The sequence below is a fragment of the Belliella calami genome (genome assembly GCF_022549695.1).
Taxonomy (GTDB): Bacteria; Bacteroidota; Bacteroidia; order Cytophagales; family Cyclobacteriaceae; genus Belliella; species Belliella calami.
In genome coordinates, this window is record NZ_JAKZGS010000009.1 from 56470 (window position 1) to 114140 (window position 57671).

Here is a 57671-nt window from a genome sequence, read left to right on the forward strand (position 1 = left end):
ATAAAGCCTGGAGCTCCAACATCTGAATTTATTGATAACATTATTTCTAGAATTACACTTCCTGGCTCTGTGCTATTAGCATTGGTAGCTATCCTCCCAGCCTTTGCAATTATTGCGGGTGTAGGAGTTGAGTTTGCTCAGTTCTATGGTGGTACTTCACTATTAATCATGGTGGGTGTTATCATGGATACATTGAGACAGATTGAAAGTTACTTGTTGATGAGACATTATGAAGGTATGATGAAGAGTGGGAATATGAAGAATAATCCTTCGAATTACGCAGCCGCAATATGATTCAATACAAGACTTTTGAGGAAGTCCAGTTAATTAAAGAAAGTGCTCAAATATTAGGCAAAGCCCATGGGGAAGTTGCCAAGCATGTAAAAGTAGGTGTTCAAACCTCTTTTCTTGACAAAATAGCGGAGGAATTTATAAGGGATCACAATGGTGTTCCTTCCTTCAAAGGATACAACGGGTTTCCATCTTCATTATGCATTTCAGTGAATGAAGTGGTGGTGCACGGTTTCCCAAGTAATTATGTTTTGAAAGATGGCGATATAATCTCAATAGATTGTGGAGTCTTTCACCAAGGTTTTCATAGCGATTGCGCTTATACTTACCCTGTCGGTGAAGTTTCTTCAAATGTTTTGTCTTTGCTTAGAGCGACCAAAGAGTCTTTATTTCTTGGAATAGAAAAGGCAGTATTTGGAAATCGAATTGGTGACATAGGTCATGCTATTCAAAAATATGTCGAATCCAAAGGTTACACTGTGGTTAGGGAGTTGGTGGGACATGGATTAGGTAAAAACCTACATGAAGCACCTGAAGTACCCAATTATGGAAAAAGAGGCAGTGGGCCACTTCTGAATGAAGGTTTGGTGATTGCTATAGAGCCAATGGTTAATCTAGGATCAAGAAATATTGTACAGGAGCGAGATGGATGGACTATCAGAACAGCTGATAGGAAAGCCTCTGCACATTACGAGCATACAGTGGCAATTTTCAAAGATAGAACTGAGATTTTGACTACTCATCAATATATAGAAGAAAACTATAAATTCTAAATATGGCTAAGCAGACATCTATTGAACAAGATGGTACAATAATAGAAGCATTGTCAAACGCAATGTTTAAAGTGGAGCTGGAAAATGGGCATCAATTGATTGCACATATTTCCGGAAAAATGAGAATGAATTATATTAAGATTCTTCCAGGAGATAAAGTCAAGTTAGAATTGTCTCCCTACGATCTTTCTAAAGGTAGAATTGTTTATCGATACAAATAAACTGTCATGAAAGTAAAGGCATCAATTAAGAAAAGAAGTGTTGACTGTAAAGTGATCAGAAGAAACGGAAAGCTTTATGTGATCAACAAGAAAAATCCTAAGTTTAAACAAAGACAAGGTTAATAATTATGGCAAGAATTGCAGGAGTTGACATTCCAGACAACAAGCGAGGAGAAATCGGCTTAACCTATATCTTCGGAATAGGAAGAAGTGCGGCAAAAGCTATCCTTGAGAAAGCGGGCATTTCCTTTGACAAGAAAGCGGGTGAGTGGGATGATGAAGAATCGACCGCTATTAGAAATATTATTGCTGAAGAATACAGAACAGAAGGTGTTTTGAAATCTGAAATTCAGCTTAATATCAAAAGATTAATGGATATTGGTTGTTATAGAGGTTTGAGACATAGAAAGGGTTTACCTTTGAGAGGTCAAAAAACTAAGAATAACGCTAGAACTAGAAAAGGTAAGAGAAAGACTGTTGCTAACAAAAAGAAAGCAACTAAATAAATCTTGATTTAGATTATGGCTCAGAAAAGAAACGATAAAGCTAAAGGTAAAAAAAGAGTAGTTAAAGTAGAAGCGGTAGGTCAAGTACATATCAAAGCTTCATTTAACAATATCATCATCTCTATTACCAATAATTCTGGACAGGTGATCTCTTGGGCTTCTGCCGGTAAGATGGGATTCAGAGGTTCTAAGAAGAACACACCTTATGCAGCACAAATGGCAGCACAAAATTGCGGTCAAGTTGCATATGATTTAGGATTGAGAAAAATTGAGGTTTTTGTAAAAGGTCCAGGAGCAGGAAGAGAATCTGCTATCAGAACTTTACAAAATGTAGGTCTTGACGTAACTACGATTATTGATGTGACACCACTTCCGCACAACGGATGTCGTCCTCCAAAACGTAGAAGAGTTTAATTCATTAAAGAAGATATAGAATGGCTAGATATAGAGGTCCAAAGGCAAAGATTGCTAGAAAATTCGGTGAGCCTATTGAAGGACAAAGCAAGGCACTTCAAAAGAAAAATTACCCTCCTGGACAACATGGAAGAGGTAGAAGAAAAAAGCAGTCTGAATATGCTATTCAGCTTGCTGAAAAACAAAAAGCTAAATACATCTACGGTATTTTGGAAAGGCAATTCTCCAAAATGTTCGATATAGCTTCAAGAAAACAAGGTATTACAGGTGAAAACTTGTTACAGTTATTGGAAGCTAGATTGGATAACGTCGTTTATAGATTAGGTATTGCACCTACAAGAAGAGCTGCTAGACAGTTGACTTCCCACAAGCATATCTTGGTAAACGGAGAATTAGTAAACATTCCTTCTTATTCCTTAAAACCTGGTGATGTTGTATCGGTAAGAGAGCGTTCAAAGTCTCTTGAAGCAATCACTGCAAGTTTGGCAGGAAAAGGTACAGCACGTTATTCTTGGTTAGAGTGGGATAACGCTTCATTAGCAGGTAAGTTCGTAAGCATTCCAGTGAGAGAGGATATTCCAGAGAATATCAAGGAACAACTGATTGTCGAGCTTTACTCTAAGTAATATTAATTCAGACTTAAAAAGAACTATTGATATGTCCATACTAGCATTTCAAATGCCCGAAAAAGTGGTGATGGAAAAAGCTGATGATTTTCACGGCTTATTTACCTTCAAGCCACTTGAAAAAGGCTATGGGGTCACCATTGGTAATGCCTTAAGGAGAATTTTATTATCTTCTTTAGAAGGTTATGCCATCACATCTGTGAAACTTCCAGGGGTGGTTCATGAATTTTCCACAATCGAAGGAGTTGTTGAGGATGTTACAGATATTATTCTTAACCTTAAGCAAGTTAGGTTTAAGAAAGTACATGAAGCTATCGACGGTAAAGTTACTGTAGAAATTAAAAATCAGTCAGTTTTCACTGCAGGAGATATCGCGAAATTCACCTCTTCTTTTGAGGTTCTGAATCCCGATTTGGTGATTTGCCACTTGGATGAATCAAAAAGTCTAGAAGTTGAACTTACAGTAGAAAAAGGAAGAGGATATCTTCCAGCTGAAGAATCCAAACCTAAAGAACAAGTTTTTGGTGTTATTCCTATTGATGCCATTTTCACACCTATCAAAAATGTGAAATATAGTATCGAAAATACAAGGGTAGAGCAAAAAACTGACTTTGAAAAATTGATCCTTGAAGTTACTACGGATGGTTCTATCCATCCTGAGAAAGCACTTCAAGAATCTGCTAAGATTCTTATTCAGCACTTTATGTTGTTTTCTGATCAAACAATGGTACTTGACTCTTCTGGAGTTTCTGAACCAGAGCCGATTGATGAAGAATTCCTACACATGAGAAAGTTATTGAAAACTTCTCTTGGGGATTTGGATCTTTCTGTTCGTGCATTCAATTGTTTGAAAGCAGCAGATGTAAAGACTTTGGGTGATCTTGCCAAATTGGAAATTTCAGATATGATGAAATTCAGAAATTTCGGTAAGAAATCATTGGCTGAATTAGAGCAATTAATCCAAGAAAAAGGTTTGACTTTTGGAATGGATTTGTCTAAGTATAAACTTGATGAAGAGTAAATAAAATGAGACACGGTAAGAAATTTAACCACCTTGGAAGGACAGCAAGTCATAGAAAAGCAATGCTTTCTAACATGGCTTCCTCACTGATTCTTCACAAGCGTATTTCTACAACGCTTGCAAAAGCTAAGGAATTGAGAAAATATGTAGAGCCTCTTATCTCTAGAGCTAAAGAAGATACTACACATAACAGAAGAATTGTATTTTCATATCTTCAAAATAAAGATTCTATCAAGACTCTTTTTGGAGAAGTTGTTGAGAAAGTTGCAACTAGACCAGGTGGGTACACTAGAATTATCAAAACTGGTAATCGTCTAGGTGATAACGCTGAAATGTGTATCATTGAACTTGTAGATTTCAACGAATTGATGTTGAAAGATGCTAAGCCTGCTAAGAAAACTACTAGAAGAAGTAGAAGAGGATCAGGTGCTGCTGCTGAGTCTGCTGTAAAAGCTGATGATACTGCAACAGAAGTAAAAGAAGATGAAAAAAAAGAAGATAACGCTGCAGAATAATATGTTGCTATAATCTTTATATAGAGGGATTGAACTTTGGTTCAATCCCTTTTTTTATATCCTTTCAATTTTAACAAAACATATCTTTAGAATTTTCTTAAATTTGACCAGTCTTAAAGAAAAAATGAACAAACAAAAAGCTACTCTACTATTGGCCGATGGGACAATTTTCCATGGCACTCTAATTGGTAAGCCAGGTACAAATGGCGGTGAAATATGTTTTAATACAGGCATGACTGGGTATCAGGAGATTTATACAGATCCCTCATATACTGGGCAAATTATTGTATCTACTACACCTCATATTGGTAATTATGGAGTTATTGAAGATGAAGTTGAATCTGATAACCCAACCATTGCAGGTATAGTTGTAAATTCCTTTTCTGATGTTTACAGCCGGCTAGATGCAAGTGGTTCGCTACAAGATTATCTTGTTAGTCATGGCATTACTGGTATTGCCGATATAGATACTAGAAAACTTGTAAGGCATCTTAGGTCTCAAGGTGCTATGAATGCAATCATCAGTTCTGAGTATGAAGAAAATCTTGCTGGGCTCAAAGCTGAGCTGAATGTTGTACCTGACATGAATGGACTTGAGCTTTCTTCCAAAGTATGCACGAAAGAGCCTTATTACTTCGGAGATGAGAATTCGAAGATAAGAGTGGCTTGTTTAGATTTTGGCATCAAAAAAAATATCTTAAGAAATTTAGCAGACCGAGGTGTTTATTGTAAGGTTTTTCCTGCCAAGACAAATATTGAAGAACTTGCAGCTTGGAATCCTACTGGATATTTCCTTTCAAATGGGCCTGGTGATCCTGCTGTAATGGATTATGCAGTAAATACCACCAAAAGTATTTTGGATACTGGTAAGCCAGTGTTTGGAATATGTCTTGGCCACCAATTGTTAGCCGAGGCTTGTGGAGTTTCTACCTATAAAATGCATCACGGGCATAGAGGTCTCAATCATCCAATCAAAAATTTGGTAACTGGAAAAAGCGAGATTACATCTCAAAATCACGGGTTTGTAGTGAAAAGGGAAGATGTTGAAGGAAATGAAAATCTTTTGATTACGCATGTCCATCTAAATGATGGAACAGTGGCAGGGATCAAACTCAAAAATAAGCCTGCGTTTTCTGTTCAATATCATCCAGAATCATCACCTGGACCACATGATTCGAGGTATTTATTCGATGATTTTGTATCTTTAATGACTAAAAATTAAAACCTAATTAAACCATTTTAAATTATGACATTAATTCAATCAATTCACGCAAGGCAAATTTTAGACTCAAGAGGTAACCCTACTATAGAAGTAGATGTTTTTACCGAAAACGGAGCTTTTGGTCGAGCTGCTGTCCCAAGTGGAGCTTCCACTGGCATCAATGAAGCAGTCGAGCTTCGTGATGGTGATAAATCAAAATATCTTGGGAAAGGTGTCTTGAAAGCCGTTTCAAATGTGAATGACGTAATCGCACCCGAGTTGTTGGGTCTTGATGTTTTTGAACAAAATACAATTGATCAGATAATGATTGATTTGGATGGAACTCCCAACAAAAGCAAGCTTGGAGCCAATGCGATCCTTGGAGTTTCTTTGGCAGTAGCGAAAGCAGCAGCTATGGAAGCAGGTCAGCCACTGTATCGTTATGTGGGTGGTGTAAATGCAAATACACTTCCAGTACCTATGATGAATATCATCAATGGAGGATCACATTCAGATGCCCCTATTGCATTTCAGGAGTTTATGGTAAGACCTGTTGGAGCTAGTAGCTTCTCTGAAGCTATCAGAATGGGCGCTGAAATTTTCCATCATTTGAAGAAAATCTTGCATGATAAAGGTTTGAGCACTGCAGTTGGTGATGAAGGTGGATTCGCACCAAACTTCTCTGGTGGTACTGAAGAAGCTCTAGCTTGTATTCTTGATGCAATTGCTAAAGCGGGATACAAAGCTGGAGATGACGTTACTATTGCTTTGGATTGTGCGGCATCTGAGTTTTATAAAGATGGTAACTATGACTACAAGAAGTTCGAAGGTGATTCGGGGAAAATTAGATCAAGAGAAGAGCAGGTAGCTTATTTAGCAGAATTGACAGAAAAATATCCTATTGATTCAATTGAAGATGGTTTTGCAGAAGAAGATTGGCAAGGATGGGCTTTGTTGACAGCCAAAATTGGTGACAAGGTACAGTTGGTAGGTGATGATTTGTTTGTAACGAATGTTAAATTCTTGCAAAGAGGTATTGAAGAAAAATCTGCAAATTCAATTTTGATCAAAGTAAACCAAATTGGAACTTTGACTGAGACTTTGAATGCAATAGCTCTAGCGCATAAGGCAGGATTTACTGCCGTAATGTCCCATAGATCTGGAGAAACTGAAGATTCTACAATTGCTGACTTAGCAGTAGCTGTTAATTGTGGACAGATCAAAACAGGTTCGGCCTCAAGATCTGATAGAATGGCTAAGTACAATCAGTTGCTAAGAATAGAAGAGCAATTAGGTGATGCTGCTATTTTTCCTAAAAAATAATCAGTAATCATATTTATAAAAAGTAAAAAGCAGCCCTAGGGCTGCTTTTTACTTTTTATAAATATGATTTTTTGAAAGTTCGATCTAAATTGATTCTCAAATTTCAATGCTTGCTAAATAATTGGTTTCTATCATCACTAAATAATCTGGATTGGCTCAGTTTAGAATAAAGTTTTGTTTCACATTTTGCCTGAAAATCATAGATTAAATTATTCCTTGACACAATGCTATTCAGCAAAAATATCAACAATATCTTCTCTAGAATCAGGCTCTGTATTTTCTGAATACGCACCATTCTTCAAATGCTCTTGGTATATTTGAGATTCAATACAAAACATTCCTCTTCCAGGAAAGTAAAATACGGAGTCGCCAATGTTAATAGACTTTTTCGTTTGTAGGCAGATTCCTTTCTGCTTCGATTCAATAAATTTTCCCATGATTGATTTTAAATCATTAATCTTCTTTAAGATACAAATCTAAATTCACAATAGAAACACTTATTTTAAATTATTATCTAAATAAAAGTCTTGATTTTTTGCCAATAGTATAATGGCTTGTTTGATAGCTTATTACATATATGATTCTTGATTGGGTTTTAAATTAATTGCCATCTTTTGATTCTATACTTCATTGCTTTGAGATATATTTCAAAGTGATTTTTATCTGTTTATCCACTTCTTTACCACTAGCCATAATTAATTTCTTTAACAGCGTATTTTCCGTAACCTTAAGTGCATTCTACTGATACTTTGCAATATTTTTTATTCTGGAAAACACTTTACCTGCGCTTCATTTTGATGGACCAACTTTTTTCATATGTTTGTATTCTATTGCTCATTTTAATTTACTGCTCAATTTACTTACCATCTATTAAACCATGCTGTTCAATTCACTTGACTTTGCTGTTTTTTTACCAATAGTATTTGTCTTGTATTGGTTTGTTTTTAATAGAAATTTGAGATCTCAAAATTTCTTGGTGGTTGCAACGAGTTATGTTTTTTATGGTTGGTGGGATTGGAGATTTTTGGGATTGATTGCATTTAGCACGTTGGTTGATTTCATTGTGGGGATTCAGTTGGAAAAATCCGAAAATATTAGAATTCGAAAAAGCCTATTGGTTTTCAGTCTTTTGGTGAACATTGGCTTTCTTGGGTTTTTTAAGTATTACAATTTTTTTCTTGACAATTTCATCACTGCATTTACTTTTTTTGGTATGCCGATTAAAGCTAATTCACTGAATATAATTTTGCCTGTTGGTATTAGCTTTTATACCTTCCAAACGATGAGTTATTCTATTGATGTTTACAGGAAGCGTTTGGTTGCTACAAAAGATTTTATAGCTTTTTCAGCTTTTGTAAGCTTCTTTCCCCAGTTGGTAGCTGGGCCAATAGAGCGTGCGACCAATTTACTCCCTCAGTTTTTCAAAGAAAGAAAGTTTGAGTATCTATTGGCTACCGATGGTTTGAGGCAGATTTTATGGGGAGTTTTCAAAAAAGTGGTTATTGCGGATAATTGTGCAGAATTTGCAAATATAATTTTTAATAATTCCACCGACTATCAAGGGAGTACATTGTTATTGGGAGCATTGTTTTTTACATTTCAGATTTATGGTGATTTTTCAGGTTATTCAGACATAGCGATAGGGACTGCTAGGCTTTTTGGATTTAATCTTATGCAGAACTTTGCTTTTCCGTATTTCTCCCGTGACATGGCAGAATTTTGGCGTCGTTGGCATATTTCGCTAACCACATGGTTCCGGGATTATGTTTATATTCCACTGGGAGGAAGTAAAGGAGGAAAGATTCAACAGATTCGCAATGTTTTTATCATATTCCTCATAAGTGGATTTTGGCATGGAGCAAACTGGACATTCGTAGCATGGGGTGCTTTGAATGCCTTATATTTTATTCCGCTTTTGTTATTTGCGAAAAACAGACAAAATTTACAGATAGTTGCGATTGATAAAAAATTACCTAGTTTCAAAGAGTTGATTACAATTTTGGGAACATTTGGACTTACCATGTTGTCTTGGATATTTTTCAGGGCTGAGGATATGAATCATGCACTGAGCTATATAGGCGGAATATTTTCACATGATGCCTTTACCATACCCGATTTTTCTTCATTTCCTGGTGCTATCACTTTATTGATACTTATATTAGGGTTCATCTCTGTGGAATGGAAAGGAAGGTTTGGTCAATATGGGATATATGGATTGCAGTCGATTTCCAACAAAACGTATAGATGGGCCATGTATCTAATCATTATCTTGATAATTGATATCTTTGGAAATACTTCGGAAGAGATCGAATTTATTTACTTTCAATTTTGATATGATGTTAAAGTTATTTTTGAAGCAGGTTTTTGTTTTTTTATTAGTTCTTTCGATAGTAAATGTGCTTTTGTTTTTTTTGATAAGTGGTTTTTATATAAAGGATTATGAAGAGGTAGATTTGAATTATTCTGAATTTTTATTGGCGGATTCCCATGGTACGCCATTGGGAGATTTTACTGAAATCCATGATGTTCATAATTTTTCAAGTCAAAGTGATTCCTATCTTGATATGGAGAGAAAGCTACAGTTCCTGATTAGGAACACGAAAGTACATAGGGTTTATATAAGTGTTGATGACCATACTCTCTCAACCACTAGGGAGGATCAGAACAATTTGGATAGGTCATCTTTTTATACTGATCAAAATGATTTCCCAAGTTATAGAGCTTATTTTTTTAATAAATACCTCAAATATTATTGTATTTTTTTAAATGACAGATACAGTTTGATTATTAAAAATTTCTTGCAAGATGAGCTTTTTGATTATTCAAAATGGGGAGGAGTTAGGTCGAAAGCAGCATGGGAAGATCTAAACATCCCTGAACAAGAGAAACAAAGTTTGGATAGAATTGAAAATTATTTCGTTGACTCGATTCCGTCAAAAGAAATGACAATGGCATTAGAAAGAATAATTAAAATATGCAAATTAAATAAAATTGATTTGGTTGGGCTTAAATTTCCTTTGTCAAAAACATACTATGGAATGTTGGGAGAAGAAAGCTATGGTGCTGATAGTTTATTTATTAGAAATAAGCTTATTGTAGTTGATTTTGATGATTTGTTTTTGGAACAAGATTCACTTTTCAGAGATATGGATCATTTGGATAGAGACGGTGGTGAGATTTTCGCTGATATTTTATTCGATAGTTTGGAGAATGTTTTGAAATAAAAAAAGACCGGTCTAACAACCGGTCTTTTTCAAACAACTCAAACACTAAATTTAATTTTATTCAACTTTAAGTTCAAAGTAGTATTCTTGGCCATTAGGATACAGTCCGAGAATAACAATTTCTTCCCCCTTGTTGCTTTCTAATATTGAAACGACATCACTTGCGCTTGAAATCTTAAACCTACCATCAACCCCCAAAATTGAGGTGATTATAAATCCAGGTCTTGCTCCTGATTTTTTCCACAAATCATTGTCAACACTTATAATGGTGGCTCCACCTTGGATTTTCAACTTTTCTTTTATGTTTTCTTTCAAATCTTCAAAGGTAACTCCACTAAAATTGGCAACCACAGGTACTTCTTTCTTTACTATTTTTGTATCTCCAGAAATGTTCTTAAGAGTAGCTTTGGATTCTATTTCTTTGCCATTTCTGATGTATTTTATTGAGACTTGATCACCTGGTCTTTTTCTGGCAACCATCTCCTGTAAGGTCGCTACAGAATTGGTTCTTACACCATCGACACCGATGATAACATCACCTTCCTGCAATCCGGCCTCTTTTCCTCCACTTCCTTCATTGACACCTCTTACATAGACTCCTTGAGAAATGCCAAGATTCAAATCTAACTCTTCCTGTAGTTCAGGAGAAACGTCGATGATAGTCACACCAAGTAAGCCACGTTGGACAGTCCCGTACTCCAATAAATCATCCATGACTTTTTTTACCAATGTGCTTGGAACAGCAAAGGCATAACCATTGAAAGTTCCAGTTCTTGAGGCAATGGCGGTGTTGACACCAATAAGCTCACCAGCTAGATTTACCAAAGCACCTCCTGAATTCCCAGGATTGACTACAGCATCTGTTTGAAGAAAAGATTCTATTGACAACTGATTTTCTTCACTCCTAAGAATTCCTATATTTCGGGCTTTTGCACTAATGATACCTGCTGTTACAGTAGAAGTCAAATCAAATGGGTTACCAACAGCAAGTACCCATTCGCCAATTTTTGTGTCATCAGAATTGCCAAAATTTACGAAAGGTAATCCCTTTGCATCTATTTTTAAAAGTGCCAAATCTGTAGTTGGATCAGTACCAATTACACGGGCAGTATATCGCGTATTATCTTCCAATGAAATTTCTACTTTTGTGGCGTTATCAATTACATGGTTATTGGTTACAATATAGCCATCTTCTGATATGATAACCCCTGAACCCGAACTTCTCCCTTCTCGCGGCATTTGGTTTCTGTCTGGCGGACTAAACCCAAAGAGTTCCTCCAATGGATCAACTCTCCTTTGCTGCCTCTGTGGGGCAGTTACTGAGCTTTTGACATGAACTACAGCTGGTGTTACGAGCTGTGCTGCAGCGACAAAGTTTATCCCATCTGGTACAGTGAATTTTGCATCAGATAGCCAATTTACCAAACTGGCATCTTGCTTTTGGGTGAAATTTGTAGCCGTATTCTGCTTGGATAAATAGCTGGCACCTGCCAAAGCAACTACACCACCTATCAAAGAGGCTAAAACGATGCCTAGGAAAAACTGCTTTTTATTCATTTTTGATTGCGTTTAAGTTATGTGTAAGATACACGAAATTTACGAGTAACAGTTATCAAAAATCAAGCGTTTTGGAACTTGAAAACCTACATTTAACATGGTTTAACACTTGTCGATTGTCGCATACCTGTTACCTTTACTTAACAATCAAAAACTGAAATGAGTTTAAAAGTATTTATCAAGGTCTGTTTGTCTGAAATCTTGATTCTTTTTGCTAATACGCTGATAGGATTTGATTTATCATGTATATTGAATCGGGTTTTATAAATGAAAATGAAATAGGTATGAAATTCAACAGTCTATTTGTAATATTTGTTTTTAGTTTTTTCTCAGCTAAAGCGATAGGTTTAGAGCAACAAGGACTCGATACTTTGCTAAAGGTTTCAGAAGTAGTGGAAGAGCAAACGGAAGAAAAGGAAGAACTGCCGTCCCTGGAAGGAAGCATTAGGAAAAGCCAAGAGTATACGATTCAGCTCAATAGGATCAACTTTACTTTGAGTAAGGAGTTGGATTCATTGGAAATTATGGAGGACTTTCCGATAGCCGAAAGGTTGACATTGGTTATCCAAAATAGGTTGGAAGATACTGATTCAAAGATAAGTATCCGCTATCTTCAAGAGCTTGAAAATCTTTTGAAAAACATCAAATCTCAAATCTCAATAGCAGAGAGGAAAGTAACAAGCAGAATAGAAGAATTGGTTTCTGTCAGAGAACAATTGGAAGAGATAAAGGGGGATGGTTTATATCAATTGGACTTGAGAGATTCTTCTATTCTGCCTGAGTACCAAAATGCACTAACCCAATTGAGGGAGTATGTCCAAAAAACTGACAGTACTTTGAATGGACAACGTATCTATACAGCTAGTTTTCAAACAAGAATCGCCAGAAAGATGATTCGTATTTCTGAACTTTCCGAAAGTATAGAAGTAGAATTAAGGAAAGTGGAGAAGGCTTTACTTTCTAAGGATTTGAATTATATATGGGAAAAAAGTACTTATAAAAATGACTCGAAATTAGGAACTGTTTTTATAGAATCTATTCGGTTGAATGAGACTATTCTTTATAGATATTTAAAAAATCACCTCGGTCTTTCAATCTTTTTTCTTGTCGTTTTTTTGGCTTTGTATTTTTGGATTCGAAATATTTTGACAGTAATAAAATCCCAAAAGGAATTTGCTAAAATAATTTTAGAAAGAGCCTATTACGTTCCCAAAAATCCCCTTTTAAGTGTGTTGGTAATTCTTACCCCTATTTTGCCGTTCTTTTTTCCAAACCCAACCATTTCTTTCATGACAGTATTACTTTGGGTTGGTGTAATCTCAGTCACTATTCTACTGATAGGAAGGTTTCCAAAAGGGCTTTATAGAAATTGGATTGTTTTTGTGTTTATATTTTTGATTTACACCGTTAGTAATCTCTACAGGGATATAAATTATTCAGAAAGATGGTATCTTATTTTTTTAAGTGTAATTGGAATTTATTTAGCATTGAGAATTGTCAAGTTTCAAAAAAACAATCCCGATTCATTTCCATCTTTTATTAGCGTTTTAGTCAAGTTTTATATTGCAATGCAAAGCCTTTCAATTCTATCCAACATTTTTGGAAGGTTTACATTAAGCAAAATACTTGGAGTGGCAGCGACTGTCAGTTTTACACAAGCAGTAGCGCTTTATTTATTCGTATTGATAATAATGGAGGTGATTTATTTGCAAATTGAATTAAGGGGGAAAGGAGAAAATGATTTCACATCTTATATTGACTTTCATAGGATACAAGCCAGATTGAAGAAGGTATTGTTTGGTCTTGTTGGGATTATTTGGGTTTACTTTTTTTTCGACAATCTATCCTTACTGGACATTGTCCTTGAAAATGGGAAGCAAATACTCACAACTCCGAGGACATTAATTAATACAACATTCACTTTTGGAAATATCTTGGTTTTTTTCTTAATAGTATATGTTTCTAGTATTTTGGCTAATAATGTCGCGTATTTCGCGACAATGAAAGATCAGCAGAAAGCATCGGCTAGAGACAAAAGACTAGGATCATCCATTCTACTTATTAGGCTTAGTGTTCTTTCTGTTGGCTTTTTGTTTGCTGTAGGAGCTTCAGGAATAGGCTTCGAAAAAATCGCAATAGTTCTCGGAGCACTTTCTCTTGGTATTGGTTTTGGCTTGCAGACGATAGTAAACAACTTGGTGTCTGGAGTGATTTTGGCTTTTGAAAAACCAATTCAGATTGGGGATGCTATAGAAGTAGGAGGAAGGTCAGGGACTGTAAAAGATGTTGGGATCAGATCCAGCAAGATCCAAGCTTATGATGGCTCCGAAATTATCATTCCCAATGGCGATCTTTTGTCTCAACATTTGATCAATTGGACCCTTTCGGATAAAAAGAGAAGAGTAGAGCTCATCATTGGCGTAAGCTATAATTCTGATATGGAATTGGTATCAAAAATTCTTTCAGAACAGATTGAAATCGAAGAAGTAATGAAGAATCCAGAGCCTAGAGTGTTGTTGCAAAGCTTTGCCGATAGTGCTGTGGAATTCAGAGTGTTGTTTTGGGTAGATAACTTTGATTTGTGGATAAATATCAGAAATCAAGTCATGCGAGGGATTTTTAGAGCTTTCAAAGAAAATGGAGTAGAGATTCCTTTCCCTCAGCGAGATTTGAATTTCAAATCTTTCCCTGGGTTGCTTGATGAAAAAATCAAATCAAGTGCAGAACTTGAAGAATCAAAAAAATTAAAGGAAATTCAAGATGGTGATGGTAAGGATAAAGAGGGATGAAATAAGTTCTTCTTTTATTTGAAGTATGCGAATTTTTCAGCTAATAATATTGGAAAATGTATTCTTGGGAGGAAAAAAATAGGAGAAAGGTATCATTTTTTACCTTTCTCCTATAAGTGTTTTTACAGAGAATGAATTAAATATAGTGATTATGCTAAAACAAAAACACTACTTATCTCCTCTGTCTTAGTGCTTCATAAATTACCACTCCGGCTGCTACAGATACATTTAGACTTTCAATGTTTCCCGAGAGTGGGATTTTGACAAATTCGTCACTAATACCCATCAGTTCTGGGGAAATTCCATCTTCCTCTGATCCCAAAACCAAAGCTGTAGGAATGCTGAAATCAGCTTCATACATCTCTCTGTCAGTCTTTTCAGTGACACTTACCACACTCAAGCCCATCTTTTTGAGATCTTTGACTGTGTAATAGAGGTTTTTGACCCTACACACAGGTAGGAAGTTCAGTGCTCCTGCGGAAGTTTTTACTGCATCGGAATTGATCTGAGCACTTCCTTTTTCAGGAATGACGATAGCGTGTACGCCAGCGCAGTCTGCAGTTCTTGCCATGGCACCAAAATTTCTCACATCAGTGATTCTATCCAATACAAGAATAAGCGGAGCAATGCCTTTGCTGAAGCATTCATCAATGACATTGTCTAGGGATGCATATTGAATAGCAGAGATATGTGCAAGAACCCCTTGGTGGTTTTTTCTTGTAGTCCGGTTGAGTTTCGCTTCAGGGACACGGACTACAGCGATTTTTTCCTGCTTTGCAAGTGCCAATAATTCTTTGATCAAATCATTGTTCAGCTCTTTATTGACAAGGATTTTGTCTATATCTTTTTGGGCATTAATAGCTTCCATGACCGCACGGGTACCAAAGATAAAATCTTTGTCTTGCTCGCCTCGTTCAATTAGAAATCCATCCTTCCGCTTCTCCATAGTGTAATGCTTTTGAACCATTCTGGCTGTAAAGCTCTCGAACGGTTGAGTGTATAATAATTGGGAGTCAATATGTTTTTGACGCGTGCAAAGGTAAAGTTTATTTTTGAATTAGAATCAAGATTTCCATAAGTCCATATTTCAGCATTCAGTCTGAATGTAACGCCATTTGGAGGGCCCATTACTGTATAGACCATTCCTTTGTCTGTTTTCCAGCCTTCTTTGAAGTCCGTAAAAAGTATATTGGCAAACTCAATCTGTCTAAAATATTCGCGAATCAATGTTTTGGCTGCTTCTTCGTCTTTGGTCAATCCAAACCAGTACTTATCTAAAGCGAGTTTTTTGTCTTGCGCTTCCAGCAGTGCTTCATGTTCTTTTCTCGTGGAGATATATACGACCATATCGACCATTTCTTCCCAAGATTCTACCCGTGGAAATGCCTGTGGGACTGTTTTGATCATTAGACCTTGGGTCGAATTAGTGTCAGATTGGATGAAAAAATATCCGTAATCATCAAAATTTCTGGGTGTATTGGCCAGAAAATCACCTTGGTCTTCCACCTTGATCTCCCTAGGGACTGGTGCTGGCTTGATTTCCATAGGAGGGTATGGTGAGTCAAATTTCGTCGGGTAGTAAAAAGTATGCAATGAAACGGGGCCTTTTGTTTTGAAAAGTAAAGCTTCTTCTTGGATGAGGAAATTCTGATCAAATGGAATATTGTTTCCAAAGTATGCTCCAAAATTTGGGTGACCCAAAACAAATGGACTGATCAAATCCACATGGTAGTAATACTCGTCACCTTGCCTGGTGTCTACTACTTTTAGAAAGGCAATTGCTACATTTTGCTCTTCGGGAATTTTGATTTTTTGCTCAAAATAGAAATGATTCTGGGTGTTTAACTTTAGATCATTTTCTTCTAATTTAGTCAGATTTTCATCGGCGAATGTCTGATTGTATCCAGAAAGGATGGTGAAATAAAAATTGTAATCACCAAAAGAAGCATTGTCTTCAAGTTTTTCAATAGGCATCTGCAATACAAAGTCTCTTGAGCTTTCCTGAATTGGGATGATTTTTAGAGAAATTCTAGAGTAGCGCGAATATCGAAGTGCTTGATTAGTAGATTCTAATGATTGCTGGGCTACTCCTACTAGTGAACAAGTAAAGCTAAGTACCAAAGTACTTAAAAGTAGCTGAATTTTTTTTGTTATCGTCTTTGTTGTCATTTGGTTCAAAAATTAACCTTATTTTTGCTCAAATTAATAAAATTTTAAATGGCTACCTATACAACGGAAATTGCATCGGATAAGTTGGTTAGTGATAATCCAATTCATCAACGCCTTCTAAAAGCCTATATTGCTGCAAAACCAATGGTATCTGGGAAATTGCTTGAAGTCGGCTGTGGAGAAGGAAGAGGTGTGGAGGAATTGTTGGATCAAGTGGATAGTTACTTGGGAATTGATAAAATTCAGGCTGTGATCGATGAGCTCAAGCGAAAGTATCCAGCTGTGGCTTTTGAACAAGCAGTGATTCCCCCTTTTGTGGGTATAGAATCCAATAGTTTTGATACGGTGGTTAGCTTCCAGGTGATTGAGCATATTCAAGATGATAAACTCTTTTTGGAGGAAATCTACCGGGTATTGAAGCCAGGGGGAAAGGCAATCATTTCTACGCCTAATATTAGGCATACACTTTCGCGAAATCCTTGGCATATCAGAGAATATACAGGAAAGGAATTGATTAAGCTTTGTGATGAAGTCTTTGACAAAGTAAATGCTATGGGAATAGGAGGGAATGATAAAGTCTGGAGTTATCATGAAGAGAATCGCAAATCTGTGAACAGAATAATGCGATTTGATGTCTTGGACTTGCAACATAGATTGCCTTCAGCAGTTCTAAGATTTCCTTATGAGATCCTCAATAGGCTAAATCGGAAAAAGCTGCATAAGCAACAAGGAAACATAGTTACAGATATCAAACACGCTGATTACCTCTTGGTAGATCATCCCGATCAGGGTTTGGATTTATTTTATGTTTTGGAGAAAAGAAACAAGTGATTTTTAATTTTCCCTTGACCCCATAATAGGCCACGATGGTTTCTAAAGGTCCAAATTTATTTGTGTTGAATTCAAAACAAAAAGAGCTCCTATAAAAATAGGAGCTCTTTTCTCAATTGCCAGACATGCTTAAAGTGTTTTTTAGGCTAACTTCTGATTATCTTCTGTCTAGGGTATTCTTGTTTGAGGTTCCAATAAATCTTTCAAGATTCTTTTTTAATTCCGAAGCAAGCTCTTCGTAGCCTCTTTCTTCCAAAAGAGGGACAAAGTATCTAAGCATTTCCAATGAAATCATTGCTTCCCGATCGTAAGGTCTGTCTGTACTTGCGTAGAATTCTAATAGCTGAATCGATTTCACACTCATCTTATCTACTATATCCAATGCCAAATCATCCTCGCCTACTTCGAACAACAATGGTACAGACTGTCCACTTGCCAAATCATAAGCAATGGCTTCATTTGGCATCTTCTCTAAACTAAACTTGAGTACATCTGCTGCTTTGTCCATTTGGTCTTCATCCAAAAGTGCTATGGCAATGCTGTTGATTGAGCTTCTGTGGTTGGATGTGAATCTTCTGAATTCATCATCGAAGTAGTTATCAGGATTATCCATGCCTCTAAAGGCAAAGTCTTCCATGATATGCTTGTAAGACTTTTCAGTATTTACCAATTCAGCTCTGAAGTTTTGTGGTTTTCTTACTGGAAGTAATCGATAAGTCATTCCTTCCATCACAACATAATCTTCCAAATCCAAACCAATAGTTGCCAATGAAGTATTGTTGAAGTAAATAGGTCTCTCCCAATTGTTGGAAGTAATGAGGTCCAAAAGCATCATGTTGCCTTTAGTCATATATTCACCCTTCACCCTAAGGTTCATTTGGTCTACCATCAAGGCTTCCATGCCTTCAGGAATCAATCCATCGTTATAAACTTTCTCGATGTCCACATCAAGAATGATGTTTCTTGCAGGTACCATATTCAAGGTCATTTTATTGGAGCCTTGAAGTCTCAGTAGTTCACTTTTGTTTTTTAACAGTTTCAAATACTCTTTTGCTGAAATAGCATCAAGACCTTCTCTTTCGAGCAAGTAAAGCACATCATTTGTACCTTTTCTGTAATGTTCATATTCTAAAGAAAATGGTAAAGGGGCTGATTCATATGCTTTTCTTGTCATTTGATCTACATACCAGTCGGTATCAAAATAACTCAATACGACTACCCTGACATCAGTTCGGAAGTTCTCAACCGCTTGCACATACCATAGGGGGAAAGTGTCATTGTCACCGCCAGTAAAGAGGATTGCATTAGGTTCACAGGATGCCAAGAAGTTTCTTGCAGAATCTACAGAGAAATACCTGCCTTGCCTGTTGTGATCATCCCAGTTTTGGTTTGCCATTAATACAGGGATTGGGAATGTGATCAATGTTGCGATGACTCCAGCTAAAGCAAGGTTTTTGTTAATTTTGGCAATACCATGTGCAATGGCCAACACTCCGAATCCAACCCATATGGCAAATGCATAAAATGACCCTACGTAGATATAATCTCGCTCTCGAGGTTCCACAGGAGGCGAGTTAAGATAAATCACCAATACGACGCCCATCATGAGGAAAAGCCCCATTGTGACATAAAATGAATTCGGATCTTTCTTAGCTTGGAAGAATAGCCCAATTAGCCCAAGAATAAGTGGGAGCATTAGGTAATTGTTATGGGCTTTGTTTTCCTTGATGTAATCTGGGAATTTGTCACTGAATGCATCAGTGATTCCCAACCATGGAGCATCTGAATAATCACTTTCACGCCCTGAGAAATTCCACATAAAGTATCTCCAATACATGTGCCCCAATTGGTGGGAGAACATAAAGTATATATTATCAGAGAAAGTAGGTTCCTGACCTGCACTCAATCCTAGTTTTGTACGATAAATCTGCTTGTGACGCTCTTGTGTAGAGTAGATTCGCGGAAGTATAGTTGTTTTGTTTTTATCATATTTGGTGATCGTATTGTAATCTACGATTTCATATTTGTCCTTCCCTTTAAGGTAGATTGGAGCACCATCTTCCTGTGACTCTACTTGAGCCGTGAAATATTGTCCATGAAGCAAAGGTCTGTACCCGTATTGTTCTCTTTTGAGGTAGGATACATAGCTGACGATATCTTTTGGGTTATTTTCGTTGATGATAGGATCTTGGTTTGCTCTGATGACGATCAAAGCATATGATCCATAGCCAATCAGAATAAAAGTCAATGACAACAAGATTGTATTTAGAATTACTTTTCCTTGCTTGATAGAGTAAAGAATGGCATAAACCAAAGACCCAATGAAGACAATACTGAAGAACACGATCCCTGATCCAAATGGAAGCCCCATGCTATTGACAAAAAAGATCTCGATGGATCCTGCCAAACTAGGTAAGCCTGGAATGATGAAGTTGTTGATTATGATCAGCGCTACACCGCCTAGTATGAGTGCGATAGCACCTCCTTTGATGTTTGGCTCTTTGTATTTCTTGAAATAATAAATCAAAGCCAATGCAGGCAAAGTTACCAAATTGAGCAAATGGACACCGATAGACAGGCCTACCAGATAAGCAATAAAGATCATCCATTTGTTTTCCAATACAGGGTCTTCGATGACATCCCATTTGAGAAATGCCCAAATTACAATAGCAGTAAAGAACGAAGACATGGCATACACTTCCGCTTCTACAGCAGAAAACCAAAAACTATCTGAAAAGGTATAAACCAAAGCGCCCACGATCCCAGCGCCCATTAGGCTGATGGTTTGGCCCTTGCTTTCTTTTCCAGGTTCCATTTTGAATAGCTTTCTTCCTAGCAAAGTAATAGACCAAAAAAGAAAAAGAATGGTAAATCCAGAAAATATAGCACTTCCTATATTCATCCAGTAAGCTACTTGAAGTCCATCGCCCATTGCAAGAAATCCAAACATTCTATAAATCAATAAGAACAAAGGTGCTCCAGGAGGGTGTGGAACCTGTAGCTTGTAGGATACGGCGATGAATTCTCCCGGATCCCAAAAGCTTGCTGTTTGCTCAACTGTTAATACATAAACTAAAGTAGCGACTAAGGCAATCAGCCAACCTGTCAGATTATTGACCTTTTTGTAATCAAGCATTGTTTTTGAAATAGATGTGTCGGGCGAAAATAAGCAAATAATCACTAATCTCAGGAATTTTAACAGCATTTAAGCTTCTGTGATAAAAATTACCTTCCTATTCAGTGCTTTGCACTAAATTTGAACATTGTAAATAATCAAACATGAACAATCCGAAACCTAAATCTTTCAATGATCTGATAGCTGGAGATCAGCCTGTATTGGTTGATTTTTTTGCTACTTGGTGTGGTCCATGCCAAATGATGCAGCCTATTCTTGAAGAAACGGCAAAGCTTTTTGGCAATGAAATCAAAGTTATTAAAGTAGATGTTGATAAAAATCAACTTGCAGCTAGTAACTTTCAAGTTCGAGGCGTGCCTACTTTGATTCTTTTTCATCAAGGGAAAGTATTATGGAGGAAATCTGGAGTTGTTCCTACCCATCAACTTGTGAACGTGGTAAAGGAACATATTGTTAAAAATGATCCAGTGTGATATTTGTCATAGTAATGCAAAATCACAAATCTTAAATTTGCACCAAAAAAAAGAAATTAGAGGTATAATTGAGCTAGAGTGCACTAAGAATTTTTGGTTTATTTATCAGGATTCGATAACCATTCCCCTAATTTTTGAAATTAATTTGAAAATATAAAAACATGAAAATAGAACAAATTTATACAGGATGTCTGGCACAAGGTGCTTATTACATTGAATCTGACGGAGAGGCAGCCATCATCGATCCACTAAGGGAAGTGCAGCCATACATAGATCAGGCTAAAAAGAACAACGCTAAAATCAAGTATGTTTTTGAAACACATTTTCATGCTGACTTTGTATCAGGCCATCAGGATTTGGCAGCAAAAACTGGGGCAGCAATCGTTTATGGTCCTACTGAGATGAAGTTGGGTTTTGAGGCAATTATCGCTGAAGATGGTCAGGAATTTCATGTAGGAAAATTGAAGATAAAATTGATCCACACTCCAGGTCATACAATGGAAAGTTCCTGCTATTTACTTTTTAATGAAAAAGGAAAAGAAGAAACAATCTTCACTGGAGATACTTTGTTTATCGGTGACGTAGGACGTCCAGATTTAGCTCAGAAAGTTGTTGTTGATCTGACGCAGGATATGCTTGCTGGTTATCTTTATGATTCTTTGAGAAATAAGATCATGCCGTTGTCAGATGATTTGATAGTGTATCCAGCCCATGGAGCAGGCTCTGCCTGTGGAAAAAACATGAGTAAGGAGACTTCAGATACATTGGGCAACCAAAAGAAAACTAATTATGCGCTTCAAGAAATGACAAAAGAAGCGTTTATCAAGGAAGTGACATCTGGATTGACTCCTCCTCCAGCATATTTCCCCCAAAATGTGATGATGAACATCCAAGGGTATGACAGTATCGATGATGTGTTGGAAAGAGGAGTGAATCCGCTTTCGCCTGAAGCTTTTGAAGCTGCAGCAAATGAAACAGGAGCAGTTTTGTTGGATACGAGGAATTCCCAAGTATTTGCAAAAGGATTCATACCGAATTCAATCAACATAGGAATAGATGGAAGCTTTGCCGTCTGGGTCGGTGCGATGATTCCAGATCTTAAGCAAGAGATTTTGGTCATTGCTGATAAAGGAAAAGAAGAAGAGGTGATTACCCGATTGGCTAGAGTGGGGTATGATTATGCTATTGGATATTTGGAAGGAGGATTTGAGGCATGGAAAAATTCTGAATATGAAATTGATAGCATCAAATCAATCACTGTAGAAGAATTTGCCAAGATCAAAGAGGAACAAGATTCAATCAATATCCTTGATGTGAGAAAGAACAGTGAGTTTTTGAGCGAGCGATTGCTGGAAGCAGAAAACGCACCTCTTGATTATATCAATGAGAGCATGCTTCAAGTGGATAAAAACAAGACTTATTACGTTCATTGTGCTGGTGGTTATAGATCAATGGTCTTTGCTTCCATTCTGAAGGCTAGAGGATATGATAACTTGGTTGATGTCAAAGGGGGATTCAAAAGCTTAAGGGAGTCTGGAAAATTTAAACTGAGTGAATATGTTTGTCCTTCTACGTTGTTATAATAGCATGATCCAGCCCCTAAGGAAGTTAGGTGTCCAATCGGCAAAATCTCAGAGCCTCAATTGAGATTGCTCAAATATCTGCTTGCGAGGATATTCTTTGGGGTAATTTTTGGTTTAGGAGAGTATTTGCCAAAAGCTTGTCCAGAATCTACATTTGTAAAAATATAAGGTCGTTTTGCAGGTGGATTTAATGAATGCTATAGCACGTGATTTGTTAGGTGTGAAGACAACCATCTTAACAGAAAGCTTGCATCATTAGAGGACAGTCGTTGATTAGGTCAAAGGACTGTCCTCAATTGAATACTTTTTTTACGATAAATCTTATTAATAAGATCGCTGTCAATATGACACTTCCTGCTATTATAAATTCCATATTTTTAAAAACCAGAAAGCAATCGATTTGTTCTGAAAACCATTTATCAATCGAAAAAGAATTTTTCAAACGATTGAATGGCCAAGCAGTAATAACCTTTCTGTTTTGTGTTTCAGTTTTGATATTTGTCTGTAACTTGCATACAATTTCTTCAACCTATATCACCTATTATGACCATACTTCAGAAACGCAGAGCTGCGTTAGGTAGTTTGTTTTTTCTTGCTGGAATTTGCTTTGCTTCTTGGGCTTCTAGGATTCCTGATGTTCAAGTTAAGTTTGGACTGTCAGAATCCCAATTGGGTACACTTTTATTGGGATTGCCAATTGGGTCATTGGTTGCCTTGCCTTTGGCAGGTTGGGCTGTTCATAAGTATGGGAGTAGGATCGTGATTCTTTTGGGAGCTATTGGTTACATGATTTTTTTGCCTTTGATTGGGTTTAGTTCAAGTATTTGGCTTTTGGTGCCAGTAGTGATGCTTTTTGGGATGATTGGGAATTTGATGAATATTTCTTTGAATACCCAAGCGCTTGCTGTCGAAGACATGTATGGGCGGAGTATTTTGGGGTCTTTTCATGGTCTTTGGAGCTTGGCTGGCTTTAGTGGGGCAGGAATTGGTGCTGTGATGATATATCTTGATGTGCTTCCAAGGTATCATTATTTGGTTATTTCTGGGATTGCCTTACTGATAGTCATAGTTGCACAAGGATATTTGGTAAAAGAAAATAAAAGTCAAGCTGGTGGAGGTTTTGTGATGAAGAAACCAGATGCATTATTGTTGAGGATTGGTGGGATAGCTTTTCTTGGTATGCTTTCGGAAGGGTGTATGTTTGATTGGAGTGGTGTGTATTTCAAAAAAGTCGTTGAAATACAACCTGGGCTAGTCGCTTTGGGTTATGTGTCATTCATGGGAGCGATGGCTTCAGGCAGATTTGTTTCTGACAGGTTGACAAATAGATTTGGTAGGCTTTCTATTCTGAGATTGAGTGGGATTCTGATCTTTATGGGGCTTTTGGTCTCTGTTATTTTCCCAACCCCCATTTATGCCACAATAGGTTTCCTGCTTGTCGGTTTTGGGGTAGCGTCTATCATTCCAGTTTCTTATAGCGTGGCTGGTAGATCCAAACTTTATTCTCCGGGTATAGCACTCGCAATTGTATCCACGATTTCGTTCTTTGGTTTTTTGACTGGTCCACCTTTGATAGGGTATATCGCTGACTTATTGAGCCTCCAAGCGTCTTTTGTACTGATAGCTGTAGCTGGATTAGGGATTACATTACTTGCCAGCATCAGATTGGATGTGTTCAAAAACATAGACTGAAAAACGAAACATTAACACTGTTTTCCTAAAAATAAAGCCCCATTCAGAAGTTTCAGAATGGGGCTTTTTTACAATCTTATTTTGATTCGCTCAACGCTTGTCGAAAACCAATCAAGACACATTATCCAGATTGTTTCTTAGGGTTTTTAGACCTTAGGGAAACATCATAAGCTTATATCATTTGGAATAGTTTATTTAGATCGATTTACAGAAACTTGGTCTAGCCCACGTTTTTTCAAAAGCGCATCAATTTTTGGTTCTGCACCTCTAAAATTCACATACATTTTCATTGGCTCTTCCGTTCCTCCTCTTTCAAGGATTTCTTTTCTGAAGGCTTGTGCTTTTTCTTGATTGAAAAGCTCAGTTTCTTTGAATGCCTGGAATGCATCTGTATCCAAAACACCAGACCATATATAGCTGTAGTATCCTGAAGAGTATCCGCCAGCAAAAATATGCTGGAAGTATGGGCTTCTATATCTTGGGATGATTTCATCTATCAAGCCAATTTTTTCTAACGAAGCATTTTCGAAATCGGTAGCATTGCTAGTGATGTTTTCACTTCTGGTATGATAATCCAAATCAAGTAATGAAGCTGCCAAATATTCAGTGGTTCCAAAACCTTGACCGAAAGTTCCGCTATTAGTCAATTTAGCAATCAAATCATCAGGAATGACTTCACCAGTTTCATAATGAAAAGCATACTGTTTCATTACTGAAGGCTCCGTAGCCCAATTTTCCATTACCTGTGAAGGAAGCTCAACAAAATCTCTAGGGACAGAAGTGCCTGAGAGACTCTGGTATTCTACATTCGAAAGCAATCCATGAAGCGCATGGCCAAATTCGTGGAAGAAGGTAGTCACTTCATCAAAAGTCAACAATGCTGGAGCATTGCCAGTAGGTCTTGAGAAGTTGCAAACAATTGATATAATTGGAGCTTTTCTTTCTCCATTTTCTGTCTTTTGTGATCTGTAGGATGTCATCCATGCACCACCTCTTTTGGAAGATCTCGGATGGAAGTCCATATATAGAACACCAACATGTGATCCGTCAGCTTCTTTTACTTCATATGCTTTGGCATCTTCATGGTATGCAGGGATGTCTTGAATTTCGGTAAAAGTCAAGCCCCAAAGATTTTTGACTACCATAAATACTCCTTCTTGAACTTTTTCCAAAGAAAAATATGGCTTGATTTCTTGCTCATCAAGATCGAATTTTTGCTTACGCAATTTTTCTTCGTAATATCTCCAGTCCCATGGCTCAATACTGAAGTCATGCCCCTCTGCTTTTACGAGCGCTTGCATTTCATCTCTTTCGACTTTCGCTTTCGCCAAAGCAGGTGCCCATAGTTGGTTCAGTAATTTGTAAACATTGTCAGCATTTTTGGCCATCGATTCTTCCAAAACATAATCTGCATGTGTGTTATAGCCCAAAAGTTGAGCCTTTTCCCTCCTTAGGTTTGCAATCTCTATCAATCCAGCTTTGTTGTCAAATTCATTACCTTGATCAGATCTGTTTTTGTATGCCTCCCAGATTTGCTTTCTCAATTCACGGTTATCAGCATACTGTAAAAATGGCATTACACTTGGGTTTTGAAGCGTAAAAAGCCATTTCCCTTCTTCTCCTGCCGCTTTGGCATCATCTGCTGCAGTGCTGATCAGTCCTTCAGGAAGTCCAGAAAGGTCTTCTTCTTTATCGATTACCAGTTTGAAAGCATTGGTTTCTGCCAATAGGTTTTGGCCAAATTGAAGTGTGAGTGAAGAAAGCTTTGTGTTGATTTCTCTCAGCTTGTCCTTATCGGCATCATTTAAGTTTGCTCCGTTTCTTACAAAAGACTTGTAAGTGTTTTCCAATAGTTTGTGCTTTTCTCCATTTAGATCAAGTTGATCCTTGCTATCCCACACAGCCTTCACTCTTTCAAAAAGTTTTGAGTTAAGGGAAATGTTGTCACCATGGGCAGAAAGTTCTGGTGACATTTCTTTTGCGATTGCTTGAAGTTCGTCATTGGTGTTGGCAGAGTTTAGGTTGCCAAATACTCTAGAAACTTTGCTAAGCAATTCACCAGAATATTCCATTGCTTCGATGGTGTTTTCGAAGGTTGGTTTCTCTGAATTATTTACAATTTCATCGATTTCTTTTTGGTGCTCTTTGATACCCTCTCTCAAAGCTGGAGCAAAGTGTTCATTTTTGATTTTGTCAAAAGGAGGTACCTCAAATGGGGTATCATAAGCTTCGAAAAATGGATTCATAGATTCTGTTTTTTGTTCTGCTGTGCCACATGCATAAAGTAGAGCAGTGGAAGCAGCAAGTGCAATAATTTTATTTTTCATATACAAACATATTTGGGTTGGTTGATGCAAATATATGAATTAAATTATATGACTATCAGCAATCTTGCTCGTTTGGAGGTGGGAGAGTATTTTAAATTGCGAAATTCGTCATCAACTTACGTTCTGTCACGTTGACAAAAGCCCACAGTAAACAAGGCTCAGATTATTCATCGAAAAATTTATTTTTTTGGATACGTTTAAGAAAACGAAAAGTCAAATGAAATTTACTATCGAGGAGAATGTCTATTTCTTGAAATTTATCGGTATTTCAATTTTTACGGTTAGATACTGCGTATAGCTTTGAGATTTATCACTTCTCTCAAAGTGAGGAGGAATAGCTGTCAACGATTTTGATTCAAATCACTTTATTTGCCTAGAATCATTGTCTGAGCAAATGGCAAGCCTTACCTTTAGGCATTAAAAAAGTAAAAAGTAAAATGTCAAAGTTTAAAGTAGCAGTAGTTTTATTTTTTTCATTGGTGCTTTTGTCTAAAGCTTCATTTGCTCAAAAGAGTGAACCATATGTGGTGTTGATTTCTTTGGATGGTTATAGATATGATTACACGGAGCGTTTTCAGCCAGAAAACATTACCAGATTTATCCATAATGGAACTGCTGCGAAATCAATGATACCTTCCTTCCCGACGAAGACTTTTCCGAATCATTATACCATTGCTACTGGCATGAAGCCTGAAAATCATGGTCTTGTGAACAATTCTTTTTTTGAGCCTGCTAAGAACATGGTTTATAGTATTCGTGAAAGAAATATCGTGGAGGACGGATATTGGTATGGAGGAACCCCTCTTTGGGTATTGGCTGAGCAGAATGGAATGAAAGCTGCAAGCTATTATTTTGTAGGTTCGGAGGCAGATGTTCAGGGAGTTAGGCCAAGTTATTACAGAAATTATGATGCTGGAGTTACTAATTTGTCCAGAATAACTCAAGTTTTCGAATGGTTAGAGCTTCCGGATGAAGAAAGGCCTAGATTGATAACTTTGTATTTTTCCGATATGGATGATGTAGGTCATGCTTATGGCCCAAATAACGATGTTGAGCTCAGTGAAAAATTGAAAAAACTCGACAAAGAATTGGGGGCATTGTTTGAAGGGTTGAAAAGCTTTGAGTTGGATATCAATGTGTTTTTGGTTTCAGATCATGGAATGGCAAATGTACCTAGGCAGAACCTGTTGAATTTGGACCATATCACAGAAAAGGTTGAAGGACAAGTAGTGAATAATGGTGCTATGGCGCATATTTATTTGGATAATCCATTGGAATTGGAGCAGGTATACCTTAGACTGAAAATGAAAGAAGGTCCATTTAATATCGTCAAAGTAAAGGATAGAAAGTATTACAAAAATATTGAAACTTACAGAGACCGTTTGGGAGAATTGTTGATTTTACCTGATTTGGGCTTTTATCTAGCAACTACCTCAGATATGGTGAAATATCAAAATAGGGCTGCTATGTTGAAGACAGAGGTGTTTGGGGAGCACGGTTTCAGTCCTGAATACAAAGAGATGCAAGCTATTTTTTATGCAAATGGACCTGGGATCAAACAGGGTTTAGAAATAGACTCTTTTCAGAATATTCATGTTTATCCCTTGATAGTAGAGTTGCTGGGTTTGCCTTTGCCGGAAAATATTGATGGGGATTTGAATGTTTTAGAGCAAATTTTAAAAAGAAATGAGCCAATTGAAAGAAATTAAAAGTAGAAAAGAGGTGTCGCATTTGGTGCGGACTTTTTATTCCAAAATCAGGATTCATACTTCATTGGGGCCGATTTTTAATGGGATTGTGAATGATTGGGAAGAGCATCTAGAAAGGTTAACTGATTTTTGGGAAATGGTACTCTTGCAGACTGGTCCAGGGGCTGGCAAGTTTAATCCTGTTCCGGTTCACAAAGCTGTGGACAGGCAAGTCGATCATGCGATTGAGCAAAAGCATTTTGGGAATTGGCTGGAATTATGGTTTGAAACCTTGGATGAAAATTTCTCAGGGAATCAAGCTGATTATGCCAAAGAGCATGCAAGGAAAATGGCTCACATATTATTTTTCAGGATAATGGAGGCGAGAAATACCGGCAAATGACGCCCAAGTGATGCAAGTTTACTTCGACCATTTTCATTTAAAAGGATATAAGCTTAAAATGGTAATCAGTATTTTCCTGCTTGGTTATTGTAATCTCTTTTTTTAGATGATAAAATGCTTCCAAAAGAAGGGCGCTTTCAATTTCCCCAGCATCAATGGCTTTGAAACCGATCAGCTCTATCAATTTTTTTACTCTACATTTATCAGTTCCTTTTTCGCCACAATAATAAGTTTCCTTAATCATCCCAAGCATATCTGACTTAGGATAGTCTATTCCCAGGTTGTTGAATGCCTTGTAAATGGGAGGTGTTCCACCAATACTTTCTTGGATGAAAGTTGTATTGCAATAAAAGTATTTGTTGTAGGCACTGTTGGTGCAGTCAATCAATAGCTTGTGTGTTAAATCAACTTCTTTTAAAGCCTCGCATACTTTTTCCAGATGTTCATTCTCACTGCAAATCATTATAATTTCTGATTGTTCAATGGCTTGTTTGTATCCAAAAACTTTATCAGCGTGCATATTTAGGATTTTCCATTCCACATCTTTGCATTCGAAGCCTTTTCGAACTCCAAACACAACCTTAGCTCCTGTTGACAAATATTTGTTGCCTAGAGAAAACGAAAGTTTTGTGCCTCCTAAAATTCCTATTTTCATAATTTTAATCTTTTTTTCGTGGGGTGACGAAACGTGGTTCACTCGGTAAGAATATTGGAAATTTGGGTGGGTTTTCCGTTACTTATTATAGGTTTATCTTACTCGAAAGTGTTGAAAATTAAAGATAATTATCAGGAATGCAAAATAAAATATTGATAAATGATGAAAATAAACTTAAAATACGATTGTTACTGTTTGAAACTCATAAAAATGATATTCAAATAAATTAATTTTTCAGAATTTAATTGATAGCTAATTGATTTTTAATTATTTGAAGTGATTTTGTCTGATTTTTTTTCGCAAAAAATAAGTGAAAATTAGACTTTTTGCTTGGTAGTTCTTCAATTTTATTTGCAGCCCTACCTTTTCCATAACAAAGTCATTTACATCATATCATCAAAAACTTCCTCAAGATCGAGTAAAAAACCTTGTACAGCTTGAGAGGCTACTTTGTCCCCATGGGTAAAGATTTTGGAAGCATAGTATTTACCATCAACCAAGGTATAGATGATCAAGGTACATTCATTGGGATGGATTACCCAATATTCTTTGATTCCAGATTCTTCATAAACCTCGTATTTGTTTTGCAATTCTTTTTTGTTGTTGCCTGGAGAAAGTATTTCTACGACTAAATCCGGAGCTCCCACGCAACCTAACTCGTCAAGTTTGTCAGGGTCACAAACTACACAGATATCAGGTTGTACAACAGTGTCAATATCTTCGTTTTTTTTAGACTTCACAGGTAGTCGAACATCAAATGGAGCGATAAAAGCCTCACATTTTTCACCCTTAAGGAAACTAAAAAATGCTGTAAATACTGATCCGGCTATTCTCTGATGATTAACTCTCGGAGCTGCTGCTTGCTTGAAAACTTTTCCTTTGATCAGCTCGACCATTTCCTCCATCTGCCAAGTCAAGTAATCTGCGTAGGTGTAGTGACCACCTGTTAGGTACTCTACAGAAGGTTCCTCAACTTTGTTTTTCAATTCCTCCTTTTCCATAACAAAGTCATTTACATCATTCCATCAAAAACTTCCTCAAGATCGAGTACAAAACCTTTTACAGCTTGAGAGGTTACTTTGTCCCCATGGGTAAAGATTTTGGAAGCATAGTATTTACCATCAACCAAGGTATAGATGATCAAGGTACATTCATTGGGATGGATAACCCAATATTCTTTGATTCCAGATTCTTCGTAAACCTCGTATTTGTTTTGCAATTCTTTTTTGTTATTGCCAGGAGAAAGTATTTCTACGACTAAATCCGGAGCTCCCACGCAACCTAACTCGTCAAGTTTGTCAGGGTCACAAACTACACAGATATCAGGTTGTACAACAGTGTCAATATCTTCGTTTTTTTTAGACTTCACAGGTAGTCGAACATCAAATGGAGCGATAAAAGCCTCACATTTTTCACCCTTAAGGAAACTAAAAAATGCTGTAAATACTGATCCGGCTATTCTCTGATGATTAACTCTCGGAGCTGCTGCTTGCTTGAAAACTTTTCCTTTGATCAGCTCGACCATTTCCTCCATCTGCCAAGTCAGGTAATCTGCGTAGGTGTAGTGATCACCTACTTGTCCAGTAGGTAGATAATTGGCAGTTGGTTCTTCAACTTTGTTTTTCAAATCATCCTGTCTCATAAAGTAAAAATACTGATTTTAACCGAAAATTGAAAGAGCAATGTTTTATGGGGATGGATTGTATTTATGCTTGATGAACAGACTGTTAATTAGATTCTTTTTTTTGTCAAACCAAATAATGCTTCAATTGATTACTTCTTTCGTATATGCTATAAATTCGTTTCTATGAAAAATTCCTCACTTAGTATAGTATTCCTATTTCTCACATTTTTTTCTTTTTCCTGCTCTTTCAAAGGGGTCAATCGAACCAAAGGTATTACATATTTGGAAGAAGGATCAATTGAAAAGCTTCCCGAAAAGCAGCTGAATGTATTTGCTCCAAAAAAAGCAAATGGAAAAAATCCCGTCTTGATCTTTATCCATGGAGGAAGCTGGGATTCAGGAAAAAAAGAAATTTATAGTTTTTTTGGTTCTAGGCTGGCGAGAAAAGGAATTGTGGCGGTAATAATTGATTATCCGCTCAGTCCCGAATATCAAGTAGGCGAAATGGCTCTGGCATCGGCTCAAGCTGTGAAATGGACACATGAAAATATTGGAGCATTTGGAGGGGATACGGAAAGGATTTTTGTTTCAGGTCATTCTGCAGGTGGGCATTTGGCAAGCCTGATTTCTGTGAAAAATGATTATTTTGATGATTTACAAATCGATAATCCAATCAGGGGGACTATTCTTATTGATGCCGCGGGTTTGGATATGTATTGGTTTTTGAAAGAAAAAAATTATGATCCGGGAACAAAATACCTAAAGACATTCACTGATGATCCCGAAGTTTGGAAAGCTACTTCACCGATTTATTTTTTGGATGAAAATGATCCACCAATGATGATAATGATGGGTGGTAAAACACTGACCAGTATAAAACAGACTACCGATAGATTTTTGGAAGCGTACAAAAAGATAAATCCCAAGCCTAATTTTCACCTTCAAGAGAATAAGAAACATGCGCCAATGATCATCCAATTTCTCTATTCTCCAAACAAAGCATACAATTGGATTGAGGATTTTATGATGCTTGATTAAAATAAAAGTTGCTTGAAGACCTTCATTTCTTTAAAAAAAAACACTTCAAACAATTTGCTCTACGAACCAAATTCACCTATTCAAATTTCCATCAATTTCAATTAATAGTGATAAAACTAGCAATCCCCAATCTTACCCCACCTCTTTCGTAACGGCTATTTTCAAATCCTGCACCCATTTCAAGTCTGAAAATCCTGAACAAATTATCCAAAGAGTAACCGACTTCCCAATAATGTGGGGAGTTGGCTGTTTTCAGATAATTGAAGAAAATATTTTCTCTCACACCAGAGAACCTCAGCATGGGTAATTGAGTAAGTAGAAACTTCCTAAATTGGTAATGCACGATTCCGCTCACATAGTCTGACTGGGAGCTGTATCGATAATAATCCATAAATCGATAGTTTGAAGCTACTCCCATGTTGGCAAATATGGTTCTATTGCCTCCAAAATGTACGAAGTCTTGAAAATAGACTTGGTTATTGTTTAAGAAAGAGCCTGCTCTAAGGTTGAAGTCAAGTTTTCCGCTGACTCCAAAATTGAAGAAATGCTCAAGTCCAAATTCAGCCAAATCAAAGTCTGCTTGATCTTGGGAGTTTCCTGTTTTAATCCCTTTTGTGTAGGAGAATTTCAATAAAGGGGCTGTAGTATATATAGGGGATTTTCGTCCATTTCTAATTTCATACTTGACTCCAGGCCTCCAATCAAAGCTACTGTTCCAAATTAGTGCCCTGTGGTTGTCAAACGCATTTGCCGAAGCCTCCACATTTTCTGGTATGTTTTCTGTGTATTCTCTTTCGGGTTTTTTGTAAAGACTAAAATTGCTATTGTTTTCCAGCGTCCTTCTGTTGGCAAATGTCAGGTTGGTTCTGTAGGTGATGGCATCATTTTTCCTATTTGCAAAATAGAATGTGGCAAAATCCTGCTCAAACAGTTTCATGTAGTTTTGCCGAAGTAAAATGGAATACAAAGCATTCACTTGCTCGTTGATAGGGTTGTCGGTGTTATATTGGAATATATAAGAGCCTCCTTTTAGACCCAAAGTATAACCAGGTCTTCCTTTGTTTACTGAATGCCTGATATCTATTGCACCATAAAATTGTTGACTTGAAAATCCATACCTAGCTATGGGTTCAAAATACCAAGATTTAACATGGTTTGTGACACTGTCAGCCATTTTTGTGCTTTTATCTATTCTATAAAAACCCGCTAAACCCATTTTATAACCTTCTACTGTATTGAAAGAAAGTTTGGAAATGTTTGGCTTGAAACCAGCAGATCTTCCCTTGCCAAAATTGTATGTACCTCCAGTTATAATATCTCCAGGGTTGAATTTTCTTCTCGCTTTTTTGATGATCGTATCATTTTCACTTATCTTGGCAGCCTCTATGACAGCTACACTATCATCTCTTTGATAACCTTTGATTTCTGCTTCTGTGAGTTTCACAGGTCGGATGCTATCCCAATAGCTCAAATCCCTTTTTTTGGCTAAACTATCGACTTTATACGATCTGTTGGAAATCACTTCTACGTTTTCTCTTTCCTTTTCTGCTTCTTTTTCATATTCATTGACAAGCTTTCTAAAGTCTTTTCTAGTCATTTTGTCTGCCTGAGCCATTTGATCCAAGGCAGAAGCATTCTTGTCGAAAGTGCTCCGTTCTTGCGGAACATCATCGATTTTTTCATCAATGATAGTCGTTTCTACTATTAGGTCTGGGTTTAGTTGGACTTTATAATCTCTTGTTGAGGCTAAGTATCTGTACTCACCCGCAAAGCCAAAGAATTTACCTCCAAAATCATAGGTGTGTGTTGTAGGCATCCATACATTTTCTGCAACCTCAGCATAGAGTTGTCTGGCGTTGATATCAAATCCTAGCAAAGAAGTTTTTAAATCAAGACTGTGAATGGCCCAAATGTCTTCTATTATTTGGATATATCCTTCAAAAACCCGCTCCCCTCTTGATCTTGGAGTGACTCTTATTTTGTTGATAGTTTTGCCGTTTTCAATAAAAGAACCTTCAAGCCTAAACCGGTAGTAGGCAAAAGCTGAAGGAGCAAGTGGAGATATGGCTTCGTTGATTTTTTCATTATAAAAACTCGTCGCCAAATAAGGGGCAGGAGAGGTCTGGTTGTTATCCCCGTTTGTTCGGATGCTGATTACTTTTTCTTCGATCGTATTGGGTTGTTTGAAAGTGATTTCGGAAACAGACTCGGTTGTGTAGGCTTCATTTAACTTCATCCCTTCTTTTTCCAATTTCTTTTTGATGAAAAATGGCGCGTTGGTAAGCTGTCCTGTACCCTTTAGATAGACCATCATGCTATATTCTTGAACTTGTAGTCTGTGATACTTGGCTTTGGAGATTGCTTTTCGCATGATTGTCAGAGCTGGGTCTTCTGCTTTGCTATTGACGGTCACTTCCTGTAGCGCGTAAGTCTGTTGCTCGAGTTCAAAATTCAATTCTACCCATTCGTTCTTTACTTCTACTGCTTTGAGTAGGGCTGCATAACCGAGAAACTGTACCACTACATCATAGTAACCAGGCTTGAGTTTGTATTCATATTCTCCATTTTGATTGGTTGGTACACCATCAGCAAGATTTCTGATATAAACAGAAGCATATGCTAGCGGTTCTCCGGAGTCTCCCTTGACAGTCCCTCTGATACCTTGAGCTTGAATGCCTTGAAAAAAAACTATAGATAAAAAAAGCAGCAAGATTTTTTGAGTTGAAAGTGATTTCATATTCTTTTCCAAATTAATACAAGTGAAAAGTAAAACAAATTTATTTAAACGGCATTCTTTAAAATCTTGTTTTGACAAAAATTAACAGTTTAGTAGAAGTCCTGAGATTTTGTTGTTGTTTTATGAAAATAAACTTCACTATGATTTGATTTTTAAATTGAAGATTTTAAGATATAATATTTTGCAAAAGTTTGTGTTTTTGTAATTTCAATTCTTTTTCTGCCAAGATTGATTTTTTTCAAAACTCAAAGAAGTTTTTTTTCACATTTTTAATAAAACCCGAAAATTTTAACTATTCGAAAAATTCAATCGTTTTCGGTTGTGTAAATAGCAACAAAATATTGGATGTGTTGATGATTAGTGAAAAATACCTTTATTCTGTTAACAAGTAAATCTGCAAATGGCTTGCGGGGCATTTGTTAAAAATTGCAAAATTAAAATTAAACGTTCAACTTGGATGAGAAATTAACTATTAAACCTAAATCCGTTTTTTTCAAAACAACAAACCCTATGAGAAATAATTTACAAAAAATGAAAGTATTTCTGATGATTACAGCCTTGCTTTTTGCAGCTGTACTCACGGCAAATGCACAAAACAGGGAGGTATCAGGAACAGTTCTGGATAAAACCATGGGTGATCCCCTTCCCGGAGTAACTGTATTGGTCAAAGGAACGACCCGAGGAACCAACACTGACTTAGATGGAAAATTCACCATTTCCCTTCAGCCAGGAGACCAAGTATTAGTGTTTTCATTTGTGGGCTTCAGTCCACAAGAAGTCACTGTAGGTAATCAAAGTGTCATCAATGTAGAACTTGATGAGGACATCCAATCTCTTCAGGAGGCTGTAGTAATTGGTTATGGTACACAAGATAAAAAGGAAATTACAAGTTCAGTGGCAAGTATCGGTACAGAAGGTTTCAATAAAGGTAACTTTCCAAATCCACAGTCATTGTTGACAGGTAAGGTAGCAGGTCTGAATATCTCTACACCAGGTGGTTCACCAAATGCGCAGCCAACTGTTAGATTAAGAGGTATTTCTTCTTTTGGAGCGAACTCTTCTCCTTTAGTAGTATTGGATGGGGTGATTGGTGCATCTATTGATGCTGTCGATCCAAACGATATCGAGACGATAGATGTATTGAAGGATGCTTCAGCAGCTGCTATATATGGTACAAGAGGTGCGGCAGGTGTGATCTTGATTACTACAAAAAAAGGAAGCACCAAAAAAGGTTTCTCAAATGTAACAATCAATACTTTTGGTACAGCTGAGCAGGCTACTAATCTAATTCCTGTATTGAGTCCAGATGAATTCAGAGCAAGGAGACCAGAGACTGCTGATTTCGGTAGTAATACGAACTGGAGGGATGAAATCCTAAGGACAGCTTTGAATGGTACTACAAACGCTTCTCTTTCTGGAGGTTTTGAAAACACCTCTTATTTTGCATCAGTCAATTATAGAAGTAATCAAGGCGTGGTGAAGAATTCAGGAAGAGAAACCTTGAATACGAGATTAAACTTATCCCATGGAGCTTTAAACAATAGATTGAGAATGAATCTTAATTTGGCATTTACTGATACTGAGGCAAATGATATCCCTGGTGATGCATTATTGTTTGCTACTATTTTGAATCCAACGATGCCAGTTTTTGATAACTCTCCAAATGGCTTATTGAATGGAGGTTTTTTTCAACCATCAGGGTTTGATAATAACAATCCAGTAGCTTTGATCAACACAGTTACCAATCAAACTAAAGTTCGAAATGCATTATATTCTTACAGAGCAGAATATGATATAACTGATGATTTGGTTGTGTCTGCTCAATTTTCTCAAGATGTTCTTAACACCCTAAACGGTCAATACAGTTCTAGATTAGATGGATCGCCTAACGGTGGTAGAGCTAATAATGGTATTGCACAGCAAAACACTTTTGACAGAACTAATACCGTTATTTCAGGTAATCTGAGATACGAAACTGAAATTTTTGACGGTATGAATATGTCTCTTTTGGGAGGTGTTGAAGCACAACTATTTTCTGAAAGAAGTTTTGGGGCACAAACAAGACAGTTCTTGTATGATCAAAGTTGGAACAATCTAGGAGCTGGGGGTATCAGATTTGGTGCTAATACTAACCTTTACAGTAACGCAGAAAAATCTCAGTTGAACTCTGTCTTTGGTAGAGCAAATTTTAACTACAGAAATATTTATTTCTTTTCAGCAACTGTTAGGGCTGAAACATATTCTGGATTTGGTAGAGAGGTACAGACAGGTTACTTCCCAGCTTTTTCAGCTGGAGCAGACTTGAGTCAGATATTCGATATGGGACCTTTCAACCAATTCAAGTTGAGAAGTTCATTTGGTATTGTTGGTCAAATTCCTCCGTCTCCTAATTTAGCTATAGCGGTCTTTGAGAATGGAAATAGAGTCCAGTTAGATCCTGATAATATTAATTCCGCATGGGTTCCAACTGTATTGAGAACAGATCCAAATCTTTTTCTGCAATGGGAAACAACCCGAGAGCTCACTTTCGGATTGGATTATGCATTGTTTAATGGTAAGATTACAGGTAGCATGGATTATTACAGAAGAAATATTGAAGATTTGCTTTTTCAAGCAACAGTCAATGTTGGGCAGCCTAACCCATTTCTTCCTGGTCAGAATTTTAGAACGAATTCTGTTTGGGCAAATATTGCTGGTTTGAATAGCTCCGGATTTGAATTCCTGATGACGGCCAATAATATCAATTTGGGTGGTGGAGTTACTTGGACTCCAACTGCAGTCTTTACTATTTATGAAAGAGCTAGAATTCAAAATATTGGTGCAGGTGGATTGACATTACCTGAAATAAGAAGAGGCGTTCCAGGGGCTCCCGGTGTAAATAATGCTCAAGTGATCAGAAACATCGAAGGGGAAAGAGTTGGTGATATCTATGGTCCAAGACTGGAAGGTATTTTAGAAAATGGTACTACCATCATATCTACTGAAACTCCAGATGAGTTTGAAAGATTGGGAAATGCACTTCCTACTGGAGACTTCGGTTTTACTAACCAATTCAATTATAAGAACTGGGATTTGAATTTCTTGTTAAGAGGATCGTGGGGACATCAAATGCTGAATTCGTTTAGATTGTTCTATGAAGGTGATGGAAATGCAACTTGGAATTCCGTAATTACTAAAAACACACCTACTAATCCTGTTATCTCCAATGCACCAAGTCAAATTTCAGATTTCTATATTGAAAGAGGGGACTTTGTGAGATTGGATAATTTACAAATTGGGTACAATATACCGACAAAATCTAGTATGATTTCTAATTTCAGATTGTATGCAGGTGTTCAAAATTTGTTTACATTAACAAGCTTTACTGGTGTTGACCCGGAAGTTAGATGGGTGGATGCTGAAGATCCATTCAACCCTGATCAATTAGCTCCTGGCATTGAAAGGAGAAATACTTATTTTGTCCCTAGAATTTGGACAACAGGATTGACAATAACCTTTAAATAACATAAACTGATTTATACTATGTTACGATCAATAAAAACAATATGTGTAGGAGGACTCGTGGCGATGACCATGGTGTCGTGTGAGTTGGAGCAGGAAGTGCTAACTGGGGTTACCCAAGAGCGGCTTATCAACGAAGCCCCGCCAGAACTTGCTGAGGTTTTGAAGCAGTCTGCTTATAGTAGATTGATGGGAGATGGTAGCTGGGGAGGTCATGGAGGTCTTTACAGTTATCAAGAGATTACATCTGATGAAATGGCCATCCCTGTGAAAGGTGGTGACTGGAATGATGGAGGTCTTTGGGTACGTGCACATAGACATACTTGGAGTATAGATGATACAGAATTAAATGGGGTATGGGATATACCATTTAGAGTTATTGCGGAAACAAACTCTTTGTTACAGCAATACCCTGATATTGAAGAGCTTGCTGCAGAGATGAGGGTTTTAAGAGCTTTTTGTTATCTAGTTTTATTAGATAATTTTGGAGGTGGAGTACCTTTGGTAATTGAGACTACCACTGATCCGAACCCACCGAGTTCGTCCAGAGAAGAGTTATTCAACTTCATTGAGTCAAGTGTACTGGAAAATGTAGATATCTTGACAAGAGAAAATAGAAGAATCAATTTTAACTTTTGGTCTGCCCATATGATTTTGGCAAAACTGTACATGAATGCTGAGGTTTATATTGGCCAGCCAAAATGGACCGAAGCTAATGCTGTACTTGATGTTATTATCAACGAGGGTCCATATAGTTTGGCTCCTAACTATTTTGCTAATTTTGCTACAGCCAATGCAAATTCAGTAGAGAATATGTTTACGCTTCCATATGATGCCAATAATGCTGGTGGTTTCAATATTCACCATATGGCACTTCACTATGAATCTCAAAAAACATTTGATTTGGTAGATCAGCCATGGAATGGCTATGCAGCATTGGAGGATTTCTATAACAGTTATGATGATGCTGATTTGAGAAAAGAAAACTTTAGGGTAGGCTTGCAGTTTGAATTGGATGGGGTAACTCCTCTTAGGGATGATGCAGGTTTTGATGGAGATCCTGATGGAGTGGAAGTTAATTTTACGCCACAGATCAATGAATTGGCACCAAATGCATTTAGACAAGCTGGAGCAAGGGTGAATAAATTTGAAATTGCCATAGGTGCACAGCCGGATTTGAACAATGATTTCCCTGTATTTAGATATGCTGATGCAATTCTTTTGAAAGCAGAAGTATTGTTGAGACAAGGTAACGCAGCTGGAGGTTTAGAGTATGTCAATCAAGTAAGGGATAGGGTAAATGTTCCACTTTACACAGAGTTGACTATGGATAATTTATTGGCTGAAAGAGGTAGAGAATTATTTGCCGAAGGATGGAGAAGATCAGATTTGATCAGATTCAATAGATTTGGAGCTCCTTGGTGGGAGAAGCCAAGTTCACCGGAAACTAGACGTGTGTTTCCGATTCCATTGAATAAAATTCAAGCGAACGTAAGATTGACCCAAAACCCTGGTTATTAATTTCCATACTGTTATATTTTTTATAAAAGAAGTGTGCATTTGCACACTTCTTTTTAATTATAAGCGAGTACATTTATCCTACATTAAGACACATCGGTAATTTATTCATTTGATGTCAGTGAAGACTACGATAGCCCAATTTAACCTCATAATTCTGCTAATATTCTTTTTTTCTTGTCAAGAAAAAAATGATAAAATCCTGCTTTTTGAGTTATTGGATAAGTCGCATACAGGTGTAGATTTCAATAATGAATTGACCTATACAGAACAGCTCAATCCTTATACTTTCAGGAATTTCTATAATGGTGGTGGTGTCGCTTTGGGGGATATCAACAATGATGGACTGATAGATATTTTTTTGACAGGAAATCAGGTTGGGAATAAGCTTTATCTAAATAAAGGCAACTTTCAGTTTGAAGACATTACTCAAAAGGCGGGATTGGAAGTGCCGGGAGTTTGGTCTACAGGAGTCAGTATGGCTGATGTGAATGGAGATGGTCTCTTGGATATCTACATTTGCAAATCTGGACCACTCGGTGGAGACCAAAGACACAATGAGCTTTTTATCAACAATGGAGACATGACGTTTTCAGAAATGTCCAAAGAATACGGCATTGCAGATGAGGGGTTGTCCCAGCATGCGGTCTTTTTTGATTTTGATAAAGATGGAGACCTTGATATGTATTTGCTGAATAACTCTGCTAGATCTGTTGGGATCAATGACTTGAGAACAGGGCAGAGAGATGTAAGAGATCCTTTTGGTGGAAATAAATTATACCGCAATGACAATGGTAAATTTGTAGATGTCAGTGATGAGGCTGGGATTTATGGGAGTTCGATAGGATATGGTCTGGGAGTCACTGTAGCTGATATCAACAAAGACGGCTGGCCAGATTTGTATGTCTCCAATGATTTTTTTGAAAAAGACTATCTGTATCTCAATAATGGTGATGGGACATTCACAGAAAGTCTCGAAAGTATGATGACTGAGATCAGTATGGGGTCTATGGGAGCTGATATCGCAGACCTTGATAACAATGGCTGGCCTGATGTCTTTGTCACAGAAATGCTTCCTTCTGATCTTGAAAGAATAAAAACCAAAACCCCTTTTGAAGAGTGGGATAAATATCAAGCAAATGTAAAATCAGGATATTTTCATCAATTTACGAGAAATACTTTGCAGAGAAACATGGGGTATAAACCCAATTCTGAAGAAGTCCATTTTGTGGAAGTAGCGAGACAAGCAGGTGTCCACGCAACAGACTGGAGTTGGGGAGCTTTGATTTTTGATGTGGACAATGATGGATTGAGGGATGTTTTTGTAGCGAATGGGATAGTGAAAGATTTGACAGACTTTGATTATGTTGATTATTATGTGAACAATCAGAACTTGATTTCCCAATACAAAAAAGACTCTATACTTCTGACAAAAATGATTGATGAATTCCCTTCAAATCCTCAGCAAAACTTTTTGTTTCAAAACAAAGGGGATTTCAGATTTGAGGATATCGCTGCCGCTTCAGGAATGGGGCAATTGACTTTTTCTACAGGTGCAGCATACGCGGATTTGGACAATGATGGGGATTTGGATTTGGTCATCAATAATCTAAATGGTGAAGTTTCGATTTTTAAAAACAACAGCAATTTGATTCACAATAACAACTTCATACAAATTGATCTCGCGGGTAATTTTGGGGCAAAAGTCTCCATTTATTCTGGTTCAGAAGTTTTCTATGGAGAACACAATCCTGTCAAAGGATATATGTCCTCTGTAGATCACAGAATGCATTTTGGTCTGGGAACAATAGATTTGATAGATTCTCTTCTGATCCAGTGGCCAAACTCTTATGCAACTTTGCTGAAAAATGTACAAGTGAATCAATTGTTGGTAACTTCTCCTAATAATGCTTTCCCTGTGAATTTGACTCGAAATGAAATTTCTGAAAGTCCAATTTTCACAAAAGCAAAAAACCAAATTCCTTGGAAGCACCAAGAAAGCGATTATGTGGATTTTGACAGAGACAGGCTTAGATTCTGGATGATCAGCAATGAAGGACCAAAAATTGGAGTTGGAGATATTGACGGTAATGGATTGGATGATCTTGTTTTGCCAGGGGCAAGAGGACAAGCAACTACAGTTTGGAAGCAAACACAAGATGGGAGTTTTAAAATGAGTCAGGAATTCACCGAAGATCAACTTGCAGAGGATGTGGAGGCATTGTTTTTTGATGCTAATGGGGATGGTTATTTGGATGTATACATGGCTTCGGGAAGCATAGAATTTGGATTGAACAATCCAAATTATCAAGATAGACTTTACATTAATGATGGAAATGGGAAATTCAAAAAGTCTTCAAATCAGATACCTCCAAGATTTGAGAGCACATCATTTGTCAAAGCGTTTGACCATAATGGTGATGGACATTTAGATTTATTGATCGGAGGAAGGTCCATTCCATTTGCTTATGGATTGCCATTGGATGTAAGGCTTTTGGAAAATGATGGAAGTGGTAATTTTAAAGACATTACCAATTTGGTAGCTGAAGCTTTTTTGAAAATCGGGATGACAAGAGATGCTGCGATAGCAGATTTTGATGGAGATGGAGACCTTGAGATAATTTTGGTTGGCGAGTGGATGCCGATCAGGTTTTTCAAAAAGGTTAATGGAAAATATGTAGACCTTTCTGAAAATTTTGGCTTGTCAAATACAGGTGGGCTTTGGAATACAATTCAAGTATTGGATATCAACAATGACGGAAAACTTGATTTTATAGCTGGAAACATGGGACTCAATACACGGCTGAAAGCCTCCGAAGAAAAACCTATGCAATTGCATGTAAATGACTTCGATCAAAACGGTAGCGTAGAGCAGCTCTTAACACAGTATGAAGGGGAGGGTTCATTTCCTTTGGTTTTGAAAGGCCCTTTGCTCAAGCAATTGCCAAGTCTCAGGAAGCAGTTGTTGAATTATGATGCTTATAAAGACAAGAAAGTGGAAAATTTATTCCCGAAGGAAATCCTAGAAAGAAGTGTCGTTCACGAGGTACATACTTTGGAAAGTAAGCTGTTTTTGAACAAGGATGATGGCGTTTTTGAAGCTGCTAGTTTGCCGAGTTTGGTGCAAAGCAGTCCTGTTTATTCTATTTATGCTGAAAAAGAAAATAAAGATCATTGGGAAATTCTTTTTGGAGGAAATCAGTCGAAAATAAAGCCGGAAATAGGAATAAATATGGGTAGTTTTGGTTGGATGTTTAGGGGGGATGATGAAAAGAAGCTTGATTTGATTCCTGTACAGAAATCAGGCTTCTTTGTAGAAGGAGAAGTTCGAGACATCAAGAGAATTAGAACAAAACAAGGTTATAAGTATATTGTCGTAAGGAATAATCAGAGTATGCTTATTCTAGACAAGCAAAAATAATATAAGGGGTAAAAAGAGATTAATATGAAGTTGAAATTAGTACTGATGATTTTAGGGATTGGGCTGTTTTTTTCTTGTGATAGAAAAACAGAGTATGAAAAGGTGAAGCAGCGTGAGCTCGAGTCAGGAAAAGTTGTAGACGAATTGTTTTTGGGATTGAAATTTGGTATGCCACGGAAAGAGTTTTTTGGGACTTGTTGGGAATTGAACAAGGAAGGGGTTTTGATGCAGGGTGCACATGCTTTGAAAGTTCAATATAAGCCAGAGTTACCTTCAGGAAAGATGGCGAATATGTTTTTTTACCCGAAATTTGAAGAGGGCCGAATTTTTTATATGCCAGTAGAATTCCAGTACAGAGACTGGTTTCCAACCAACCCTGAGTATAGTTCAGAAAATTTGGTAATGGATGTCGTTGCATATTTTGAAGAACTTTATGGAGAAGGTTTTTTTAAAGTTGAGGATTCCTCTGGAGCTTTTGCAATGGTAAAAGTAGATGGGAATAGATTGGTGAGAGTCCATATCAAGAGCTTGAGTGCGGTAAGTGTAGATATATTAGACTTGAGAATAAAAGATATTAAAGATATTGCTTCATGATAGTAAATAGAAGCGTAATAGAAATTCTGCTGATTATACTGGTTTTTATTTCTTCCTGTGACCAAAAAGTTCAGCAAAAAGACACATTGTTTGAATCGATTCCTTCTTCAAGTTCGGGAGTTGCTTTCAGCAATAATCTAAAATTTGATGAAGCCTTCAATATTTTCACCTATAGAAATTTCTACAATGGAGGGGGAGTTGCTTTGGGAGATATCAATAATGATGGGCTTTTGGATATTTATTTCACTTCCAATCAAGGAGAGAACAAGCTATACCTGAACGAGGGTGATTTCAAGTTCAAAGATATCACAGACCAAGCTGGCGTAGCAGGCACTCGCGCATGGAGTACAGGTGTAGCAATGGTCGATGTAAATGGGGATGGCTATTTAGATATTTATGTCTGCAATTCCGGCGATTTGGCAGGGGATAACAAGCAGAATGAATTGTTTGTCAATAATGGTGACGGAACATTCACAGAGATGGCTGAAGCTTATGGTTTGGCGGATCAAGGGTACTCCACCCATGCAGTTTTTTTCGATTATGATAATGATGGTGATCTTGATATGTATTTGCTCAACAACAGCTATACTGCCATAGGAAGCTTCAACAAGATGCAGAACGAAAGGCCAAGAAGGGATCCTGTGGGAGGGGATAAATTATTCAGGAATGATGGGGATAAATTCACGGATGTGAGTGAAGAAGCTGGAATATATGGCAGCTTGATTGGTTTTGGTTTGGGGATTACAATCGGTGATGTCAATCAAGATGGCTGGATGGATATATTTATTTCCAATGATTTCTTCGAAAAGGATTACCTCTATATCAATAACCAAGATGGGACTTTCACTGAAAACTTAGAGACTTATATCAGGTCAACAAGTGCAAATTCTATGGGAGCTGATATTGCAGATGTCAACAATAATGGTTTCTTGGATATTTTCGTAACTGATATGCTACCCGAACCCATGGAACGCTTGAAGCAAGTGATTACCTTCGAAAGTTGGGACAAATTTCAATTCAATATCCAACATGGCTATCACTATCAGTACAATCGAAACATGCTCCATGTCAATAATGGAGATGGGACATTTAGTGAAATGGGAAGGTTTTCCAATATTGAAGCTACGGACTGGAGCTGGGCGGCTTTGTTTTTTGATATGGATAATGACGGTCATAAAGATGTTTTTGTGGCAAATGGAATCTATCAAGATATCACAGATCTTGACTACTTGAATTTTATAGATAATGAAGAAACCAAAAGAAAAATCATTTCTCAGCAGGGAGTGGATTATCGGGCATTGGTAGATCCAATTCCTATTACCCCAGTTTCCAATTATGCTTTCCAAAATAAAGGTGAGCTTCAGTTCACAAATGTGATTCATGAATGGGGGATGGGAGAGCCGATCCATTCAAATGGCTCAGCTTATGGAGATTTGAACAATGATGGAGCACTGGATTTGGTGATCAACAATGTCAACAAAGAGGCTACTATCTATAAAAACAGAAGTAGGGAATTTTTTCCTGAAAACAACTTCTTGCAAATAGAATTGAAAGGAAAACTTGGGAACACATCAGCCATTGGTACACAGATAAGACTAAAATCAGGAGATCAGATTTTCTATCAAGAGCATATGCCAAATAGAGGATTTCAATCTTCCGTTGATCCAAAGATTACCTTTGGTTTAGGTGAAGTGGATAAATTGGATGAAGTTCAGATAAGGTGGCCTGATGGAAAAATATCACTTTTGAAAGAAATCACAGCGAATCAGTTATTAACCTTGACATGGGAAAATGCCCAAGAAAACCCAGTGGGATTTGATTTTTTCAAAAAACCAAGTTCCGCCATTTTTGAAAAGGTAGAAAAGAATAACATTCTAGATTTTGTACATGTTGAAAACCAATTTGTGGACTTTGATAGAGATAGATTGACTTATCACAAACTCTCCACAGAAGGTCCAAAAGCAACTTTTGGAGATGTCAATGGCGATGGACTGGAAGATGTTTATCTTGGTGGAGCGAAGGGGTTTCCAGGGCAGCTTTATATACAATCAGCAAATGGGGGATTTGTAAAATCAAATCAGCAAGTTTTTGAATTGGATAAAGTTTCTGAAGATACAGATGCAGTATTTTTTGATGCCAATGGAAATGGATTCTTGGATCTTTTGGTCACTTCTGGAAGCAATGAAGCGGCTTTTGGTGTGCCCGAATTGGCAGATAGACTTTATATCAATAATGGAAAAGGAATTTTTTCCAAAGAGGAAAAAAGTGGGCTTGAAAGTTTGCGTCACAGTACTTCTGTGGTAAAAGTGTTGGACATCAATGGAGATGGGTTTCAGGATTTGTTTGTAGGAGGAAGGCTGATCCCATTTATCTATGGTGTCAATGCCAGTAGCTTCATTTTGATAAATGATGGAAAAGGCAATTTCAAGGAAGCAACGGCTGAATTTGCACCGCAACTCAAAGAGATAGGATTGGTCACAGATGCAGCATTGGTGGATTATGATGGTGATGGGAGAGAAGATTTGATTTTGGTTGGGGATTGGATGGCTCCTGCTATATTTAAAAATACAGGAAACAAACTGGAAAAAATAGAAATGCCTGAAATGCAGGCTTACAAAGGCTGGTACAGAACGATTGAAGTCGGGGATTTCAACAATGACGGAAAGCCTGATTTCGTGTTGGGAAATCATGGTTTGAATAGCAGGTTTAAGCCAACAGTAGATTCTCCGATAAAAATGTTTGTCAATGATTTTGATCAAAATGGAAGCGTGGAACAAATTCACACTAAGGAAGTAGAAGGGAAGCATATTCCATATACTTTGAAACATGAACTTGAAAAACAAATCCCAGTTGTCAAGAAAAAATATCTCAAATACAGTAATTACAACAAGGAAAGTATTGAAGATATTTTTGGTGCAGAAGCTTTGGCAAACTCTGTAATCCAAGAATTCAATTTCGCAGCCTCAGCAGTAATGATGAATATGGGTGAAGGTAGGTTTGAGGTTCAGCCTTTGCCTAGAAAAGCCCAAAAATCTTGGATGTTTGCTGCTTTGGTAACAGACGTGAATAACGACGGGATTCAGGACATCATTATGGCAGGGAATCTAGAAGGAGCCAAGCCAGAAGCAGGCCAATATGATGCTAGCTATGGAGAGGTATTGATTGGCAAAGGAGATGGTACTTTCGAGTATGTGGAAAATAGAGACCATGGACTGAAGCTGGATGGAGACATCAGAAACCTACTGGAAGTAAATATCAAAGGTCAGAGAATGTTGATGGTAGTGAAGAACAATAAAGCTTTGGAGTGGTGGTCGTTTTAGTAATCAATGTTTAAGTTCTTGGGAATTAGGTGATCAAAGAATTGTATGAAAGTGTAATATTGCATGAATAAATTTATAGTAGGTTTAGTTTTTTTTGGATTGTTTTCTTGCTCAAAAAAGAAAGAAGAGGTGAAGCTATTTTCCCTGCTTCCTGCATCACAAACAGGCATAGATTTCAGGAATGATTTGGTATCCACCGAAGACATGAACATTCTTGAGTACTTGTATTTTTATAATGGAGGAGGAGTAGCGGTTGGAGATATCAATAATGATGGTTTGGTAGATATTTATTTTACATCAAATCAAGGGGAAAACAAGCTTTACCTTAACAAAGGAGATTTTCAATTTGAAGATATTACACAAAAAGCTGGAGTGACCGGAGATGGAGGCTGGTCCACGGGGGTGACTATGGCAGATGTGAATGGAGATGGTTTACTGGATATTTATGTATGTCAAGTTGGGGATTACAAAGGTATTTCGGGTAAAAACAAGCTTTATATCAATAATGGAGATTTGACCTTTTCTGAAAAAGGAGCAGAATATGGCGTTGATTTCACTGGTTTTTCTACACATGCATTGTTTTTTGACTATGACCAAGACGGGGATTTGGATTTGTATCTTTTGAATCACTCCATCAAAAAACCGGAAGTGTTCACCCATGCCGATACAAAATTTTCCGATCAAGATGAAAAAGGGGGAGACAAGCTTTTTAAGAGCTTGATTTCTCAGGGGGAAAACAAAATGGTGGATGCAACAGAGATATCAGGAATTTTGTCAAGTAGTCTTGGTTTTGGACTTGGAGTAGGTGTCGGAGATGTCAATGGAGATGGCTGGCTCGATATTTATGTTTCAAATGACTTCACAGAGGACGATTACCTTTATATTAATCAGGGAGACGGAACTTTTAATGAATCTTTAAGTGATTTTATCAGCAATACGAGCAGATATAGCATGGGCAATGACATCAATGATATCAATAATGATGGTCTTCCTGATATTTTTACCACGGATATGCTTCCCGATGATCCTGAGATATGGATGAAATCCATTGGTGAGGATAAGCAGGAGGTTTATGATATAAAGAAAAAATTTGGGTATGGTGATCAGTATGTCAGAAATCACCTTCAGCTGAATCAAGGGAATCAGCGTTTTGCTGAAATTGGACTTTTGACCAATACTTTTGCTACAGACTGGAGTTGGTCTCCTTTGATTTTTGATATGGACAATGATGGATTCAAGGATATCCACATCACAAATGGCATTGTCAAGCGCCCCAATGATTTGGACTTTGTTCAGTACAGCCAGTCCCCCAACCCAAACCTGACTGAAGAAGAAGTCCACGATAGGCTGATTGAGATGCTACCTACCATGAAACTTTCCAATTTTGCTTTCAGAAATGGTGGGGATTTGAAGTTTGAGTCGGTCTCAGAGATTTGGGGTTTGGATCAGGTTTCATATTCTTCAGGTTCTGCTTATGCTGACTTGAACAATGATGGGGCTTTGGATATGATTGTCAATAATATCAATGATCAAGCATTTATTTATCAGAACAATGCGATTCAAGTATTTTCCAATAATTTTATTCAGATAGATTTGAAGGGAGGACAAAGTAACAAATTTGGGATTGGAGCAGAAGTGACGGTATTTTGCGGAGAAGAAATTTTCCATCAATTGCTAAGTACTTCCCGAGGTTTCCAATCCGGTTCCTCTACCACTTTGACTTTTGGTTTGGGACAAAGGGATGAAGTTGATTCTATTTCAGTAAGTTGGAGTGCAAACGAAAAAGAAGTATTCTACGAAAACCCAATCAATAAAAAGAGTTTGCTGGAGAAGGGGACAGGAAGTCAATTTATCCCTAGCAAAAACAGAAAAAGCTTGCCATTTACTTTAGAGGAACTTGATATAGACTGGAAGCATCAAGAAAATTTGGATTTCGATGATATGCGTCGGGAATATTTGATTCCAAGAAAATATTCTACCGAAGGCCCTGCTTTAGCAGTAGCTGACGTCAATAATGATGGATTGGAAGATTTTTATCTCGGCGGAGCAAAGGGCCAAGTGTCAGCACTTTATTTGCAACAAGTTGATGGTACATTTAAATCTCAGCAAAATCCAGTTTTTGAAGTGTTGAGTCCTGGTGAAGATGTAGTTGCGGAATTTGTTGATTTGAATGGAAATGGGTTCCTTGACCTTTATGTTGGAAGTGGAGGAAATGAATATCCAAAAGGACATCTTTACAATTATGACAGGGTATATTTGAATGATGGGAATGGAAAATTAAATTTCTCCCCAAATTCTCTGCCTCCATTGGGCGAAAACACTTCGTCAATTGCTGTCCAAGATATCAATGGCGATGGAGCTCCTGATATTTTTGTCACTGCAGCGGTAGTGACAGGCAACTATGGAGCAAAACCTTACAGTTATCTTTTGATCAATGATGGAAAGGGGAATTTTAAGGACGAAACAAGGAAGTATTTTGGGGAAGGTTTTCAGCCTGGGATGCTTCAAAAGGCTTCTTGGGTAGATATTGATGGAGATAAAAAAAACGAGCTAGTCTTGGTAGGGGAATGGAATTCTGTACAAATTTTTAAGCAAAAAAGTGATCGTAAATTTGAACAGATTTCCATTGGTGAAGATGCTTCCAAGGCTGGACTTTTCAATACAGTAAGTTCATTGATTGAAAATGGAGATCAGTATTTACTTTTGGGTAACTTGGGGTTGAATAGCAAGCTTAAAGCTGGTTCTGAAAAACCGCTTTGGCTCTTCCACCATGATTTTGATGGAAATGAGCAGGAAGACCCACTTATTTTTCACTACATGGGAGATAACTTGATTCCTTTTGCATCGAGAGATGATCTGATGAAGCAAATTCCATTGATCAAGAAAAAGCATGGGAGCTATGTGGGTTATGCTCAGATAAAGCACCCGAATGATCTATTCGATTCACAGCAACTTAAAAATGCAAATAAATATCAGGTTGAAAATTTGCAATCAGGTTTGTTGAAAGGGAATAATGCTGGAAATTATGATTTTGTACCCTTTCCCATTGAAGGTCAGTTTGCACCAATCAAGGATTTCTTTACGTGGGAAAAAGATGGCAAAACACACATTCTCGCAGTTGGAGGATTCTATGGTTTTAGAAATGACTTTGGCCGGTCAGATGCTATGCCTTTGGCTTACTTTATATTTCAAAATGGTCAATTGAAAAGTGAAGCTTTGAATTTGGATTATATGAATATAAAGGGAGAATACAGGTCTATAAGGCCAATTCTGATCAAAGGTGAATTGCACCTGCTTGCTGTAAGGAACAATAGTAAGCCTATCTTACTCAAAGTGAATTAGAGTTGAGTATGTTGTTGAAAGTCTTTTCCCTTGGGCTGTGTCCTCACAGCCCAATCATATCCTCCATGGATTTTGTCTCTATCCTTGGACTATTTCCTCACATTCCAATCTTCTCTTAATTCGATTGATTTGCTATGATTAGAATTTCACAAACCAAAATTTATCCCTAAAATGTGAACTCACAGTCCGTTATATCCTCAAGACCAAGACCGCTAATCTAAAGAATTCTGCATAAGGAGGACAAGAATCCATCTCGCAATGTGTCCCAATAGAGAAATAGATGACTACCTTGGTTAGTACCTCATAGGTTAAAACTCAGAATGGTGTTTTGTCCCTTTGACCAGTATTTGTTAATTTTGTAAATTATTCGAAAGTTCTGAAAATGAGATTGCTAAAAAATATAAATTATATCCTTTTTGTATTGGTTTTACTGTATAGCTGTCAGCCAAAAGATTATCAAAATGTGATTTCTGATGGAGCATATCAGTTTGCTGCACAAGACAAATTGACTGAGATTATCATTCATGATATTTTCTCACCACCTGTGGCGAGCAGGATTTATGCTTATTCATCTATTGCCGCTTATGAAGTTGCTGTGCTCGCCGGAAATGGAGAGTACAAATCCTTGATGGGGCAATTGAATGGTTTTGAAAAAACTGATTTTGATGTCTCAGAGGATGTTTACCTTCCATTAGCGTCTTTGGCAGCTTATTATAAAGTAGGGACAATGTTGATTTTTTCAGAAGAGATGATGCAAGCTCACAAAAATGCAGCATTTAAAGAACTTAAATCCAAAGGAATACCCAGTGATATAATTGAAGCATCTGTTGCGTTAGGAGAGAAAGTAGCAGACCATGTCATCGCATATTCCAAAAAAGACAATTATCATCAAAGCAGATCTTTTGAGAAATATACCATCAGCAGTGATCCAAACTCTTGGCAACCAACCCCTCCCATGTATATGGAAGGGATTGAGCCGCATTGGAATAAGATCAGGCCTTTTGTCTTGGAAGCTCCAGATCAATTTAAATCAGAACCTGCCACTGCTTTTGATTCAAAACCTGGAAGTGATTTTTACAGGGAAGCAGAAGAGGTATTCAATGTGGTCAATAATTTGACCAAAGAACAAAGTGATATTGCTTTTTTCTGGGATTGTAATCCATACAAAGTAAATGTCAAAGGTCATGTGATGTTTGCGGAGAAAAAAATAACCCCTGGAGGACACTGGATGGGAATAGCTGCAATTTCTTCCAAAACTGCAAAACAAGATTGGATAGGGGCAGCAGAGACCTTGGCGAAAACTTCAATAGCACTTTTTGATGGTTTTATTGCTTGTTGGGATGAGAAGTACAGAAGTGTTTTGATTAGGCCAGAAACGTACATCAATAAATACATAGATGAAGAATGGTTGCCAATCTTACAGACTCCGCCTTTCCCAGAGTATACAAGTGGCCATAGTGTTATTAGTAATGCAGCAGCCGAGACATTGACAAGTTTGTTTGGGGAAGGGTTTCATTTTGTGGATTCTACAGAAGTGGCTTTTGGATTGCCGATTAGAGAATTTGAATCGTTCAAACTGGCAGCTGACGAAGCAGCGATCAGTAGGATGTATGGAGGGATTCATTACATGCCGGCAATCGTAAATGGCGCATCAAAAGGAAAAAAAATTGGACAATATCTAGTAGGGAAAATAGAAACCAAGAGCCAAAAATTGGCAGAAAAATAATTTATCAATGTCAAATACTTAGAATAGGCTGGATTTTATAAGATTCAGCCTATTTTTGTGTTTTATAAATCAAAAGAACAAATGGATATCATCTTAAAATATTTCCCTGACCTTACTGAAAAGCAAATTGATCAACTAGCTCAATTGGAGGTATTGTATGCCGATTGGAATGAGAAAATCAATGTAATCAGCAGAAAGGATACGGAATTTTTTTATGAAAGACATGTGCTTCATGCGATGTCCATTGCCAAAGTCATGAAGTTTCAGCCAGGTACAAAAGTTTTGGATATAGGAACTGGTGGGGGTTTCCCGGGGATTCCTTTGGCAATTCTTTTTCCTGAAACTCATTTTCATTTGGTAGATTCCATTGGGAAGAAAATCAGCGTTGTAAAAGACGTCGCCAAGAAGCTTAAATTGTCTAATGTAGAAGCCCAGCAAGTAAGGGCTGAGACTTTGGTAAGGAGATATGATTTTGTGGTAAGCCGTGCAGTGACGCGTTTTACCAATTTTTTTCCTTGGGTCAAAGGGAAGTTCAAAAAAGAAGACTTCAATGAATTTCAAAATGGAATATTTTTGCTCAAAGGCGGAGATGTAGACGAGGAGATGGAAGAAAGAAATGTAGGCTATGTGACTTATCATCTTAGCGACTATTTCAAAGAAGAATTCTTCGACACCAAGAAGGTTGTCTATGTTCCTTGGGAAGGAAAGAGGTAGATTTGGGACATGATAAATAATATCAAAGGCTATTTACCTAATTGCAGCAACAACTTAAAATCGTCTAAGAGAAATCTCCCAAACTTCAATTTCCTTTTTTAGGAATTATGTTGCAGTTTTGCACAAACAATTTTCTTCATGGCAATTTTATTGAAATCACTCCAATTTATCGATTCTGAAAATGTAAATCCTGCTAAGGATTACTTCTTTGAGAACGGTCAGATTGTTTCATTTGATCAAGAAAAACATAAAATAGAAAAGGAGATTGATTGCACTGGTCTCTATGGTTCTAAAGGGTGGATTGATTTGAGATGTATGATGGGTGAGCCAGGTTTAGAATACAAAGAATCAATCGAAAGCCTTGGTGATGTATTAGCTACAAGCGGATTTGCAAAAGCTGTGATAATGCCAAATACAGTTCCAGCTTTGCAGTCGAAAAATGAAATCCAGTATGTGAAAGCAAAAGCGTCAAGTCTTTTCACTGATCTAATTATTCAAGCAGCTGCCACACGCGACAACAAAGGAGAAGATTTTACTGAAATCCTTGATATTAATAATGAAGGTGTATATGTGTTTGGTGATGGGACAAGCCCATTGGCAAACCCAGACCGATTGATGAAGATTTTGCAATACTTACAAAAATTTGACGGGGTGTTGTTTGACCATTCCTATGATCCACTTTTGGCACTTTTTGGACAAATGAACGAGGGGAATGTCTCTACGATGGTCGGGGTCAAGGGAATTCCCAATCTTGCTGAGGATGTAGCGATCCATAGAAATCTAGAAATCTTAAGATATACGGGTGGTAAAATCCATTTTCAAACAATCAGTTCCAAAAAGTCAGTTGCGTTAATAAGGGAAGCAAAAAAAGAAGGTTTGAAAGTAACTGCAGATGTGTCGATTTATCAATTAATCTTCACTGATAATGATCTGTCTGATTTTGATTCTAACTTAAAAGTAATGCCTCCATTCAGAAGTAATGAAGATATGGAAGCTCTAATAGATGGTTTAAAAGACGGGACTATTGATGCAATTGTATCAAATCATCAGCCCCAAGATTTTGATTCCAAACACATGGAGTTTGATTTGGCATCATTTGGGATGATTGGTTTGCAGACATTCTTACCTGCAATGGTTACCCTTGCCGAAGAATTGTCTTGGCCTTTATTGATCAAAAAAATTACTGATGGCCCTGCATTTGTTTTGGGTTTGGAAGAGTCAGAAAGCACTAGTTTTACAATTTTTGATCCGAAAGAATCTTGGACTTTTGACCAAAACAGTAACAAATCTTTGTCAAAAAACACCCCTTGGTTTGGCAAAGACCTCTTAGGAAAAGTAAAGTTCGCAATGAACGGGACAAAATTTATCCAACTATAAATGAATAGAAAATTTCAAGCATCGTACAAGTTCGGATTGATTGGGGGTGCTTTTTGTGTCATTTCCTTTGTGATTTTTCAATTACTTGGTATAGATCCTACCAAATTGAGTATGCTTTTTGGCTATATTTTGATACCGGTTTTTTTATTCATCGGGATCAGATATTATCGAAATGAAGTCAATGATGGTCTTTTGAGTTTTTCGGAAGGGATGACAGCTGGTTTTTTGATTTATTCATTGATCGCGGCGATATCTGGAATTGGTATTTGGATTATATTGATGATTTCACCGTCACTATACGAGGAGATCAAAGCTCAAAAAATCGATTTGCTTCAAGGAAACAAAGAGTTGATAGTAGAACAAATGGGAATAGAATCTTATGATATAACCTATCAAAGTCTTCTTAAAATGACTACTTTTGACATTGCTACCAATGATTTTATTTGGAAAATTATTCCAGGACTCTTTTTTACAATAATTATTTCCATAATTTTAAGAAGAAATTTTAAATAACTACAAACATGGAAGAAAAAATTACTATTGGAGACTCTGTTAAAAAATGGGGTCTAATTTATGGGTTAGTTGGTTTAATATTAGCTATCCTTACGGCTATTTTTGATTTAGCAACCAAGGGCTTTGCAATATCTGGTATGGTTACCCTAGCTTCAGTTGCGATTGTTTTTGGTATTTATTTTTTAGCAACCAAAGAATACAGAGAATCGAATGATGGTCTGTTATCATTTGGGGAAGGTTTCAAAATTGTAGCTTTAATTGGTTTATTGGGTGGAGTTATTAGAGCTGTCGGAAACTACCTATATATCAAATTCATCGATACGGGCTACCTTGATCGTACGTTAGAAGCGCAAATTGAAGCGCAAGAAAAGATGGGGGTTCCTTATGACCCAGATGCTATTCCTGCGTTTGTGAAGATGATGCAAACCGCAGAATTTCAAATTATTAGTTCTTTCTTAATGGCTATCTTAGGGTTCTTGATTTGGGGGCTTATTGCTGTAGCTATCAATAAAAAGACTGAAGAATACTAAAAATCAAAATGATTCAAATTTCCGTCATAGTGCCTGTTTTCAATGAACAGGAATCTTTACCAGAATTGAATAGTTGGATTAGCCGGGTTATGAATGACCACGGCTTTTCTTATGAAATCATATTTATCAATGATGGAAGTACCGATGATTCGTGGGAGGTTATCTCAGAATTGTCGAAATTGAACCCAAATGTGAAAGCTGTCAATTTCACTAGAAATTATGGGAAATCAGCAGCTTTGGATATGGGTTTTAGTAAATCTAAAGGGGAGGTTGTTATTACTATGGATGCTGACCTACAGGATAGCCCTGATGAAATCCCAGGATTATATAATATGATTATCGACGAAGGGTTTGACATAGTTTCAGGATGGAAGAAGAAACGTTTCGACCCAATTTCCAAAACTATCCCTTCTAAATTTTTCAATGGTGTTACCAGATGGATATCTGGGATCAAACTCCATGATTTCAACTGTGGCCTCAAAGCATATAAGCAAAAGGTCGTGAAAAACATCCATATCTATGGAGAAATGCATAGATACATTCCCTTGATTGCAAAATGGAATGGGTTTGCGAAAATTGGTGAAAGGGTAGTCGAGCATCGTGCCAGGAAGTACGGCGAGACTAAATTTGGCCTTGAAAGATTTTTGAATGGTTTTTTGGACTTGATTTCTGTTTCCTTTGTCAACAGATACAAGAAAAAGCCAATGCATTTTTTTGGGCTACTAGGTACTATTTCTTTCTCTTCTGGTTTCTTGATCACTATTTGGCTCATTTTCCAAAAAATATATGGTTTGTATATGGGTAGTAAAGTTCGGGAAATTACAGAACAGCCATTGTTTTTCTTGGCGCTTGTGGCATTGATCGTCGGTGTTCAATTGTTTTTGACTGGATTTTTGGCAGAAATGATGACTTCTAACAATTCCAAAAAAGCTGATTACAATGTTAGTGGACAGATAAATCTCAATGATTGATGTTCTTTTCGGTTATCATACCTGTATTCAATAGACCTCAAGAAATCCATGAACTTCTAAATAGCTTGTTGGCACAGGAAGAAAAAGATTTCGAAGTGATAATTATTGAAGATGGTTCTGAATTTACATGTAGCCATATCGTTGAGGAATTCCAAGAACTTCTGAATGTACGCTATTTATTCATAGCGAATGTAGGCCAAGGTTTTGCAAGGAATTATGGAATGAAGCAAGCCTTTGGAAATTATTTTGTGTTGTTTGATTCGGATTGTATTATTCCTTCATCCTATTTTTCTTTGTTGAAATCAGCAATCATAGATAGAAAGCTGGATGCTTTTGGTGGGCCAGATGCTGCTGGGCACGATTTTTCAGATTTTCAAAAAGCAATGAACTACAGCATGACTTCCGTATTCACAACTGGAGGAATCAGGGGAAAGCTCAAAGATCCAAGCAAATATCAAGCGAGGGGTTACAACATGGGCTTGTCCAAAGAAGCTTTTGAGTGCTCAGAAGGATTCGTCGACCCAAACAAAGGGGAAGATATCGAGTTGAGTATTCGACTAAAAAAGTTAGGATATAAGTTAGAATTGGTCGAAGAAGCTTTTGTTTATCACAAAAGAAAAAATACAATATGGAATTTCTTTAAACAAAGTTTTTCTTTCGGGCAAAACAGAATCAATGTTAGTCGGTATCATCCAGAGGCAATAAAATTGATCCATTTGATGCCTGCATTTTTCTTGGTTTTTGAATGCTCATTGTTGTTAATGCTATTGGTATATCCCTATACAAATGTTTTTTTTATAATTGGCATGCTGATCTTTGCCATCTGGAAAACTTCAATCTTTGTCCACGCTTCCGTAGTTAATACGTCCATAAAAATCGGAATCTTATCAATTATCACTTCCATTGGGCAATTGTCAGCATATGGATTGGGAATGATTACAGAGGGAGTGAAGAAAATTATTAAAGGCTGATTTTATCCTTTTTTGCAATAAAATATTACTTCATTCTCCGGAAGACCATGGGCTTTGATTTTTTCTTGAGACAATGTTTTTACAAATAGATTTTCATGTACATTCAGTCCAGATGTGCTCAGTCTCTTAGCGTAATCCTTACCATATTTTCTGACATGGTCACGCTGCCCAAAAAGCCTTTCCCTTTCGGCTGGGTCGGTGATTGTCTTGTCCTCCAAAGTAGCTTCGAGGTTGTACACTGGTGACTGAATGATGCCCCAACCATCTTTTTTCAAAACCCTATTGATCTCACTACATGCCAAAATATCGTCATCTACATGTTCCATCACATGGTTGCAAAATACAACATCAAATGA

The 57671-nt window shown here is 37.2% G+C and carries 45 protein-coding genes (2 of these 45 only partly in view); 34 read left to right on the forward strand and 11 right to left on the reverse strand.

The features are described 5' to 3' along the window. From secY to eno, 11 genes are all read left to right on the forward strand, one after another. On the forward strand, nt 1-294 hold the final stretch of the coding sequence (gene secY / locus MM236_RS11920) for a preprotein translocase subunit SecY (protein WP_241275207.1). 1029 nt of this gene lie to the left of the window's left edge; only the last 294 of its 1323 coding nucleotides appear in the window; the start codon falls outside the window, past its left edge; it ends in the stop codon at nt 292-294. Then, a complete protein-coding gene (gene map / locus MM236_RS11925; protein WP_241275208.1) occupies nt 291-1064 on the forward strand; it encodes a type I methionyl aminopeptidase in 774 nt (257 codons plus the stop codon). The genes secY and map overlap by 4 nt, the downstream gene beginning before the upstream one ends. Nucleotides 1065-1066: 2 nt before the next feature. Further along, nucleotides 1067-1285, forward strand: coding sequence for a translation initiation factor IF-1 (gene infA, locus MM236_RS11930; protein WP_040480068.1), 219 nt, complete (start codon nt 1067-1069; stop codon nt 1283-1285). Between the two features lie 6 nt (nt 1286-1291). Then, complete coding sequence (gene rpmJ, locus MM236_RS11935) at nt 1292-1408, forward strand: 50S ribosomal protein L36 (RefSeq protein WP_014772314.1); 117 nt, start codon at nt 1292-1294, stop codon at nt 1406-1408. Nucleotides 1409-1413: 5 nt separating this feature from the next. Further along, nucleotides 1414-1791 carry a 30S ribosomal protein S13 gene (gene rpsM / locus MM236_RS11940; RefSeq protein ID WP_014772315.1) on the forward strand — a complete coding sequence of 126 codons (378 nt, stop codon included), beginning with the start codon at nt 1414-1416 and terminating at the stop codon, nt 1789-1791. Nucleotides 1792-1806: 15 nt separating this feature from the next. Then, complete coding sequence (gene rpsK / locus MM236_RS11945; RefSeq protein ID WP_014772316.1) at nt 1807-2205, forward strand: 30S ribosomal protein S11; 399 nt, start codon at nt 1807-1809, stop codon at nt 2203-2205. A gap of 20 nt (nt 2206-2225) precedes the next feature. Next, entirely contained in the window at nt 2226-2831 is a 606-nt protein-coding gene (rpsD, locus tag MM236_RS11950; protein ID WP_241275209.1) for a 30S ribosomal protein S4, read from the forward strand. 31 nt (nt 2832-2862) lie between these two features. After that, nucleotides 2863-3852 (forward strand): DNA-directed RNA polymerase subunit alpha, encoded by a 990-nt coding sequence (locus MM236_RS11955; RefSeq protein ID WP_241275210.1) that lies wholly within the window; start codon nt 2863-2865, stop codon nt 3850-3852. A 5-nt stretch (nt 3853-3857) separates the two neighbouring features. Further along, nucleotides 3858-4367, forward strand: coding sequence for a 50S ribosomal protein L17 (rplQ, locus tag MM236_RS11960; protein WP_241275211.1), 510 nt, complete (start codon nt 3858-3860; stop codon nt 4365-4367). A 124-nt stretch (nt 4368-4491) separates the two neighbouring features. After that, nucleotides 4492-5589: a glutamine-hydrolyzing carbamoyl-phosphate synthase small subunit gene (gene carA, locus MM236_RS11965; protein ID WP_241275212.1), complete on the forward strand. Its 1098-nt coding sequence runs from the start codon at nt 4492-4494 to the stop codon at nt 5587-5589. Between the two features lie 24 nt (nt 5590-5613). Then, on the forward strand, nt 5614-6891 hold the full coding sequence (gene eno, locus MM236_RS11970) for a phosphopyruvate hydratase (RefSeq protein WP_241275213.1): 1278 nt from the start codon (nt 5614-5616) through the stop codon (nt 6889-6891). A 227-nt stretch (nt 6892-7118) separates the two neighbouring features. Here the strand turns inward: eno and MM236_RS11975 are convergent, their stop codons facing one another. Beyond that, a complete protein-coding gene (locus MM236_RS11975; RefSeq protein ID WP_241275214.1) occupies nt 7119-7328 on the reverse strand; it encodes a hypothetical protein in 210 nt (69 codons plus the stop codon). Between the two features lie 440 nt (nt 7329-7768). Here MM236_RS11975 and MM236_RS11980 point away from each other — a divergent pair, with 440 nt between their 5' ends. Next, on the forward strand, nt 7769-9223 hold the full coding sequence (locus MM236_RS11980; RefSeq protein ID WP_241275215.1) for an MBOAT family O-acyltransferase: 1455 nt from the start codon (nt 7769-7771) through the stop codon (nt 9221-9223). 1 nt (nt 9224) lies between these two features. Beyond that, nucleotides 9225-10115: a hypothetical protein gene (locus MM236_RS11985; RefSeq protein ID WP_241275216.1), complete on the forward strand. Its 891-nt coding sequence runs from the start codon at nt 9225-9227 to the stop codon at nt 10113-10115. A gap of 57 nt (nt 10116-10172) precedes the next feature. On the opposite strand, the gene MM236_RS11990 is transcribed toward MM236_RS11985, so the two are convergent. Next, nucleotides 10173-11672, reverse strand: coding sequence for a trypsin-like peptidase domain-containing protein (locus MM236_RS11990; protein WP_241275217.1), 1500 nt, complete (start codon nt 11670-11672; stop codon nt 10173-10175). A gap of 284 nt (nt 11673-11956) precedes the next feature. On the opposite strand from MM236_RS11990, the gene MM236_RS11995 reads away from it, so the two are divergent. After that, a complete protein-coding gene (locus tag MM236_RS11995; RefSeq protein ID WP_241275218.1) occupies nt 11957-14461 on the forward strand; it encodes a mechanosensitive ion channel domain-containing protein in 2505 nt (834 codons plus the stop codon). A 172-nt stretch (nt 14462-14633) separates the two neighbouring features. On the opposite strand, the gene rlmB is transcribed toward MM236_RS11995, so the two are convergent. Both rlmB and MM236_RS12005 read right to left on the reverse strand, forming a co-directional pair. Beyond that, entirely contained in the window at nt 14634-15407 is a 774-nt protein-coding gene (gene rlmB / locus MM236_RS12000) for a 23S rRNA (guanosine(2251)-2'-O)-methyltransferase RlmB (RefSeq protein ID WP_241275219.1), read from the reverse strand. Continuing rightward, nucleotides 15380-16630, reverse strand: coding sequence for a GWxTD domain-containing protein (locus MM236_RS12005; RefSeq protein WP_241275220.1), 1251 nt, complete (start codon nt 16628-16630; stop codon nt 15380-15382). The genes rlmB and MM236_RS12005 overlap by 28 nt, the downstream gene beginning before the upstream one ends. Before the next feature lie 48 nt (nt 16631-16678). On the opposite strand from MM236_RS12005, the gene MM236_RS12010 reads away from it, so the two are divergent. After that, nucleotides 16679-17461, forward strand: a complete 783-nt coding sequence (locus MM236_RS12010) for a class I SAM-dependent methyltransferase (RefSeq protein ID WP_241275221.1) — start codon at nt 16679-16681, stop codon at nt 17459-17461. Nucleotides 17462-17618: 157 nt separating this feature from the next. Here the strand turns inward: MM236_RS12010 and MM236_RS12015 are convergent, their stop codons facing one another. Further along, nucleotides 17619-20597: a glycosyltransferase family 117 protein gene (locus tag MM236_RS12015; protein WP_241275222.1), complete on the reverse strand. Its 2979-nt coding sequence runs from the start codon at nt 20595-20597 to the stop codon at nt 17619-17621. Nucleotides 20598-20740: 143 nt separating this feature from the next. On the opposite strand from MM236_RS12015, the gene trxA reads away from it, so the two are divergent. From trxA to MM236_RS12030, 3 genes are all read left to right on the forward strand, one after another. Next, complete coding sequence (trxA, locus tag MM236_RS12020; protein ID WP_241275223.1) at nt 20741-21070, forward strand: thioredoxin; 330 nt, start codon at nt 20741-20743, stop codon at nt 21068-21070. A 161-nt stretch (nt 21071-21231) separates the two neighbouring features. Further along, nucleotides 21232-22653 (forward strand): MBL fold metallo-hydrolase, encoded by a 1422-nt coding sequence (locus MM236_RS12025; RefSeq protein WP_241275224.1) that lies wholly within the window; start codon nt 21232-21234, stop codon nt 22651-22653. A 543-nt stretch (nt 22654-23196) separates the two neighbouring features. Then, nucleotides 23197-24345, forward strand: a complete 1149-nt coding sequence (locus MM236_RS12030; RefSeq protein WP_241275225.1) for an MFS transporter — start codon at nt 23197-23199, stop codon at nt 24343-24345. A gap of 191 nt (nt 24346-24536) precedes the next feature. Here MM236_RS12030 and MM236_RS12035 read toward each other — a convergent pair whose 3' ends face one another. Beyond that, nucleotides 24537-26672 carry a M3 family metallopeptidase gene (locus tag MM236_RS12035; RefSeq protein WP_241275226.1) on the reverse strand — a complete coding sequence of 712 codons (2136 nt, stop codon included), beginning with the start codon at nt 26670-26672 and terminating at the stop codon, nt 24537-24539. Nucleotides 26673-27109: 437 nt separating this feature from the next. On the opposite strand from MM236_RS12035, the gene MM236_RS12040 reads away from it, so the two are divergent. Further along, entirely contained in the window at nt 27110-28381 is a 1272-nt protein-coding gene (locus MM236_RS12040) for an alkaline phosphatase family protein (protein WP_241275227.1), read from the forward strand. After that, nucleotides 28359-28763, forward strand: coding sequence for a group III truncated hemoglobin (locus tag MM236_RS12045; protein WP_241275228.1), 405 nt, complete (start codon nt 28359-28361; stop codon nt 28761-28763). The genes MM236_RS12040 and MM236_RS12045 overlap by 23 nt, the downstream gene beginning before the upstream one ends. Nucleotides 28764-28800: 37 nt before the next feature. Here MM236_RS12045 and MM236_RS12050 read toward each other — a convergent pair whose 3' ends face one another. From MM236_RS12050 to MM236_RS12060, 3 genes are all read right to left on the reverse strand, one after another. Then, nucleotides 28801-29418: an NADPH-dependent F420 reductase gene (locus MM236_RS12050; RefSeq protein ID WP_241275229.1), complete on the reverse strand. Its 618-nt coding sequence runs from the start codon at nt 29416-29418 to the stop codon at nt 28801-28803. A gap of 383 nt (nt 29419-29801) precedes the next feature. Next, a complete protein-coding gene (locus MM236_RS12055) occupies nt 29802-30419 on the reverse strand; it encodes a Uma2 family endonuclease (protein ID WP_241275230.1) in 618 nt (205 codons plus the stop codon). 11 nt (nt 30420-30430) lie between these two features. Further along, nucleotides 30431-31060, reverse strand: coding sequence for a Uma2 family endonuclease (locus MM236_RS12060; protein ID WP_241275231.1), 630 nt, complete (start codon nt 31058-31060; stop codon nt 30431-30433). Between the two features lie 165 nt (nt 31061-31225). Between MM236_RS12060 and MM236_RS12065 the strand changes: the two genes are divergently transcribed. Continuing rightward, the gene (locus MM236_RS12065) at nt 31226-32080 is read left to right on the forward strand and encodes an alpha/beta hydrolase (RefSeq protein WP_241275232.1); all 855 of its coding nucleotides are present in this window, start codon (nt 31226-31228) and stop codon (nt 32078-32080) included. 97 nt (nt 32081-32177) lie between these two features. On the opposite strand, the gene MM236_RS12070 is transcribed toward MM236_RS12065, so the two are convergent. Then, nucleotides 32178-34817 (reverse strand): DUF5686 and carboxypeptidase regulatory-like domain-containing protein, encoded by a 2640-nt coding sequence (locus tag MM236_RS12070; RefSeq protein ID WP_241275233.1) that lies wholly within the window; start codon nt 34815-34817, stop codon nt 32178-32180. A 510-nt stretch (nt 34818-35327) separates the two neighbouring features. On the opposite strand from MM236_RS12070, the gene MM236_RS12075 reads away from it, so the two are divergent. From MM236_RS12075 to MM236_RS12135, 13 genes are all read left to right on the forward strand, one after another. Further along, nucleotides 35328-38321 (forward strand): SusC/RagA family TonB-linked outer membrane protein, encoded by a 2994-nt coding sequence (locus tag MM236_RS12075; RefSeq protein ID WP_241275234.1) that lies wholly within the window; start codon nt 35328-35330, stop codon nt 38319-38321. Between the two features lie 18 nt (nt 38322-38339). Next, nucleotides 38340-39839, forward strand: coding sequence for a RagB/SusD family nutrient uptake outer membrane protein (locus MM236_RS12080; RefSeq protein WP_241275235.1), 1500 nt, complete (start codon nt 38340-38342; stop codon nt 39837-39839). Nucleotides 39840-39951: 112 nt separating this feature from the next. Beyond that, nucleotides 39952-43257 carry a VCBS repeat-containing protein gene (locus tag MM236_RS12085; protein ID WP_241275236.1) on the forward strand — a complete coding sequence of 1102 codons (3306 nt, stop codon included), beginning with the start codon at nt 39952-39954 and terminating at the stop codon, nt 43255-43257. Nucleotides 43258-43281: 24 nt separating this feature from the next. After that, the gene (locus MM236_RS12090) at nt 43282-43851 is read left to right on the forward strand and encodes a hypothetical protein (RefSeq protein WP_241275237.1); all 570 of its coding nucleotides are present in this window, start codon (nt 43282-43284) and stop codon (nt 43849-43851) included. Further along, nucleotides 43848-47171 carry a VCBS repeat-containing protein gene (locus MM236_RS12095; RefSeq protein ID WP_241275238.1) on the forward strand — a complete coding sequence of 1108 codons (3324 nt, stop codon included), beginning with the start codon at nt 43848-43850 and terminating at the stop codon, nt 47169-47171. Before MM236_RS12090 ends, MM236_RS12095 begins: the two co-directional genes overlap by 4 nt. A 63-nt stretch (nt 47172-47234) precedes the next feature. After that, on the forward strand, nt 47235-50513 hold the full coding sequence (locus MM236_RS12100; RefSeq protein WP_241275239.1) for a VCBS repeat-containing protein: 3279 nt from the start codon (nt 47235-47237) through the stop codon (nt 50511-50513). A 382-nt stretch (nt 50514-50895) separates the two neighbouring features. Further along, the gene (locus MM236_RS12105) at nt 50896-52239 is read left to right on the forward strand and encodes a vanadium-dependent haloperoxidase (protein ID WP_241275240.1); all 1344 of its coding nucleotides are present in this window, start codon (nt 50896-50898) and stop codon (nt 52237-52239) included. Nucleotides 52240-52320: 81 nt separating this feature from the next. Further along, nucleotides 52321-52953 (forward strand): 16S rRNA (guanine(527)-N(7))-methyltransferase RsmG, encoded by a 633-nt coding sequence (gene rsmG / locus MM236_RS12110; RefSeq protein ID WP_241275241.1) that lies wholly within the window; start codon nt 52321-52323, stop codon nt 52951-52953. A 138-nt stretch (nt 52954-53091) separates the two neighbouring features. Beyond that, nucleotides 53092-54330 carry a dihydroorotase gene (locus tag MM236_RS12115; RefSeq protein ID WP_241275242.1) on the forward strand — a complete coding sequence of 413 codons (1239 nt, stop codon included), beginning with the start codon at nt 53092-53094 and terminating at the stop codon, nt 54328-54330. Beyond that, entirely contained in the window at nt 54331-54843 is a 513-nt protein-coding gene (locus MM236_RS12120) for a DUF4199 domain-containing protein (protein ID WP_241275243.1), read from the forward strand. It abuts the gene before it with no gap. A gap of 8 nt (nt 54844-54851) precedes the next feature. Next, the gene (locus MM236_RS12125) at nt 54852-55373 is read left to right on the forward strand and encodes a DUF4199 domain-containing protein (protein WP_241275244.1); all 522 of its coding nucleotides are present in this window, start codon (nt 54852-54854) and stop codon (nt 55371-55373) included. Between the two features lie 8 nt (nt 55374-55381). Further along, nucleotides 55382-56344 (forward strand): glycosyltransferase family 2 protein, encoded by a 963-nt coding sequence (locus tag MM236_RS12130; RefSeq protein ID WP_241275245.1) that lies wholly within the window; start codon nt 55382-55384, stop codon nt 56342-56344. Then, nucleotides 56344-57315 carry a glycosyltransferase family 2 protein gene (locus tag MM236_RS12135; RefSeq protein WP_241275246.1) on the forward strand — a complete coding sequence of 324 codons (972 nt, stop codon included), beginning with the start codon at nt 56344-56346 and terminating at the stop codon, nt 57313-57315. The genes MM236_RS12130 and MM236_RS12135 overlap by 1 nt, the downstream gene beginning before the upstream one ends. A 2-nt stretch (nt 57316-57317) precedes the next feature. Here MM236_RS12135 and MM236_RS12140 read toward each other — a convergent pair whose 3' ends face one another. Further along, nucleotides 57318-57671, reverse strand: partial view of a class I SAM-dependent methyltransferase gene (locus tag MM236_RS12140; protein WP_241275247.1) — the 3' portion only. 408 nt of this gene lie beyond the right edge of the window; only the last 354 of its 762 coding nucleotides appear in the window; the start codon falls outside the window, past its right edge; the stop codon is at nt 57318-57320.

Bases quoted from the DNA above. Each gene is read 5' to 3' on its own strand.
- map (WP_241275208.1), top strand. From the start codon at position 291: ATGATTCAATACAAGACTTTTGAGGAAGTCCAGTTAATTAAAGAAAGT.
- infA (WP_040480068.1), top strand. From the start codon at position 1,067: ATGGCTAAGCAGACATCTATTGAACAAGATGGTACAATAATAGAAGCA.
- rpmJ (WP_014772314.1), top strand. From the start codon at position 1,292: ATGAAAGTAAAGGCATCAATTAAGAAAAGAAGTGTTGACTGTAAAGTG.
- rpsM (WP_014772315.1), top strand. From the start codon at position 1,414: ATGGCAAGAATTGCAGGAGTTGACATTCCAGACAACAAGCGAGGAGAA.
- rpsK (WP_014772316.1), top strand. From the start codon at position 1,807: ATGGCTCAGAAAAGAAACGATAAAGCTAAAGGTAAAAAAAGAGTAGTT.
- rpsD (WP_241275209.1), top strand. From the start codon at position 2,226: ATGGCTAGATATAGAGGTCCAAAGGCAAAGATTGCTAGAAAATTCGGT.
- MM236_RS11955 (WP_241275210.1), top strand. From the start codon at position 2,863: ATGTCCATACTAGCATTTCAAATGCCCGAAAAAGTGGTGATGGAAAAA.
- rplQ (WP_241275211.1), top strand. From the start codon at position 3,858: ATGAGACACGGTAAGAAATTTAACCACCTTGGAAGGACAGCAAGTCAT.
- carA (WP_241275212.1), top strand. From the start codon at position 4,492: ATGAACAAACAAAAAGCTACTCTACTATTGGCCGATGGGACAATTTTC.
- eno (WP_241275213.1), top strand. From the start codon at position 5,614: ATGACATTAATTCAATCAATTCACGCAAGGCAAATTTTAGACTCAAGA.
- MM236_RS11975 (WP_241275214.1), bottom strand. From the start codon at position 7,328: ATGGGAAAATTTATTGAATCGAAGCAGAAAGGAATCTGCCTACAAACG.
- MM236_RS11980 (WP_241275215.1), top strand. From the start codon at position 7,769: ATGCTGTTCAATTCACTTGACTTTGCTGTTTTTTTACCAATAGTATTT.
- MM236_RS11985 (WP_241275216.1), top strand. From the start codon at position 9,225: ATGATGTTAAAGTTATTTTTGAAGCAGGTTTTTGTTTTTTTATTAGTT.
- MM236_RS11990 (WP_241275217.1), bottom strand. From the start codon at position 11,672: ATGAATAAAAAGCAGTTTTTCCTAGGCATCGTTTTAGCCTCTTTGATA.
- MM236_RS11995 (WP_241275218.1), top strand. From the start codon at position 11,957: ATGAAATTCAACAGTCTATTTGTAATATTTGTTTTTAGTTTTTTCTCA.
- rlmB (WP_241275219.1), bottom strand. From the start codon at position 15,407: ATGGAGAAGCGGAAGGATGGATTTCTAATTGAACGAGGCGAGCAAGAC.
- MM236_RS12005 (WP_241275220.1), bottom strand. From the start codon at position 16,630: ATGACAACAAAGACGATAACAAAAAAAATTCAGCTACTTTTAAGTACT.
- MM236_RS12010 (WP_241275221.1), top strand. From the start codon at position 16,679: ATGGCTACCTATACAACGGAAATTGCATCGGATAAGTTGGTTAGTGAT.
- MM236_RS12015 (WP_241275222.1), bottom strand. From the start codon at position 20,597: ATGCTTGATTACAAAAAGGTCAATAATCTGACAGGTTGGCTGATTGCC.
- trxA (WP_241275223.1), top strand. From the start codon at position 20,741: ATGAACAATCCGAAACCTAAATCTTTCAATGATCTGATAGCTGGAGAT.
- MM236_RS12025 (WP_241275224.1), top strand. From the start codon at position 21,232: ATGAAAATAGAACAAATTTATACAGGATGTCTGGCACAAGGTGCTTAT.
- MM236_RS12030 (WP_241275225.1), top strand. From the start codon at position 23,197: ATGACCATACTTCAGAAACGCAGAGCTGCGTTAGGTAGTTTGTTTTTT.
- MM236_RS12035 (WP_241275226.1), bottom strand. From the start codon at position 26,672: ATGAAAAATAAAATTATTGCACTTGCTGCTTCCACTGCTCTACTTTAT.
- MM236_RS12040 (WP_241275227.1), top strand. From the start codon at position 27,110: ATGTCAAAGTTTAAAGTAGCAGTAGTTTTATTTTTTTCATTGGTGCTT.
- MM236_RS12045 (WP_241275228.1), top strand. From the start codon at position 28,359: ATGAGCCAATTGAAAGAAATTAAAAGTAGAAAAGAGGTGTCGCATTTG.
- MM236_RS12050 (WP_241275229.1), bottom strand. From the start codon at position 29,418: ATGAAAATAGGAATTTTAGGAGGCACAAAACTTTCGTTTTCTCTAGGC.
- MM236_RS12055 (WP_241275230.1), bottom strand. From the start codon at position 30,419: ATGGAAAAGGAGGAATTGAAAAACAAAGTTGAGGAACCTTCTGTAGAG.
- MM236_RS12060 (WP_241275231.1), bottom strand. From the start codon at position 31,060: ATGAGACAGGATGATTTGAAAAACAAAGTTGAAGAACCAACTGCCAAT.
- MM236_RS12065 (WP_241275232.1), top strand. From the start codon at position 31,226: ATGAAAAATTCCTCACTTAGTATAGTATTCCTATTTCTCACATTTTTT.
- MM236_RS12070 (WP_241275233.1), bottom strand. From the start codon at position 34,817: ATGAAATCACTTTCAACTCAAAAAATCTTGCTGCTTTTTTTATCTATA.
- MM236_RS12075 (WP_241275234.1), top strand. From the start codon at position 35,328: ATGAGAAATAATTTACAAAAAATGAAAGTATTTCTGATGATTACAGCC.
- MM236_RS12080 (WP_241275235.1), top strand. From the start codon at position 38,340: ATGTTACGATCAATAAAAACAATATGTGTAGGAGGACTCGTGGCGATG.
- MM236_RS12085 (WP_241275236.1), top strand. From the start codon at position 39,952: ATGTCAGTGAAGACTACGATAGCCCAATTTAACCTCATAATTCTGCTA.
- MM236_RS12090 (WP_241275237.1), top strand. From the start codon at position 43,282: ATGAAGTTGAAATTAGTACTGATGATTTTAGGGATTGGGCTGTTTTTT.
- MM236_RS12095 (WP_241275238.1), top strand. From the start codon at position 43,848: ATGATAGTAAATAGAAGCGTAATAGAAATTCTGCTGATTATACTGGTT.
- MM236_RS12100 (WP_241275239.1), top strand. From the start codon at position 47,235: ATGAATAAATTTATAGTAGGTTTAGTTTTTTTTGGATTGTTTTCTTGC.
- MM236_RS12105 (WP_241275240.1), top strand. From the start codon at position 50,896: ATGAGATTGCTAAAAAATATAAATTATATCCTTTTTGTATTGGTTTTA.
- rsmG (WP_241275241.1), top strand. From the start codon at position 52,321: ATGGATATCATCTTAAAATATTTCCCTGACCTTACTGAAAAGCAAATT.
- MM236_RS12115 (WP_241275242.1), top strand. From the start codon at position 53,092: ATGGCAATTTTATTGAAATCACTCCAATTTATCGATTCTGAAAATGTA.
- MM236_RS12120 (WP_241275243.1), top strand. From the start codon at position 54,331: ATGAATAGAAAATTTCAAGCATCGTACAAGTTCGGATTGATTGGGGGT.
- MM236_RS12125 (WP_241275244.1), top strand. From the start codon at position 54,852: ATGGAAGAAAAAATTACTATTGGAGACTCTGTTAAAAAATGGGGTCTA.
- MM236_RS12130 (WP_241275245.1), top strand. From the start codon at position 55,382: ATGATTCAAATTTCCGTCATAGTGCCTGTTTTCAATGAACAGGAATCT.
- MM236_RS12135 (WP_241275246.1), top strand. From the start codon at position 56,344: ATGTTCTTTTCGGTTATCATACCTGTATTCAATAGACCTCAAGAAATC.